This is a genomic window from Rhodopseudomonas parapalustris (genome assembly GCF_053772255.1).
Genome location: NZ_JAMKBZ010000002.1, coordinates 226,592 through 284,262, shown reverse-complemented (window position 1 = coordinate 284,262; position 57,671 = coordinate 226,592). Strand labels below are relative to the sequence as shown.

The 57,671-nt window shown below is 65.7% G+C and carries 46 protein-coding genes, 1 pseudogene and 2 riboswitches (2 of these 49 running past the window's edge); of the genes and pseudogenes, 21 read left to right on the top strand and 26 right to left on the bottom strand.

The window, feature by feature from the left end; genetic code table 11:
* Nucleotides 1–1,001: the 3' portion of an amidase gene (locus tag M9H71_RS03390; protein WP_455403687.1), read on the top strand. It extends 412 nt beyond the left edge of the window; the window shows 1,001 of its 1,413 coding nt (coding positions 413–1,413); its start codon lies off the left edge, out of view; its stop codon occupies nucleotides 999–1,001.
* On the top strand, nucleotides 1,002–1,979 hold the full coding sequence (locus M9H71_RS03385; RefSeq protein WP_455403686.1) for an ABC transporter ATP-binding protein: 978 nt from the start codon (nucleotides 1,002–1,004) through the stop codon (nucleotides 1,977–1,979).
* Nucleotides 1,980–2,347: 368 nt separating this feature from the next.
* Here M9H71_RS03385 and M9H71_RS03380 read toward each other — a convergent pair whose 3' ends face one another.
* On the bottom strand, nucleotides 2,348–4,108 hold the full coding sequence (locus tag M9H71_RS03380) for an SIR2 family protein (protein WP_455403685.1): 1,761 nt from the start codon (nucleotides 4,106–4,108) through the stop codon (nucleotides 2,348–2,350).
* Nucleotides 4,109–4,119: 11 nt separating this feature from the next.
* The gene (locus M9H71_RS03375; protein ID WP_455403684.1) at nucleotides 4,120–4,800 is read right to left on the bottom strand and encodes a hypothetical protein; all 681 of its coding nucleotides are present in this window, start codon (nucleotides 4,798–4,800) and stop codon (nucleotides 4,120–4,122) included.
* 527 nt (nucleotides 4,801–5,327) lie between these two features.
* On the opposite strand from M9H71_RS03375, the pseudogene M9H71_RS03370 reads away from it, so the two are divergent.
* Both M9H71_RS03370 and M9H71_RS03365 read left to right on the top strand, forming a co-directional pair.
* Nucleotides 5,328–5,585, top strand: a pseudogene (locus tag M9H71_RS03370) (oligopeptide/dipeptide ABC transporter ATP-binding protein); the annotation flags it as partial.
* A gap of 130 nt (nucleotides 5,586–5,715) precedes the next feature.
* A complete protein-coding gene (locus M9H71_RS03365) occupies nucleotides 5,716–7,113 on the top strand; it encodes a PAS domain S-box protein (protein ID WP_455403683.1) in 1,398 nt (465 codons plus the stop codon).
* A gap of 39 nt (nucleotides 7,114–7,152) precedes the next feature.
* Here the strand turns inward: M9H71_RS03365 and cysC are convergent, their stop codons facing one another.
* Together cysC and cysD are read right to left on the bottom strand one after the other, a co-directional pair.
* Complete coding sequence (gene cysC / locus M9H71_RS03360) at nucleotides 7,153–9,063, bottom strand: adenylyl-sulfate kinase (RefSeq protein ID WP_455403682.1); 1,911 nt, start codon at nucleotides 9,061–9,063, stop codon at nucleotides 7,153–7,155.
* A gap of 21 nt (nucleotides 9,064–9,084) precedes the next feature.
* Complete coding sequence (gene cysD, locus M9H71_RS03355; RefSeq protein WP_455403681.1) at nucleotides 9,085–9,972, bottom strand: sulfate adenylyltransferase subunit CysD; 888 nt, start codon at nucleotides 9,970–9,972, stop codon at nucleotides 9,085–9,087.
* A gap of 279 nt (nucleotides 9,973–10,251) precedes the next feature.
* Between cysD and M9H71_RS03350 the strand changes: the two genes are divergently transcribed.
* From M9H71_RS03350 to M9H71_RS03315, 8 genes are all read left to right on the top strand, one after another.
* Complete coding sequence (locus tag M9H71_RS03350; protein ID WP_455403680.1) at nucleotides 10,252–10,992, top strand: phosphoadenylyl-sulfate reductase; 741 nt, start codon at nucleotides 10,252–10,254, stop codon at nucleotides 10,990–10,992.
* Nucleotides 10,993–11,116: 124 nt separating this feature from the next.
* The gene (locus M9H71_RS03345; RefSeq protein WP_455403679.1) at nucleotides 11,117–12,106 is read left to right on the top strand and encodes a sulfate ABC transporter substrate-binding protein; all 990 of its coding nucleotides are present in this window, start codon (nucleotides 11,117–11,119) and stop codon (nucleotides 12,104–12,106) included.
* A 238-nt stretch (nucleotides 12,107–12,344) separates the two neighbouring features.
* The gene (gene cysT, locus M9H71_RS03340) at nucleotides 12,345–13,181 is read left to right on the top strand and encodes a sulfate ABC transporter permease subunit CysT (RefSeq protein WP_455403678.1); all 837 of its coding nucleotides are present in this window, start codon (nucleotides 12,345–12,347) and stop codon (nucleotides 13,179–13,181) included.
* Nucleotides 13,182–13,185: 4 nt separating this feature from the next.
* Nucleotides 13,186–14,106: a sulfate ABC transporter permease subunit CysW gene (gene cysW, locus M9H71_RS03335; protein ID WP_455403677.1), complete on the top strand. Its 921-nt coding sequence runs from the start codon at nucleotides 13,186–13,188 to the stop codon at nucleotides 14,104–14,106.
* Nucleotides 14,096–15,142, top strand: a complete 1,047-nt coding sequence (locus M9H71_RS03330) for a sulfate/molybdate ABC transporter ATP-binding protein (protein WP_455403676.1) — start codon at nucleotides 14,096–14,098, stop codon at nucleotides 15,140–15,142. The genes cysW and M9H71_RS03330 overlap by 11 nt, the downstream gene beginning before the upstream one ends.
* A gap of 564 nt (nucleotides 15,143–15,706) precedes the next feature.
* On the top strand, nucleotides 15,707–17,332 hold the full coding sequence (locus M9H71_RS03325; RefSeq protein ID WP_455403675.1) for a DmsE family decaheme c-type cytochrome: 1,626 nt from the start codon (nucleotides 15,707–15,709) through the stop codon (nucleotides 17,330–17,332).
* 99 nt (nucleotides 17,333–17,431) lie between these two features.
* Nucleotides 17,432–19,855: an MtrB/PioB family decaheme-associated outer membrane protein gene (locus tag M9H71_RS03320; RefSeq protein ID WP_455403674.1), complete on the top strand. Its 2,424-nt coding sequence runs from the start codon at nucleotides 17,432–17,434 to the stop codon at nucleotides 19,853–19,855.
* Between the two features lie 70 nt (nucleotides 19,856–19,925).
* On the top strand, nucleotides 19,926–20,207 hold the full coding sequence (locus M9H71_RS03315; protein ID WP_455403673.1) for a high potential iron sulfur protein: 282 nt from the start codon (nucleotides 19,926–19,928) through the stop codon (nucleotides 20,205–20,207).
* Between the two features lie 88 nt (nucleotides 20,208–20,295).
* Here M9H71_RS03315 and M9H71_RS03310 read toward each other — a convergent pair whose 3' ends face one another.
* The 15 genes from M9H71_RS03310 to M9H71_RS03240 all read right to left on the bottom strand — a co-directional run bounded on the left by M9H71_RS03310 (nucleotide 20,296) and on the right by M9H71_RS03240 (nucleotide 40,693).
* Nucleotides 20,296–21,822 carry an acyl-CoA synthetase gene (locus M9H71_RS03310; protein ID WP_455403672.1) on the bottom strand — a complete coding sequence of 509 codons (1,527 nt, stop codon included), beginning with the start codon at nucleotides 21,820–21,822 and terminating at the stop codon, nucleotides 20,296–20,298.
* 175 nt (nucleotides 21,823–21,997) lie between these two features.
* On the bottom strand, nucleotides 21,998–23,389 hold the full coding sequence (locus M9H71_RS03305) for a vWA domain-containing protein (protein WP_455403671.1): 1,392 nt from the start codon (nucleotides 23,387–23,389) through the stop codon (nucleotides 21,998–22,000).
* Nucleotides 23,389–24,336 (bottom strand): AAA family ATPase, encoded by a 948-nt coding sequence (locus M9H71_RS03300; RefSeq protein WP_271101731.1) that lies wholly within the window; start codon nucleotides 24,334–24,336, stop codon nucleotides 23,389–23,391. Before M9H71_RS03300 ends, M9H71_RS03305 begins: the two co-directional genes overlap by 1 nt.
* Nucleotides 24,333–25,427, bottom strand: coding sequence for an acyl-CoA dehydrogenase family protein (locus M9H71_RS03295; RefSeq protein WP_455403670.1), 1,095 nt, complete (start codon nucleotides 25,425–25,427; stop codon nucleotides 24,333–24,335). Before M9H71_RS03295 ends, M9H71_RS03300 begins: the two co-directional genes overlap by 4 nt.
* A gap of 159 nt (nucleotides 25,428–25,586) precedes the next feature.
* The gene (gene katE, locus M9H71_RS03290) at nucleotides 25,587–27,689 is read right to left on the bottom strand and encodes a catalase (RefSeq protein WP_455403669.1); all 2,103 of its coding nucleotides are present in this window, start codon (nucleotides 27,687–27,689) and stop codon (nucleotides 25,587–25,589) included.
* Nucleotides 27,690–28,068: 379 nt separating this feature from the next.
* On the bottom strand, nucleotides 28,069–28,659 hold the full coding sequence (locus tag M9H71_RS03285; protein WP_455403668.1) for a c-type cytochrome: 591 nt from the start codon (nucleotides 28,657–28,659) through the stop codon (nucleotides 28,069–28,071).
* Between the two features lie 231 nt (nucleotides 28,660–28,890).
* Entirely contained in the window at nucleotides 28,891–30,144 is a 1,254-nt protein-coding gene (locus M9H71_RS03280) for a PQQ-dependent sugar dehydrogenase (protein WP_455403667.1), read from the bottom strand.
* Nucleotides 30,145–30,409: 265 nt separating this feature from the next.
* Nucleotides 30,410–32,059: an OFA family MFS transporter gene (locus M9H71_RS03275; protein ID WP_455403666.1), complete on the bottom strand. Its 1,650-nt coding sequence runs from the start codon at nucleotides 32,057–32,059 to the stop codon at nucleotides 30,410–30,412.
* Between the two features lie 63 nt (nucleotides 32,060–32,122).
* Nucleotides 32,123–32,338, bottom strand: coding sequence for a formate dehydrogenase subunit delta (locus M9H71_RS03270; protein ID WP_164603895.1), 216 nt, complete (start codon nucleotides 32,336–32,338; stop codon nucleotides 32,123–32,125).
* Nucleotides 32,328–33,155 (bottom strand): formate dehydrogenase accessory sulfurtransferase FdhD, encoded by an 828-nt coding sequence (fdhD, locus tag M9H71_RS03265; protein ID WP_455403665.1) that lies wholly within the window; start codon nucleotides 33,153–33,155, stop codon nucleotides 32,328–32,330. Before fdhD ends, M9H71_RS03270 begins: the two co-directional genes overlap by 11 nt.
* Before the next feature lie 2 nt (nucleotides 33,156–33,157).
* Nucleotides 33,158–36,004 carry a formate dehydrogenase subunit alpha gene (gene fdhF, locus M9H71_RS03260; protein WP_455403664.1) on the bottom strand — a complete coding sequence of 949 codons (2,847 nt, stop codon included), beginning with the start codon at nucleotides 36,002–36,004 and terminating at the stop codon, nucleotides 33,158–33,160.
* Between the two features lie 12 nt (nucleotides 36,005–36,016).
* Nucleotides 36,017–37,573, bottom strand: coding sequence for a formate dehydrogenase beta subunit (locus tag M9H71_RS03255; protein WP_455403663.1), 1,557 nt, complete (start codon nucleotides 37,571–37,573; stop codon nucleotides 36,017–36,019).
* Nucleotides 37,570–38,040 carry a formate dehydrogenase subunit gamma gene (locus tag M9H71_RS03250; protein WP_455403662.1) on the bottom strand — a complete coding sequence of 157 codons (471 nt, stop codon included), beginning with the start codon at nucleotides 38,038–38,040 and terminating at the stop codon, nucleotides 37,570–37,572. Before M9H71_RS03250 ends, M9H71_RS03255 begins: the two co-directional genes overlap by 4 nt.
* A gap of 248 nt (nucleotides 38,041–38,288) precedes the next feature.
* Entirely contained in the window at nucleotides 38,289–39,182 is an 894-nt protein-coding gene (locus M9H71_RS03245) for a LysR family transcriptional regulator (protein WP_455403661.1), read from the bottom strand.
* Between the two features lie 287 nt (nucleotides 39,183–39,469).
* Complete coding sequence (locus M9H71_RS03240; RefSeq protein ID WP_455403660.1) at nucleotides 39,470–40,693, bottom strand: DUF3419 family protein; 1,224 nt, start codon at nucleotides 40,691–40,693, stop codon at nucleotides 39,470–39,472.
* Between the two features lie 153 nt (nucleotides 40,694–40,846).
* On the opposite strand from M9H71_RS03240, the gene M9H71_RS03235 reads away from it, so the two are divergent.
* The 5 genes from M9H71_RS03235 (at nucleotide 40,847) to M9H71_RS03215 (ending at nucleotide 45,174) form a co-directional block, all read left to right on the top strand.
* Nucleotides 40,847–41,584 carry a class I SAM-dependent methyltransferase gene (locus M9H71_RS03235; protein WP_455403659.1) on the top strand — a complete coding sequence of 246 codons (738 nt, stop codon included), beginning with the start codon at nucleotides 40,847–40,849 and terminating at the stop codon, nucleotides 41,582–41,584.
* Nucleotides 41,581–41,904 carry a DMT family transporter gene (locus M9H71_RS03230; protein WP_164633967.1) on the top strand — a complete coding sequence of 108 codons (324 nt, stop codon included), beginning with the start codon at nucleotides 41,581–41,583 and terminating at the stop codon, nucleotides 41,902–41,904. The genes M9H71_RS03235 and M9H71_RS03230 overlap by 4 nt, the downstream gene beginning before the upstream one ends.
* 116 nt (nucleotides 41,905–42,020) lie before the next feature.
* A riboswitch (cobalamin riboswitch) is annotated at nucleotides 42,021–42,233 on the top strand.
* Between the two features lie 73 nt (nucleotides 42,234–42,306).
* Nucleotides 42,307–43,365, top strand: coding sequence for a HoxN/HupN/NixA family nickel/cobalt transporter (locus M9H71_RS03225; protein ID WP_455403658.1), 1,059 nt, complete (start codon nucleotides 42,307–42,309; stop codon nucleotides 43,363–43,365).
* A 7-nt stretch (nucleotides 43,366–43,372) separates the two neighbouring features.
* Nucleotides 43,373–44,398, top strand: coding sequence for a FecCD family ABC transporter permease (locus tag M9H71_RS03220; protein ID WP_455403657.1), 1,026 nt, complete (start codon nucleotides 43,373–43,375; stop codon nucleotides 44,396–44,398).
* A complete protein-coding gene (locus M9H71_RS03215) occupies nucleotides 44,395–45,174 on the top strand; it encodes an ABC transporter ATP-binding protein (protein ID WP_455403656.1) in 780 nt (259 codons plus the stop codon). Before M9H71_RS03220 ends, M9H71_RS03215 begins: the two co-directional genes overlap by 4 nt.
* An 11-nt stretch (nucleotides 45,175–45,185) precedes the next feature.
* Here M9H71_RS03215 and cobD read toward each other — a convergent pair whose 3' ends face one another.
* A complete protein-coding gene (gene cobD / locus M9H71_RS03210) occupies nucleotides 45,186–46,175 on the bottom strand; it encodes a threonine-phosphate decarboxylase CobD (protein WP_455403655.1) in 990 nt (329 codons plus the stop codon).
* Between the two features lie 63 nt (nucleotides 46,176–46,238).
* Between cobD and M9H71_RS03205 the strand changes: the two genes are divergently transcribed.
* Entirely contained in the window at nucleotides 46,239–47,051 is an 813-nt protein-coding gene (locus M9H71_RS03205; RefSeq protein WP_455403654.1) for an ABC transporter substrate-binding protein, read from the top strand.
* A gap of 1 nt (nucleotide 47,052) precedes the next feature.
* Complete coding sequence (gene cbiB / locus M9H71_RS03200; RefSeq protein ID WP_455403653.1) at nucleotides 47,053–48,024, top strand: adenosylcobinamide-phosphate synthase CbiB; 972 nt, start codon at nucleotides 47,053–47,055, stop codon at nucleotides 48,022–48,024.
* On the opposite strand, the gene M9H71_RS03195 is transcribed toward cbiB, so the two are convergent.
* The 6 genes from M9H71_RS03195 to M9H71_RS03170 form a co-directional block, all read right to left on the bottom strand.
* Nucleotides 47,997–49,481: a cobyric acid synthase gene (locus M9H71_RS03195; protein WP_455403652.1), complete on the bottom strand. Its 1,485-nt coding sequence runs from the start codon at nucleotides 49,479–49,481 to the stop codon at nucleotides 47,997–47,999. The two genes, cbiB and M9H71_RS03195, sit on opposite strands and share 28 nt — an antisense overlap.
* A gap of 144 nt (nucleotides 49,482–49,625) precedes the next feature.
* Nucleotides 49,626–50,252, bottom strand: a complete 627-nt coding sequence (gene cobO / locus M9H71_RS03190) for a cob(I)yrinic acid a,c-diamide adenosyltransferase (RefSeq protein ID WP_455403651.1) — start codon at nucleotides 50,250–50,252, stop codon at nucleotides 49,626–49,628.
* Nucleotides 50,249–53,962 (bottom strand): cobaltochelatase subunit CobN, encoded by a 3,714-nt coding sequence (gene cobN, locus M9H71_RS03185; RefSeq protein WP_455403650.1) that lies wholly within the window; start codon nucleotides 53,960–53,962, stop codon nucleotides 50,249–50,251. The genes cobO and cobN overlap by 4 nt, the downstream gene beginning before the upstream one ends.
* A 133-nt stretch (nucleotides 53,963–54,095) precedes the next feature.
* Entirely contained in the window at nucleotides 54,096–55,100 is a 1,005-nt protein-coding gene (cobW, locus tag M9H71_RS03180; protein WP_455403649.1) for a cobalamin biosynthesis protein CobW, read from the bottom strand.
* 3 nt (nucleotides 55,101–55,103) lie between these two features.
* Complete coding sequence (gene cobU, locus M9H71_RS03175; protein WP_455403648.1) at nucleotides 55,104–55,634, bottom strand: bifunctional adenosylcobinamide kinase/adenosylcobinamide-phosphate guanylyltransferase; 531 nt, start codon at nucleotides 55,632–55,634, stop codon at nucleotides 55,104–55,106.
* Nucleotides 55,631–56,062 carry a DUF1636 domain-containing protein gene (locus M9H71_RS03170; RefSeq protein WP_455403647.1) on the bottom strand — a complete coding sequence of 144 codons (432 nt, stop codon included), beginning with the start codon at nucleotides 56,060–56,062 and terminating at the stop codon, nucleotides 55,631–55,633. Before M9H71_RS03170 ends, cobU begins: the two co-directional genes overlap by 4 nt.
* A 109-nt stretch (nucleotides 56,063–56,171) precedes the next feature.
* Nucleotides 56,172–56,369: riboswitch (cobalamin riboswitch) on the bottom strand.
* 95 nt (nucleotides 56,370–56,464) lie between these two features.
* Between M9H71_RS03170 and cobT the strand changes: the two genes are divergently transcribed.
* Nucleotides 56,465–57,520 (top strand): nicotinate-nucleotide--dimethylbenzimidazole phosphoribosyltransferase, encoded by a 1,056-nt coding sequence (gene cobT, locus M9H71_RS03165; RefSeq protein ID WP_455403646.1) that lies wholly within the window; start codon nucleotides 56,465–56,467, stop codon nucleotides 57,518–57,520.
* Nucleotides 57,517–57,671: the 5' portion of a 5,6-dimethylbenzimidazole synthase gene (gene bluB, locus M9H71_RS03160; RefSeq protein WP_455403645.1), read on the top strand. Its footprint extends 547 nt past the window's final position; the window shows 155 of its 702 coding nt (coding positions 1–155); the start codon lies at nucleotides 57,517–57,519; the stop codon falls past the right edge of the window. Before cobT ends, bluB begins: the two co-directional genes overlap by 4 nt.

Sequence of the window (57,671 nt, the reverse complement as noted above, 5' to 3'; positions counted from 1 at the left end):
ACGCGCATTACGGCGCGGTGCGCAATCCGTGGGGGCTCGACCACATCACCGGCGGCTCGTCATCCGGTTCCGGCTCGGCAGTCGCCGCGCGGCTGACGTTTGCGGCGCTCGGCTCCGACACCGGCGGTTCGATCCGGATGCCGGCGCATTTCTGCGGCGTCACCGGGCTGAAGACCACCGTCGGGCTGATCAGCCGCGCCGGCGCAATGCCGCTGTCGCATTCGCTCGACACCGTCGGGCCGCTGGCCCGGACAGCCGAAGACTGCGCGCTGCTCACCGGTCTGATGGCCGGCGCCGATCCCGCCGCCCCGACCGCCTCGCACGGCCCGGTGCCGGACTATCTGGCCGCCACCAAGGGATCGTTGCAGGGCGTCAGCATCGGCATCCCCAAGACGTTCTATGTCGACGATCTCGACGCCGAGGTCGCGCGCGTGCTCGACGACACCAAGGCGGCGCTGGTGCGCGAAGGCGTGCGCGTCGTCGAAGTCGAACTGCCGGACCAACGCCAGCTCAGCGCCGCGGCGCAGCTCGTGCTCGCGGTCGAAGCCGCCGGCTTCCACGGCCAGTGGATGCGCGAGCGGCCGCAGGATTACGGCCCGCAGGTGCTGATGCGCTTGCAGAACGCGCTCGCGATTCCCGCCGTTACCTATCTCGAAGCGATGCGGTGGCGCGGCGTGGCGCTCGCCGAGTTCGTGGCGGCAGTGGCCGGTGTCGACGCGGTGCTGGCGCCGGTGTCGCCGGTGCCGGCACCAACCATTGCCGATAGCGATGTCGGCAACAGCCTGAACGCCGAGGCCGTGATCCAGCGGCTGACCCGCTTCACCCGGCCGATCAACTATCTCGGTCTGCCGTCGCTCGCGATGCCCTGCGGCTTCTCGAGCGCCGGATTGCCGATCGGGCTGCAACTGATCGGCCGGCCGTTCGACGAGGCTGTGCTGCTGCGCATCGGCGCGGCCTGGCAGCGCGCCACCGATTTCCATCGGCAATGCCCGGAGCTTTAGATGACGAACTTGGTCGATATCCGCGATCTCAACGTCCGCTTCACCGGCGAGCGGACCGTCTACGCCATCAACGATCTCAGCCTCACACTCGGCCAGGGCGAAGTGCTCGGGCTGCTCGGCGAATCGGGTTCCGGCAAGAGCGTGACGCTGCGCGCGCTGATGCGGCTGCTCCCGAAGAAGCGCACCGCGATCACCGGCAGCATTCACGTCGCCGGACAGGACGTGCTGGCGCTCGACGACGAGGCGCTGTCGACCTTCCGGGGGCAGACCGTGTCGATGATCTTCCAGGAGCCGGCGCTGGCGCTCGATCCGGTCTACACCATCGGCGATCAGATCGCCGAGTCGGTGATGCGCCACGAGGGCAAGAGCAAGCGCGAGGCGATGGCCCGCGCGCTCGAGATGCTCGAAGTGGTCCGCATCCCGTCGGCGAAGCGGCGGCTCGACGCCTATCCGCACGAGATGAGCGGCGGCATGCGGCAGCGCGCGATGATCGCGCTGGCGCTGGCCTGCAAGCCGAAGATCCTGCTCGCTGACGAGCCGACCACCGCGCTCGATGCCACCGTGCAGATCCAGATCCTGCTGCTGCTGCGCGAACTGCAGCGCGAGTTCGGCATGTCGGTGATCTTCGTCACCCACGACATCGGCGTGGCGATCGAGATCTGCGACCGGGTCGCCGTGATGTATGCGGGGCAGACCATCGAGCAGGGCACGCTGCGCGACATCGTGCGCGACCCTCGGCACCCTTACGCGCAGGGCCTGCTCGCCTCGACGGTGCACGGCGCCAAGCGCGGCGCACGGCTGGAGACGATCCCCGGCGCGCCGCCGTCACTCGATAGCAAGCCGGTAGCCTGTTCGTTCGCACCGCGCTGCGCCCACGCGCAGCCGCGCTGCTCCGCCGGCCTGCCGCCCGAAGTCGCGCTAGGCCCGGGCCGGATGGCGCGCTGCATCCTGGCCGAGCCGGCCGCGGTGGTCGGCTGAGGAGACCGCCGGCGATCTCGGGCGGCATGTTCGCGCGCAGTGTCGGCGGCGATCCAATCGAAGTAAGCGGAACTCATCGGCTTTCTCTCTCGGAAAGGCCGGGGGTTCTTGGTGACCGTCTCGACGAGAGAAGTGAAAGCGCTCGCCGGTGGAGATGTTCCAGGAGACGCGAGCGGAGCAAAGACCGGCCCCATGGGGCTTGGAAGGGCTCTGGATCGCCTTTCTCCCGACGACGTTTGACCGTGACCCGCCTTGATCGCTCGGCGCGCTCGCCCCGTGATCTCCTCAACATACTCGGCACCGTCGGAAAGGTGGGGCCTCGTTCAAGTCACTTCAACGAAGCTGCGCCGGGGCTATTTCGGTTCGCCTCACCATCCAAAGCGCTCGGATATCCGCTCGATGTTTTGGATAGCTAAGGACAGAAATTCCTGATCGCCCTGCGCAAAGCCGGCGTCAAGCAATTCCTTCTGCAGGTCTCCCTTCCAAGCTTCCATGAGTGAGCACCTTACACTTTCGTCCCAGACCACTCGTCCTAATTGCATCGGCACGAAGTTGTTATTGCTCCCCGTGAGGCACGTATATAGCTTCGCTTTGTCAACTGCGCGACTCAAATAGGTCAGAGATGCGAGTAATTCAAAGTGCTCGAAAAGAGCTGTGTATTCTGGCTTCGTAAAGACGTAGTCCGATGTCCACACTTCAAACAACTCGTGAAGGTGGTCGCTAAGCGCGGATTGACTTTTGCTTAGATTTGGCAGCAGCTTCCAATAGTCTCTCTGATTCCCTTCCCATGTGCCAAGGAACAGGTGCGAGACAACCGTCTCGGTTCTGTCCCGCCTCGTCCATACCCGTGTAGAGAACAGTCTAAACAATTCAGCGTAGCGTCTCGCTTTCAGAAGACCTAGGCCGTAGCCATAGAACAGCAGGACGGCAGGGTAGGTGAGCAGGCCCAATATAGCGGTCAGCCCGTTTGCGGCGTCTCGATAGCTCAGGCGCGCAATTATCTCAGCCGCTCCAGAAAAATCAGTTTCGGTGCCGAACCTTCCCACCACACCGAAAATCCTCGTCAACGGCTCGCATTGCGCCTCGTAACGCTGTACGGCAGAAACGTAGCGCTCGTTTGACCAAGCACCGTTCGCCTCGGCAGCCTCACGCGAGGTGAATTGATGGAGTCGTCTCAGTTCCTCGCCGATCAACTCGTCCAGTTGGATGCGAAACTCCGAATGGGCAAGAAACCTCTTCGCGCTCGACACCATGATAGCCACACTTCGTGGATTCGTGCGCTGAGCCTCAACTTGAGCGACGACCATGGATTCGAGCCGGCTCAAGAATACATCGGCACTTTCGATCTGGATCACTTTGCCTACCCGATGATTGACCAGCGTCTGTGCGATCTCAGAAAGGGAGCCACGCGCTGCCCAATACAGCGGATAGCGGCGATTTGGTGCGCGGGTGATTGCAGCCCTCAGTGCAGGGTCCCAATCTCCGGACCAGCCGCAAATGATTAAGCCGTGCTCGTCAATAATCCGGTCTAAGAGAGCATCTAGCCGAGCCGTATAGACGCCGAGTTCCGCATCCGTGTTGCGGATGCGCGTATCGAGATAATCCCCATGGACCTTGACGACATAACAGCGGCTATGGATGAGAGGGACAGCGCCGTCGATTGCGTCGTCCGAGACGATCACCGTTGGCTCGACGCCTGCCTCTCTCAACGCGTTTTCTAGAAGCCGGTCGAAATTCGTCGTGATGATCACTCTTACAAAGCCGGTCGAAACCAGACGAGCGATTGCCTGATGTGCGGCTGTCGGGGTTTTCTTCCCGGCTTCAATATCGTCAGGTGTTGGCTCGATATAGTTATGGAGGATTGCGCGGCGCTCGTCCGGCGTGGTCGATAATTGGTCCAGCAAGTCCGAATACTTGGGGTCGACCCCGAATTTCTCTCGATACCACGCCGCCCAATCTGGAGCGTCCTTGACCCCTTGAAGGGCGCCAATGCGTCGTACCAAGTCGAGGGTAATCTCCCAGCCCGTTGGAATCTCCGATCTGCGCGAGACGCCAGATCCGATCAACAGGCAGTAGACGCCCTTGTTCTCGTATACCGAAAAGGCCAGCGATGTGAGTGCATCGATCACGACAATGTATCCTAGGCAGGCAGGAAAGGCTCGGCGGCGGGTGCGAAACGTGTCTCACCTGTTGTTGCGTCAACCGTGAGAATCGGAACGGCCGGATAGACAGCGGCCCAGGTCGAGGTGTGATTGATCCAGGCTGCGGCGCTTGGAGATAGCCAGCCCGTGAGCGTCGTTATGTCGGCATAGCGCTGCGCCAGGGGCAGTGCGAGGATTGGTTCGTAGTGCGCAACACGGTTCCGCAGAATGCGGAAGTCTTTCAGATGTGCTGCGATGTCGCTTCGCTGCAGTCCCTTCGTCTGGAAGATCGGCCGGAGGACACGCCACAGATGGTTGTTGGGTGTCCGACCGAATAACGAGCTCCAAAAACCGAAATTCAGCTCGGCCACCATTTGAGCGTGGGTGGCCGCCTTTTTCTCCCGCAGCAAATTATCGCAAGCGATTTCAACGCAACGCTGCTGATAGGCAGTCGTTAGAACCGCTGGGTCGTCCATCCAATCCGCACCAAACACGTCCGCCAGGGCCCGGTCCGAGACGTTGCGAAGCGCCACTTCCAGCATATGTAAGGGGCCGTAGAGTGCAGCCGAGAGAGCCACGTTGAACGAGTACAGCCGCGTCGCCAGAGCATCGTCCCCATCAGCCCAGAGCCGGTAGGTTCCGAAACGGGCAGGTGAGAGAGCATCGACCAGGCTGGGCATCAGATTGATTCGGAACTTGAAATTTCAGAAAGCATAGCCTATAAATAGCGCGTATCCCCCGGCTGGTCCCTGCTCTTGCATACCGCCGGGGCAAGTTTTTTCAGGCCCCGCCAGCGGGGCCTTTTCTTTGCTAATTGCGTCCCCCGACGATTTCCACTGGCCCCGCCTCTTGATCGGCCTTCATTCCTTAGGCTCCGGCGGGAGAATCTCAGCCATGCTTTCCTCGATGCCGTGGAGGTAGCCGAAGACAGCCAACTGCTACCCGAAAACTGCCCTGAGCTTCCCCAGCTCGATAAAGAACTGCTCTGCTCCCACATATGGTCTCCGCGCATGGTGCCCAACCGTTGCTCGTAGGCTTTGGCGCTCTTCAGGGGCAGAAAGTCGCCTCACGTTGCACGCGCTGATGCGGCTGCTACCAAAGAAGCGCACGGCGATCACCGGGAGCATCGGGTCGCCGGACAGGACGTGCTGGCGCTCGACGACGAGGCGCTGTCGACCTTCCGAGGACAGACCGTGTCGATGATCCCCTCTTGCGCGACCCTCGGCACCCTTACGCGCAGGGCCTGCTCGCCTCGACGGTGCACGGCGCCAAGCGCGGCGCACGGCTGGAGACGATCCCCGGCGCGCCGCCGTCGCTCGATACCAAGCCACAAGCCTGCTCGTTCGCGCCGCGCTGCGCCCACGCGCAGCCGCGCTGTTCCGCCGCGCTGCCGCCGAACGTCGTCGTCGGCCCGGGCCGCGCCACGCGCTGCGTGCTGGCCGAACCGGCCGCGATGGTCGGCTGATCGCAGGCCGCGCCGCGGCGCTGCTGCCGATCGACGCAGGCCGAAAACAATCCTGTGGCAGCAAGCCGGCAACTGGTGTTCATTGCCGGGGGGCCGTTCTGCGATCACAGCCGGGCCCTGATTGCGATCCATGGGCACCCTTCTGCGCATGCCGGACCGACAGCACCCGACGCCGATCGTCAGCGACGACCTCAACGATCATTTTGCCGCGATCGTCCATCACTCGTTCGACGCCATCGTCGCCAAGGATCTGCGGGGCGTGGTGCAGAGCTGGAATCCGGCAGCCGAGCGAATTTTCGGCTGGACCGCAGCCGAGATCATCGGCCGCTCGGTTCGCGACCTGATCCCGCCGGACCGGCAACATGAAGAAGACAGTATCCTGCGCCGCATTCGGACCGGCGAACTGGTGCCGAAGTTCGAGACCGAACGGCTGCACAAGAATGGCCGCCGTATCCAGGTAGCGGTGACGGTGTCGCCGTTGCGCGACCGCGACGGCCACATCGTCGGCGCCTCCAAGATCGCCCACGACAACACCGAAACCTTCGAGATCCGGACGCGGCTGATCTCCAGCGAGCGGCAATTCCGGATGCTGGCGAACTCGATTCCGCAGCTCGCCTGGATCGCCGACAGCGTCGGATCGGTATTTTGGTACAACGACCGTTGGTACGACTACACCGGCACGACGCTGGAGCAGATGCGCGGCTGGGGCTGGACTGCGGTCCACCACCCGGACCATGTCGAACGGGTCAAGACCAGGATCCAGCATTCCTGGGACAGCGGCGAAGAGTGGGAAGACACGTTCCCGCTGCGCGGCAAGGACGGCAACTATCGCTGGTTTCTGTCCCGCGCCAAACCGCTGCGCGACGAGAGCGGCAATGTGTGGCGCTGGTTCGGCACCAACACCGACATCACCGAGCAGCGCCAGCACGAACAGCAGATCCAACTGTTGATGGGCGAGATCAATCATCGCGCCAAGAACATGCTGGCTGTGGTGCAGGCCCTGGTCCGGCGCACCGCCGACAGCGCCTTCGCCGAGAGTCTCGGTGCGCGGCTGCAGGCGCTCAGCCGCAACCAGGATCTGCTGATCAAGCGCAACTGGACCGGGACACCGATCGGCGAACTGATCGAATCGCAACTCGCCGTCGTCAACGATCTGATCGGAACCCGCGTGGTGATCGACGGCGAGCGCAAGCTGCTGTTGTCGCCGGTGGCAGCGGAGACGATCGGGCTGGCGATCCACGAGCTGTCGACCAACGCCACAAAATACGGCGCGTTGTCCGACCTCCACGGCGTGGTGCGGATCGAGTGCCGCGTGCTCGACGATCGAGCTGACCGCAAGCTGGTAATGGTCTGGCGCGAGACCGGCGGTCCGCCGATCGGCCATCCAGGTCATCCCGGCTTCGGCACGGTGATGATCGACAGCAACCCGCGCGCTGCGCTCGGGGCCGAGGTCGAGATCGACTATCCGCCCTCGGGGCTGTGCTGGCGGCTTACCGCACCGCTCGAGCGCGTCATCACCATGTCCTGACGCCCCGGCGCTTCGCTCCAAGACGCACTGGTCGCCGCCTCAGATGTGAGCTGCCAGATCGGCCAGGTCTTCAATCAGCACGCCGCTCTGCACCAGCATGGTCTCGACCTGCGCCACCGCTTCGCCGACTGACAGGCCCGCGGTATCGAGCACCAATTCGCTCGCAGTCGGCGGCTGATAGTCGTTGCCGATGCCGGTGAAGTTCGGCAGGGAGCCTGCGCGCGCTTTGGCGTAGTGCCCCTTGGGGTCGCGTTGCTCGCAGACGTCCGCCGCGGTCGCAACGTGAATCTCGCGGAAACGATCGCCGGCGATCCGGCGCGCCGCGGCACGATCGGCGAGCGCGGGCGATACTGCCGCCACGATCGCGATATGGCCGTTGGCGGCCAGATGCGCGGCGATCTCGGCGAGGCGGCGGATGTTCTCCGCCCGATCAGCCGGCGAGAAGCCGAGATCGTTGTTGAGCCCGGCGCGCAAAGTATCGCCGTCGAGCAGGATCGGCGAACCGCCGCGATCAAACAGTCGGCGCTCCAGCGCGCGCGCCAGTGTCGACTTGCCGGAGCCCGGCAGTCCGGTAAACCACAGCACCGCGCCCTGGTGGCGATACCGCGCGACGCGCTCGCCCGGCTGCAGGGCCGACTCGACCGGCACGATATCGGCGGTCGCAGCACGCTGGCCCGAATCGACGCTGAGCACCAGGCCGCCGCCGGCGATCCGTCCGTTGATCTCGATCACCAGCCGCCCGGTACGCGGATTGTCGTCGGCCGGATCGGCCGCCACCGGCTGCGACAGCGACAGGTCGATTTCGCCGACATGGTTGCGTTTGATCTCGGTCGCGGCCTCGCTGGCGAGATCGCCAGGATCGACCGCCTTCTCGATCGCCACCACATTGGCGCGGGTCTCGCGGGTGCCGAGCCGCACCAGCACCGAAGCGCCGGCGGTGAGCGGCTGATCATGCAGCCAGAAAATCCGCGCGCGCAGCCGGCGGGTGTCGCGCGGAGCATTTCCGGCATGACCGATCACGTCGCCGCGCTCGACGAACAATTCGCGGTCGAGCGTGATGCCGACCGAACGGCCGGCGCCGAACGAACCCGCGAGCGGCGTCACCGGCCAGCCTTCGACGGTCTTGATCCTGGCGATCTTGCCGGCCGGCATGATGACGATGTCGTCACCCGCCCGCAGATGTCCGGACTCGATGCGGCCGGCGACGATGCGGCGATCGTCGAATTTGTAGATCGCCTGCACAGCGAGCCGCAGCGGCAGCGCGTCGAGCGGCGGCGCCGGCGTCAGACCGTCGAGCGCCTCGACCACGGTCGGACCGAGATACCAGGCGATGTTCTCGGTGCGGGCGGCGACGCCGTCGCCGTCGCGCGCCGAGATCGGAATCACCGCCGTCGGCGTGACGCCGAGCGTGGTCAGATGCGCGGTGATCTCGTCACTGATGTCGTTGAAGCGCGCCGCCGAGAACTCGACCCGGTCCATCTTGTTGACCACGACGGCGACCTGCTTGATGCCGAGCAGTTGCAGCAGATAGCCGTGACGCCGGGTCTGGTCGCGCACACCTTCGAGCGCGTCGATGATCAGCACCGCACCGTCGGCCTGCGAGGCTCCGGTGATCATGTTGCGCAGGAATTCGGCGTGGCCGGGCGCATCGATCAGCACGATGTCGCGCGAGCGGGTGCGGAAACGAATCTGGGTGGTATCGATGGTGATGCCCTGGTCGCGTTCGGTCTGCAGCGCGTCGAGCAGGAACGACCACTCGAACGGCATGCCACGACGGGCGCTGACCGCCTTCAGCATCTCCAGCTTGCCTTCGGGCAGCGAGCCGGTTTCGTGCAGCAGGCGGCCGACCAGCGTCGACTTGCCGTGGTCGACATGGCCGACGATGACGATGCGCACCAGAGGACGGACGGCGTCGGCGGCAAGCGAGGCGGGCGGAACGGCGATGGTCATGGCGTCACTCACGGGTGCGGATCACAGATAGCCGGCGACGCGAAGCCGCTCGAACGCGTCTTCGGTCTCGTGGTCGAGCGCACGGCCGGCGCGCTCCGGCACCTTGGTGGTCTCGAGTTCGAGCAGGATCTCGTCGATCGAGGCAGCGTTCGATGCGACCGGGAAGGTGATGTCCTGGTCGCCGAGCGAGCGGTAACGCTTGCCGTCCTGCGCCAGATACAGCGGAATGATCGGGATACCTTCGCGCTTGGTGTAGGCCCAGATGTCAGCCTCGGTCCAATGCAGGATCGGATGAATGCGCAAATGCGCGCCGGGCGGCGGCGAAGCGTTGAACTGATCCCAGAATTCCGGCGGCTGATCACGCACATCCCATCCGCCCTCGGTGCCGCGCGGCGAGAACACCCGCTCCTTGGCGCGCGTGGCTTCTTCGTCGCGGCGGATACCAGCGATCAGTCCGTCGAAGCCGTATTTGGCGAGCGCGAGTTTGAGGCCCTCAGTTTTGCGCGCAGCCGAGCGTGCGGCCGGCGGCAGCGTCGGGTCGACGCTCTCGATCGACGGGCATGGATCGACACGCAGATCGAGTTCCCATTCCTTCGCGTAGGTGTCGCGGAACGCGTACATCTCGGGAAATTTCTTGCCGGTATCGACGTGGAGCGCCGGGAACGGGACGCGGCCGAAGAAGGCCTTCCGCGCCAGCCAGATCATCACGTTGGAGTCCTTGCCCAGCGACCACAACAGCGCCAACTTCTTCAACCGCGCGAACGCCTCACGCAAAATATAGACGCTCTGCGCCTCCAGCGCGTCGAGGTGATCCATCGCGCGGAGCTGCTCCGCCAGTGGCGGCTCAGGGACCAAAACCCGCTCAGGGATCGAAACCAGGGCGGCGGTTTCTCGCGCAGCGAGCGTCATGACAAGCTCCCGAATTGGCGGCCCCGATCATCACGGGGCCGGTCGTGGCTGCTCGCCCAAGAGGCCGTCCAAAGCAGGGGGAGAACGGCTATCTCTGCGGCGCGCAAAACGGAGACGAAATTTCTATTTCGAATGCCGCCGATAGAAGGAATAATTTTCTATCGATGACGCTTGTCAGATACATAGATAGAAAATACTTCTAGTCAATCCTTCTTCGTCGATCGCCCCGATGTTGATCACGACGGAACGGATGTCGCGATGATCAGGACGCAGTGACCAATGACAGAGCTGGCGCAACCTCTTCCCTCCTCTGCCCCCGCCCCCTCCGGGGTGGAGGCGCGTGCGCAGGCGCTCGACGCTGCGCTACGTACCGCGTCGCCAGGCGAGGTCATCGCCGCGGCGCTCCGCGAGATCGGTCGCGACAAACTCGCGGCGGTGTCATCGTTCGGCACCGAGTCGGCCGCGCTGCTGAAAGTAGTGGCCGATGTCGATCCGGCGATCCCAGTGGTCTTTCTCGACACCGGCTGGCTGTTCGAAGAAACGCTCGCCTACCGCGATACGCTTACCGAACAGCTCGGCCTGCGCGACGTGCGCTCGATCAAGCCGCTCGACGCCGATCTCGATCGCGATGACGCTGCGCGCGAGTTGTGGTTTTCAGATCCCGACAAATGCTGCCTGATCCGCAAGGTCGAACCGCTGAAGCGTGCGCTGGCACCGTTCGACGGCTGGATCAATGGCCGCAAGCGCTTTCAGGGTGGCGCGCGCGCCGACATTCCGGTGGTCGAAGCCGACGGCAAGCGGCTGAAATTCAATCCGCTCGCCAATGTCACATCGGCCGAGATTGCAGCGATCTACGCCACGGCGAAACTACCGCCGCATCCGCTGCTCGCTTCGGGCTTCCTGTCGGTCGGCTGCATGCCGTGTACTAGCCGGGCGGAAGCCGGCGATGATGCGCGTGCGGGGCGTTGGCGCGGCAGAAGCAAGACGGAATGCGGCATTCACACGATGAAGACTTCATAGGACATTGCGGTCGCAACGGAGCGAACATTGGAATGCCGTTTCGTTGACTTGAAGCACGTTGTTCGTGACCTTCGCTTCTCCGCGCCGACGACGAAACCGTCGTCAAGCCCAATGGAGACTATCAATGCTTCGCCGTCTTCTTCCGATTGTCGCCGGCCTGCTGGTGGCGACCGCGGCAAACGCCGCCGACGTCTCACTGTTGAACGTCTCATATGATCCGACACGCGAGCTGTACGCCGATCTCAACAAATCGTTCGCGGCTGATTATCAAAAGGACACCGGCAATCGCATCACCATCAAGCAATCGCACGGCGGCTCCGGCGCGCAAGCTCGCTCGGTGATCGACGGCCTGCAGGCCGATGTCGTCACGCTGGCACTCGCTTACGACATCGACGCGATCGCCAACAAGGGACTGATCGCGAAGGACTGGCAGAAGCGCCTGCCTGAGAATTCCTCGCCCTACACGTCGACGATCGTGTTCCTGGTGCGCAAGGGCAATCCGAAGGTGATCAAGGACTGGGACGATCTGCTCAAGCCCGGCGTCAGCGTGATCACGCCGAATCCGAAAACCTCGGGCGGCGCGCGCTGGAACTACCTCGCGGCCTGGGGTTACGCGCTGAAGAAATCCGGTTCGCCCGAAGCCGCTCGTGACTTCGTCGCCAAGCTGTACAAGCAGGTTCCGGTGCTCGATACCGGCGCACGCGGCTCGACCGTCACCTTCGTCGAACGCGGCGTCGGCGACGTGCTGCTCGCCTGGGAGAACGAAGCGTATCTGGCCGTGAAGGAATTCGGCGCCGACAAGTTCGAGATCGTGGCGCCGTCGCTGTCGATCCTCGCCGAGCCGCCGGTTGCCGTCGTCGATACCGTCGTCGACCGCAAGGGCACGCGCGCCGCGGCTGAGGCCTATCTCAAGTACCTCTATACCAAACAGGGTCAGGAAATCGCCGCACGGCACTTCTACCGTCCGCGCGATCCCGACGTCGCCAAAGCACACGCGAACGACTTCGCCAAGGTCGATCTGTTCACGATCGATGACGTGTTCGGCGGCTGGACCAAGGCGCAGACCGAACACTTCGCCGACGGCGGCGTGTTTGATAAGATCTACAAGAACTAAGGGGCGCCGATCGCGATAAGTGCGACGCGGTCGCGATCCGCAGAGTTGGGGACATTATGCTTAGAACCGACAGTGCGCTCCCCTTCTGCGGGCAGGACCTTCGTATGTGGATCGAATGTTCAGCCGCTGAGTCCGCAATGACTCGTCCCAGCGAAGGCGGGGACGGGTCGCGGATAGCCGAGGCGCCAAAAGCTGATGGCGTCCGCGCGTCAGCTCAGACGCGTCCACAGGTGACGCCATGAGCATCGCGGCGCGCCGCCGCTCCTTGCCGGGGTTCGGGCTCACCATGGGGCTGACGATCACCTGGCTGTCGCTGCTGATTTTGATTCCGCTCGCGGGCCTGTTCGTGAAGACCGCCGAACTCAGCCCGGCGGAATTCTGGGCGATCGTAACGTCGACGCGCACGCTGCATGCGCTGAAGATCTCGTTCGGCCTCGCCTTCGCGGCGGCTTGCGTCAATCTCGTCGCCGGGCTGCTGATCGTCTGGGCCCTGGTGCGCTACCGCTTCCCCGGCCGCCGCATCTTCGATGCGATCGTCGACATTCCGTTCGCGTTGCCGACCGCGGTCGCGGGCATCGCTCTCACGACGCTGTTCGCGCAGAACGGCTGGCTCGGCGCGCCGCTCGCGGCGCTCGGCATCAAGGTGGCGTTCACGCCGCTCGGCATCTTTCTGGCGATGATCTTCATCGGCATTCCATTCGTGGTGCGCACGGTGCAGCCGGTGCTGATCGATCTCGACGTCGAGGTCGAAGAAGCCGCCGAATCGCTCGGCGCCTCGCGCTGGCAGACCATCCGCCGGGTGATCCTGCCGAGCCTGGTGCCCGCGGCGCTGACCGGGTTTGCGCTCGCCTTCGCCCGTGCCGTCGGCGAATACGGTTCGGTGATCTTCATCGCCGGCAATCTGCCCAACGTCTCCGAGATCGCGCCGCTGCTGATCGTGATCCGGCTGTCCGAGTTCCGCTACGCCGACGCCACCGCGATCGCAGTGGTGATGCTGATCGCGGCGTTCCTGATCATTTTCGCGCTGAACCGCCTGCAACGTTGGGCACAGACGCGATCGCTGGCTCCGGTGTAGACTGATGACGATGGTGGCGACGACACACATCCGGCGTTCAGCCCGTGAGGCAGCGGTCCCTGTGGCCGCGGCGCGCCCGCGTGCGGCCCGACGCTCGGCCCATACCGAACCGCTGCTGGTGCGGCTGGCAATCATCGGTTTCGCAGTCACCTTCCTGACCGTGTTCGTGATGCTCCCGCTGATCCTGGTGTTCGCCGAGGCGCTGTCGAAGGGTCTTGGGTTCTATCTTTCGGCGCTGGCCGACGACGAAGCGCTGGCGGCGATCCGGCTGACACTGATGGCCGCGGTCATCTCGGTCGGCCTCAATCTGGTGTTCGGCGTCGCCGCCGCCTGGGCGATCGCCAAGTTCGATTTTCCCGGCAAGACGCTGTTGATCACGCTGATCGACCTGCCGTTCTCGGTCTCGCCGGTGATCTCCGGCCTGGTGTTCGTGCTGCTGTTCGGCGCGCAGGGGTTCTTCGGTCCCTGGCTGCAGGCTCACGGTATCCAGATTCTGTTCGCGGTGCCGGCGATCGTGCTGGCGACGACCTTCGTCACCTTCCCGTTCGTGGCCCGCGAACTGATCCCGCTGATGCAGGAACAGGGACAACAGGAAGAAGAAGCTGCGATCTCGCTCGGCGCCGGCGGCTGGACCACGTTCTGGCGGGTCACGCTGCCGAACATCAAATGGGGCCTGCTGTACGGCGTCCTGCTCTGCAACGCCCGCGCGATGGGCGAATTCGGTGCGGTGTCGGTGGTGTCCGGTCACATCCGCGGCGAGACCAACACCATGCCGCTGCTGGTCGAAATTCTCTACAACGAGTACCAGATGGTGGCCGCTTTCGCGATCGCCTCGCTGCTGGCGCTGCTCGCGCTGGTGACGCTGATCGTCAAGACCGTGCTGGAAGACCGCATCGAACAAGGGCTGCATCCCGATGACCATTGAAGTCCGCAACATCGTCAAGGAATTCGGCAGCTTCCGTGCACTCGACAATGTCGATCTGCGGGTCGAGACCGGCGAGCTGATGGCGCTGCTCGGCCCGTCCGGCTCCGGCAAGACCACGCTGCTCCGGATCATCGCCGGACTGGACTGGCCGGATTCTGGATCGATCGCCTTTGACGGCGAGGACGCGCTGGCGCGCGGCGCCGCCGAGCGCCATGTCGGCTTCGTGTTCCAGCACTACGCGCTGTTCCGGCACATGAGCGTATTCGAAAACGTCGCGTTCGGCCTGCGGGTGCAACCGCGCAAGATCCGCAAGCGCGAGGCCGAAATCAAAAAGCGCGTCGGCGACCTGCTCGACCTGGTGCAGCTCGGCTGGCTCGCCGACCGCTACCCGAACCAGCTCTCCGGCGGTCAGCGCCAGCGCATCGCGCTCGCCCGCGCGCTGGCGATCGAGCCGCGTATCCTGCTGCTCGACGAGCCGTTCGGCGCGCTCGACGCCAAGGTGCGCAAGGAGCTGCGCGCTTGGCTACGCAATCTGCATGAGGAGATCCACGTCACCTCGATCTTCGTCACCCACGACCAGGAAGAAGCGCTCGAGGTCGCCAACCGCGTGGTGGTCATGGACAAGGGCCGGATTGAACAGATCGGCTCGCCCGGCGACGTCTACGAGCGGCCGGCGTCGGCCTTCGTGCACGGCTTCATCGGCGAATCGATCGTGCTGCCGGTCGACGTTCAGGACGGACGCGTTCGCCTCGGCGACCGCGTTCTCGATCTCGCCGCCCAGGATGCTGCCGCCGGCCCGTCGAAGCTGTTCGTCCGCCGCCACGACGTTACGGTCGGCCCGAGCGGCAGCGGCGTGTTCGAAGGCGCCGTGAAAGCGGTGCGTGCGTTCGGCCCGATGCAGCGCGCCGATATCGTGCTGAACGGCGTCGGCGGCGAGACGCTGATCGAGATCGACGCACCGCGCGACCACTCGCTGAAGGTCGGCGACCGCATCGGCCTGCACCCGCAGCGCTACCGGATTTTTGCCGACCAGTGAACGATCGCGTCCGCCGGGCGACGGTTAGCTCGTTCCAGCTGCAAATGAATCCGAACCAACGTCGGTTGATCGCAGTTTCGTTGCGGTGGCGGCTTGCACCTCCACGACACAACAGCACCGCGACACCGCAGTTATTCCCACATGACACTTGAGCGCGCACATCGCCGCGACAGAACGCCGCACACCGTCTTCGTCATGGACCTCGCAAGGCCTCACTATCGCACCGCATCGTTACAAAATTGATTAGTTCTAATGATGACTTAGTCATCGAAACGGCCAGGCGTCGACCACATCCGAATACGCCCTCTCGCTGCATATGCTAACGACCCGACAGATTTGATTCTGATCAAATACCAAGTTCCGGGCCGCGTGTGACGCTTACTCCAGAAACAATTAGCTATCTCCGGAAACGCCCGGCAAGTCGCGAGATGCGGGACCAACCTGCACCAACGACTAGCTCCAACTGCCATTGATAATCGACTCGCCGTCGTTCGCTGCTCGCGGACGCCGATCGCGACTGGCTTGACCAATTTTATTGTGCCTTGAGCACTTGCGGGGGACGAAATGGGGGGCTCTCGGGGGGCGGCGGCTGCGCGCGGCCAAAATCGGCGCGGCCGCCGGAGCTTGATCTCGGCGCTGCTGGTATCGATCGCGCTGGCCTGCGCGACGTGGCCGGCGGGCGCCGAACCGGCGATGGTCGACCACAATGCCTCGCCGCATGACGGTCAGGTCGGCGCAGTCGATCCATCCGTCAACGCGTTGGTCGACTACGTGCGCGGCCTCCAGAGCGCCGGCAAGACCGAGCAGACCTTCACGCCGGTGCCCGCCCATGGTCTGGCACTCCGCGGCAGCCCGCATGGCAGCATCTCCGGCCACGGTTCGTCCGCCCATGGATCGCCGCACGGTTCATCGCATGGCGCGTCCGCGGCCGAGCCGCGGTTCGACACCCGCTTCGCCGGGCACGGCAGCGCCGCAAGCGTGCTGCCGCTGACGCCGATCGAAGGTGGCGCACAGCTCGATCAGATGCTGCGGCTTGTCGCGACGCAGCGCGCCACAACGCTTGCAGAGAAGCGCATTCTGCGTTCGCACGAGACCCGCCGCACGCTGGCGGCACGCCTCGCGCGCGAGCCGGACTACGTGGCGCAGATGCCGGACGTGGTCCGCGACGCCGCCATGGTGACCACCTGGGTGGCGCTGGAGAACTTCGACGACACTGTGGAGCAACCGCAGCGTTTCGGCTTCATCGAGATCCTCGCCGCCAAGGCCGACGACTCGCGCCCCGTGCTGATGATCGCAAAGCGCGAACCAAAGGCGGCTGCTGCCGGGCGCGCGCCGATGGTGGCGCCGGCGCCGGGCGATCCCGACGGCCGTTACTTCGTCGGCTCCAAGCCGTGCGAGACCTGCCACGCCGGCCTGTTCGACGAATTCCAGCAGACCGTGATGGGCCGCAACATCAAGTCCGGCAAGATCACGCCGCAAGGCAAGATGGAATGCGAAACCTGCCACGGCCCCGGCTCGGCGCACGTCAACGGCGGCGGCGGTCGCGAAAAGGGCGGGATCCGCTCGTTTCGGCCCACCGACAGCCGCGGCTTTGACGTCGCCGAAGCCAACAGCGTCTGCCTGAGCTGCCACGAGAAGGGCGACCAGACCTACTGGCAGGGCTCGCAGCACGAAACCCGCGGGCTGGCCTGCGTCAATTGCCACACCGTGATGCGCAAGGTGTCGCCCCGCAATCAGCTCAAGACCCAGCAGGTGATGGATACCTGCTTCCAGTGCCACAAGGACCGCAAGGCACAAGTGCAGCGCACCTCGCACATGCCGCTGCGCGAGACCAAGATTACTTGCGTCAATTGTCACAATCCGCACGGCAGCGCGACCGAGAAGCTGCTCAAGGAAGCGACCGTCAACGACACCTGCTACACCTGCCACGCCGACAAGCGCGGACCGTTCCTGTTCGAACATCCGCCGGTGCGCGAGAACTGCCTGAACTGCCACGAACCGCACGGCTCCAATCACGAGTCGCTGCTGATCGTCGCGCGGCAGAGGCTTTGCCAGCAGTGCCACACCAACCCGCACAACCAGCCGGGACTGCCGACCGCGGCACGCTGGGCGGTCGGGAACGCCTGCCAGAATTGCCACAACAATATCCACGGCTCGAACTCGCCGTCCGGATCACGCTGGCACCGATAGTTCGGTGCCGGGGACAGCGACGGCTGCGGCCGCCGTCGCTCGCCACACCAACAAGCCGCGAAGGGTGATGGAAACGACACGCGCGAAGGGGGCTTCGAGATGGCGTTGAAGCAATTTCTGCTGACGTCCGCCGCAATTTCGGTGATGACCGCAATGCCATTGAGCGCGACCGCCGAGACGGCGGCGAAGGAGGAGCCGGCGCGCTCGGCCGACGACTTCGACGCGGCGCACGGCGGCTGGTCGTATTCGGGTGAATTCGAAGCCGGATGGCGATCGTTCATCCAGCGCCCACCGAGATCGGCGACGCCCTGGGTCTCGCCGACCAGTCCGTTCGGCGGCGGCGACCGCAACAACCGCTCGAAATTCGAAGAATACGGCCGGATCGCGCCGGGACTATACGCCGAATATCTGCGGGTGACGCTGCAGACCAAGGACGGCACCTACTGGAACGAACTGCGCGCCGACAATATCGGCAACAATAATCAGCGTTACGTTTTCGATTTCTCCAAGGCCGGCGAACACTACTTCACGGCGTCCTGGGATCAGATTCCACATCTCTACACCAACAGCGCGTTGAGCATCTGGAGCGGCGTCGGCACCAGCAATCTGACGACGTCGGTCGCCATCCCCGGGAGCACGCTGACTCCCTTGGCAACGGGATCGACCGCGGCCCAGCGCCAAGCCATGACCAACGCGCTCGCCGGCAGGGCCGGTCTGATCGACGTCGGTATTCAACGTAACAAGGGTACGGCGTTCTATCGCTGGACGCCCGATCCCAATTGGGATTTCAAGGCAAGCTACTCGAACGAAAAGCGGGAGGGCACGCAGGTCTCGGGCGTGTATCTGGGCGGCAGCCCGGCGGCGACGAATGCGCAGCAAATGCAGGTGCCGCGTCCGATCGACGACACCACGCAGATCGGCAAGCTCACCGGACAGTATTTCGGACCGACGCCCTGGGGCGGACACTACAACGTCCAGGCCGGCGGAGGATTCTCGCTCTACGACAATAGTTTCAATTCGTTCACGGTGCAAAATCCGTTCTACGACGCCGGCAATCCCCGACTGTTCTCGCCTGCGGCACGCGTCAGCCTGATGCCGAGCAACCAAGCCTACAACGCCAGCATCACGAGCGGCATCGACCTTCCGTTCAAGACGCGCTGGAACAGCACCTTCCAATACACCACGATGCGGCAGAACGATCCGTTCATTCCGTTCACCGTCAACCCGAGCATCACGACCTTCGCGCTACCGGCTTCCAGCCTGAACGGCGAAGTCAACACCTTGCTCTACAACACCGTCGCTACGACGCAGTGGACGCCGGAGTTCAAGACCACGACGCGATATCGCTATTACGACAACGACAATCAGACACCCGAACTCCTGATGCCGAACTATGTGGTAGAGGACACCTCGACCACCGGCATCGCCTCGGGCGTGCCTCGACGCGCCCTATCGATGTCCTACACCAAGCAGAACGCCGCCGCCGAAATCCAATGGCGCCCTGAAAGATGGGTCACACTGGGCGGCAGCGCCGCCTGGGAGCAATGGGACCGCAGCCGCCGCGATGCCGACGTCACCAATGAATTCATCGGCCGCCTCACCGCAGATTTCCGAATCCACGACATCGCGACGTTGCGCACTAGCGGACAGTACTCCGAGCGGCGCTATAACAATTACAGCGGCCAGCAGATGTCGCTGGATACGTACTATCTTGCTTCCAACACCGGCACCAGCTTCCTGATGCGGAAGTTCGACATGGCGAACCGCGATCAGCTGAAGGCCAGCGCTTTCCTCGACATCTCCGGCCCGAGCGGCAGCGTGTTCCGGGATTTCGTGGTGTCTCCGACCGCCGGCCTACGCTTCGACGACTACCCGGACGACCCTCGCTTCTTCGGCCTTAGAAAGACCCACACTTGGAACGCCGGCATCGACGCGACCTACACGTTCGCACCAGGAAACTGGATCCAGGCATCGTATTTGTATGAAACCTACGACCGCTTTCAAGTCGGGAGCGGCACCATCACCAACGGCGTCAATCCGGCGGTCACGTTCCCAGCAGTTTCGGATGCGTTCACGAGCAACACCCATGAAAAAGTGAATACCATCATCTTGTCGAGCAACATCGAACTGGTCCCCGGCGTAGTCGATCTGAAGCTGGCTTATTCGCTCTCGTGGTCCAATGAGGACTGGGACTACGGCCCGTTCGCAGCGTATCCGTTGCAAAACAACGGCATCGGCTATTCTCCGTTCCCGACGGTGTCGACCAACTATCAACGCGTCGATGCGTCGCTGAAGCACACCATCGATCCATCGATCGTGGCGAAACTCGGCTGGACCGGCGAGGTCTACGTCAGGGCGCGCTACATCTGGGAGCGCAACAGCGTCGACAATTGGCAGCAGGATCTGATGTCGCCGTATCTGTATCTGGTCGACACCACGCTGGCGCGGATGATCGACATGGGCGCGACCAATCCGAACTACGACGCGCAATACGTCCAGGTTTCGCTGAACGCGAAGTGGTGAAGAGCCGGCGGCCCGCAACGAGGCCGCCGATCACGACAACTCGAAATCAACAACGGGAGGACGACCAACGATGACGCACAAGCCCACCGACCAGCCGCTGTCGCGGCGAAATCTGCTGAAAGCCGGCGCCAGCGCCGCCGGAGTCGCCGCGCTGCTCGGCGCCGGCATCGCGACGGCGACCGCGCAGGTCACCAAGAAGGCGTCGCACAAGGATGCCGGCTATCAGGAATCGCCGAGCGGCGCCAAACGCTGCGGAACCTGCCGGCAGTTCCGGCCTCCGAGCGCCTGCGTCACGGTCGAAAGCCCGATCAGCGAGAACGGCTGGTGCCGCCTTTACGTGGCCAAGGGATGACCCGGACGGTGCGCCGGAGATCCGGCGCACCGTCTACGTCACCGCGGCCCGAATCGTTCGCCTCCGCCGGCGGAGGCAGGGCAGGTGTTCACGCCTCGGCCGTCTCGCGCACCAGGATGCGCTCGCGCAAGGTCGGCTTGTGCACCTTGCCGGTGGCGTTTCGCGGTAACGCTTCAACAAACGTGACGCGCTGCGGACATTTGAATCGCGCCAGCCGCTCGCGGCAATGCGCCAGCAGCTTGGCCTCGCTCAGTTCGAAGCCGGGCTTCAGCGCCACGACTGCCACTCCGGTCTCGCCCCATTGCGGATCGGGCGCGCCGATCACCGCGGCTTCGGCAATCTCCGGCAGTTGATACAGCACGTCCTCGACCTCGGCCGGATACACGTTCTCGCCGCCCGAGATGTACATGTCCTTGGTGCGGTCGACGATGTAATAGAAGCCCTCCTCGTCGACCCGCGCCGCGTCGCCGGTGTGCAGCCAGCCGTCGGTGAACGAGGTGCGATTGGCGTCCGGACGATTCCAGTAGCCGGGCGTGATGTTCGGCCCCTTCACCCAGAGCTCGCCCATCTCGCCGGGCTTCACCGGCTCGCCGTCGGGACCGACGATCTTGAGGTCGCCATGCAGCACCGGCTTGCCGGCAGAGCCGGCCTTGCGGGCCGCATCATCGGCGTCGAGCATCAGCACCGCCGGGCTGGTCTCGGTCATGCCATAGCCTTGCACCAGCGCGCATCCGCGCTCCTGCCAGATCTTCAGAAGCGGCACCGGCATCGGCGCGCCGCCGACACCGGCGATCTGCAGCCGTGACAGATCGGTGGCGGCGAACGCCGGGTGCTGGCACATGAACTGATAGATCGACGGCACGCCGAAGAAATGCGTCAGCCCGACCGACGGATCCCCGATGATCGACAGCGCCGAGCCGGGATCGAACGTCCGCATTAACAGCGTGGTGCCGCCGGCATGCAGCACCGGATTGGTGTAGCAATTCAGCCCGCCGGTGTGGAACAGCGGGAGCACGCAGAGAAATACGGTCCGCTGCGACACGAAGATCGGGATGCCGAGATTGACCGCGTTGATGAACGTCATGCCATGGGTGATCATGGCGCCCTTCGGCTTTCCGGTGGTGCCGGAAGTGTACATGATGGTCGAGACGTCATCGAGCGTCACCGGCTCGGCTGCGCCGAGCCGCGGCGAGGCCGCCAGCGCGGCCTCATAGGCCGGGCCGAACGCCAAAAGATGCGGCACGCTGCAGGCCGCCTTCAACTCCGTCGCCATCGGCGCCAGTTCGTCGTCATGCGCCAGCACACGCGGCGCAGCGTCGCCGACGATGTAGGACAATTCGTGCACGGTGAGGCGGACGTTGAGCGGCACGAAGATCGCGCCGAGCCGGAAACAGGCGAACTGCAGTTCCAGCGTCTCGGCCGCATTGAGCGCCAGCACAGCGACGCGATCGCCGCGGCCGACGCCGAGGGTCGACAGATGCGTCGCCAGTCGATCGGCCCGCTCGTCCATCGCGCGGTAGCTGATCTTGCGGCTGCTGGCGAGATCGATCACCGCGATCTGCTCGGGGCGAACCTCGGCGTGATGGGCGATCCAATCGAAGTAAGCGAAGCTCATGGTTTTCTCCCTCGGAAAGCCGGCGGCTCTTGGTGGCCGTCTCGACGACAGGGAGTGAAAGCGTGGGCCGGCGGGAAGTCAATCGCCGCCTCTTGTGCGGCGCAACTAACTGCCGCGAAAATGAGCCGAACGCACAGCCGCTTGGCGCAAGACAGCAGGCTAGGCCGAGCGCCGCCTACTGATAGGCCGCGACGATATCCGAGACCGCGCGTTCGAGCTGCTTGGCGGTGGCACATTGCCGGACCACGTTGCAGAATGGCGCGTAGCGGAACATTTCCGAATCGCCCCAGCCCCAACCCATCCGGCCTTCGGGATTGAGCCAGACCACGCGCTTGGCCCGCTCGGAGATGGTGCGCAGGATATCGGTGCGCGGATCGAGATTGTTGCTGCGGGCGTCGCCGAGCACGATCACCGTGGTCTTCGGCGTCACCGCGCGCAGCCAGCGCTTTTCGAAATCCGCCAGCGACGAACCGTAATCGGACGAGCCGAACCCGACCTTCGACATGATCTCGCGCATCGCCGCTTCCGGCTCCTGCTTGTCGAGGATATCGCTGACCTCGATCAGGTGGCCGGAGAACGCGAACGAACGAACGTCGTCGACCACCTCGTGCAGGCTGTGGATCAGCAGCAGGAAGAAATCCGACACCTGCGCCACCGAGCCGGAAACGTCGCACAGCGCCACGATCTGCGGCTTGTCGCGATGCCGCCGTTTCCAGGCGGTGAGGAACGGGATGTTGCCCCAGGCGGCGTTGCGCCGGATGGTGCGGCGAACGTCGAGATGACCGCGGCGCTGCCGCTTGCGCGGCTTGCTGTAGCGCTCGCGCAGCCGCCGCGCGATGGCGCGGATCAGCTCTTTCATCTGCTCGACCTGGCGCCGCTCCAGCCGCATCATCGGCGCGTTGCGCAGCACCTCGTGGCGCAGGTTCTCGGCTTCCTCGCGGCCATACAGCAGCAGCGCCTGCGCCACCATCTCGCGCACGCTGTCGCGCAGCCCATCGAGCGCTGCGGCGAGCCGTTCGGCCTGCGCCGGGTCATCGGCCTTGAGCCGATCGAGATCGTCGCGCAACCGGCCGACGCCGAGCGCTTCCATCATCCGGCTCTGAAACAGGCCGCGCTGGGTGAAGAACCGGATGTTGGCCAGCGACGCTTCGTTCGCCGCGCCGGCGAGCGCGGCGGCAACAGCACTGCGGTCCTGCGCGAGCAGCATCTGCGCCAATTCGCCGAGCTCCGGCGGCGCCGAACCTTCGCCGCCCCCCTGCCCGGGCGCGTCGCTGCCGCTCGGCTGCGACGGCGACGTCGCATTTTGGGATTGCTGATCGGCATCTTCGGCGGCATCTGGATTGGTCTTCGGTTCGGGACGGCTGAAGAACAGATCGAAGCACTGCGCCAGCGCCTGCTTTTCGTCCTGGGTCTTGGCCAGGGTCACCAGCAGCGTGTCGCGCAGCAGGCCGCGATCGGCGAAGCCGACCTCCGACACCGCCCGCATCGCGTCGATACTCTCGGCCGGCGACACCCGCACGCCGGCGCCGCGCGCCGCCCGGAAGAAGCGGTGCAGCTCCTCGCGCATCAGCCGAACACGCCCTCGCGCCCGGCCTTGGCGACGAAGCCGGAGACCTGCGGCAGCGCGGTTTCGATGTCGGCTTCGTACTTCAACAGCACGTTGAGGGTGTCCTTCACGGTCTGGTGGTCGAGCTCGCTGGCCTGCAACAGCACCAGCACCCGAGCCCAGTCGATCGTCTCGCTGACCGACGGCAGCTTCTTCAGATCGAGCGCGCGGATCTGGTTGATGAACCCGACCATCTGCTTGCGCAGTGTCTCGCCGGCGCCGGGCACGCGGCTTTCGACGATGCGCTCTTCCAGCTTCTGTTCTGGAAAGCCGATGTGCAGATGCAGGCAGCGCCGTTTCAGCGCGTCCGACAGATCGCGCTCGCCGTTCGAGGTCAGCAGCACCAGCGGCTTCACCGTAGCGCTGATGGTGCCGAGCTCGGGAATCGTCACCTGGTAGTCCGACAGGATTTCCAGCAGCAGCGATTCGAACTCAGCGTCGGACTTGTCGATTTCATCGACCAGCAGCACACAGCCCTCCGGCTGCTCCAGCGCCTTCAACAGCGGCCGCGGCTCGACGAATTCCTTGGAGAAGAACACGTCGCCGAAGTCGTGCAGCCGGCCGAGCGCATCCGACAGCGTCTGCGCGCCGCCGAGCACCTCGCCGAGCTTGTCCTTGAGGATCTGGGTGTAGAGCAATTGCTTGGCGTATTTCCACTCGTACAGCGCCTTGGCTTCGTCCAGCCCCTCGTAGCACTGCATCCGGATCATCTGCAGGCCGCGCCAGCTCGCCAGCGCTTTGGCCAGTTCGGTCTTGCCGACACCGGCAGGCCCTTCGACAAGGATCGGCTTCTCGATCTTCTCGGCCAGATACACCGCTGTGGCGATCTGGCGGCTGGCGATATAGCCGACCGACGCCAGCCCAGCGGTGACGGCCTCGATGGATTGCATCGGCAGATTCGCAGTCATTGCTTTTGATTGCTCCAGAGAGATTGGCCGAGGGCGATCTGCCGCTGCTTGCGCGGCTCGCGCGCGACATTGGCCAGCACGTCGAACGCCGCCAGCGATCGGGTGAGTTGGTCGTCGATGCGGTCCGGGGGCAGCAGCGCGCGCAGCTCATCGACGAGATTGCGCGCCAGGCTGCGAACGCCGATTACGTGGGCGCCATTCGGCGCCTCGCCTCTGTCCAGCGCCCGCACGGCGGCGGCACTTCCCGCCTGCGCCAGCGACAGCAGCCCGGCGAAGCGACCGAGGGTCGCCGCGTGGTCGTCGCTACGCTCGATCCGCACCGCGACGGTGTGCAGCAGCCAGTCGAGGAAGCCGACAGTGGTGGCGGTCGCGACCGTGTCCTCGAGATCGCGGAACGGCATCGCCATCGCCGGATAGGCATCCGACATGTCGCCGATCCGCGCCGAGGCCGGCACAGTGCAGTTCACGAAGCTCAGTTCGCAATGCGACGCCGGCTTCAGCACGTCGAGTGACGGCATCGGGGTCAGCGTCAGCCCCGCGGTGTCGCGTGGCACTTGGAACAAGCCATAGCGCTTGCGCCCCTGATCGATATCGGTGATCGCCAGCACCAGAAACAGATCGGCGACCGGCCCGTTGGTGATCCACGCCTTGCGGCCGTTGATGATGTAAGCGTCGCCCTGCAGCTCGGCAGTCGTCTGGAGATGTTTCGGATGCGCACCTGCTCCGGGCTCGGAGATCGCCACGGCGGCCCAGCCGCGACCCGCAGCGATCCGCGGCAACAGCTCGCCGCGCTGCGCAGCATCCGCGAAGCCTCCAATGAAGAACCGCGCGATCAGTTGCCGGCCGGCGAACGCGGTGGCGAGGCCGAGTTCGCCAGTCGCTGCGGCGATCGCCTGCTCGGCCTGCGCGATCGCCCCGTAGCTGTCGAGCGCCGCGTCGTTACCGGGAAGGCCGATCTCGAAAAGCCCGGCCTGCGCCATCGGCGCGAACGGATCGCCCGATCGATCAGCGGTCAGCGCCCGCCAACGCGCGATGCGTTCGGCGACCGCAGCAATCGTCCGGGACGCGGCCGGTGTTCGAAGCTCTGTCATGGTCTGGTTGTGTAGAACAACCGCGTCGCGACGGCGAGTATTTGTTGTATTCCGGCAAATGGAATGCGGCGGCGGAGCTGCTCACTCCGCCGCCGCATTCCCGCCATCACAGACAGGATCAACTCCGCGCCGCTGAATCGATCAACGCACGGGGCTCACTTACACCGCATGAACCTTCGGCTCGCGGTCCCAGAACCGCAACTGCGTACACAGCTCCAGGAAGCGCTCGGCGTCCTTGGGCCCGCCCAGACTCATCACGCCGCCGTCGGGCTCGACACCAGCCTTCTCCAGCAGCGGCATCGCGTCCTCGCTGGTGGCGATGAACTTGGCGTGCGCGAACGCATCGGCCACAAAGTCGCGCACGGTCGCTTCCTGCTGGAGCTGGGCTGCACCCTCTGCCGAAACCAGGATCGCCACCGCGTCGTACAGCACCGAAGGGCCGCCATTGATCTTCTGCTTGGCCGGCCGCTGCTTCCCGTCGGAGGTTGTGAAGCCGCCGACTTTCGGGGCGACCAGCTCCACCACTGCGCCATGCTGCTTGGCGGCCTTCTCGAGCGCCGCGAGTAGCGCTGCGTCGGCGCCGTCGCTGACCAGGATGCCGAGCTTGCGGCCCTTGAAGCTGCCCGGCGGGTTCTTGACGATGCTCAGCGCCGGCGAAGGCGGCAGATCAGTGATCACCTCGCGGGCCGGGGTCGCGGCCGCCGGCAGCTTCATGCCGAGGCCGTCGGCGACCATCTTGGCGAGCTGCTTGTCCACATTGACGAGATGCGACAGCACGCGGGTTCGGATCGCCGGCGTCTCGACCTTGCTGAGCTCGAAGGTGAATGCGTCCTGGATGTGAGTTTGCTCGGTCTCGGTCTGGCTGATGTAGAACTGTCGCGCCTGGCTGTAGTGATCGGCGAACAGCTCGCCGCGGGCGCGTCGCTTCTCGCCGCTCTCTTCGGCCGGGAAGGTGCGGAAGCCCTTCGCCGTCTCGCGCGGGCCGCCGTCGGCACCCCATGAGTTCGGTTCGTAGTTGGCACGGCCCTTGGGATTGGTCAGCGTCATGTGCCCGTCCTGCTGAAAGGTGTGGAACGGGCATTTCGGCGAGTTGATCGGCAGGTCGTTGAAGTTCGGGCTACCGAGCCGCTTCAGTTGGGTGTCGAGATAGGAGAAGTTCCGCCCCTGCAGCAGGGGGTCGTTGGTGAAGTCGATGCCGGGCACGATATTGCCGGTCTGAAACGCGACCTGCTCGGTCTCCTTGAAGAAATTGTCGACGGTGCGATCAAGCACCAGCCGGCCGACGCGGCGGATCGGCACGCGCTCTTCCGGAATGATCTTGGTGGCGTCGAGAATGTCGAACTCGAACTCATCGGCAAACGCGTCGTCGAATAGCTGCAGTCCGAGCTCCCATTCCGGATAGTCACCGGACTGGATCGCGTCCCACAGATCGCGGCGATGAAAGTCGGGATCGGCACCGTTCAGCTTCACCGCCTCGTTCCACACTACCGATTGCATGCCGAGCTTCGGCTTCCAGTGAAACTTGACGTAGGTCGACTTGCCGGCCGCATTGATGAGCCGGAAGGTGTGGACGCCGAAGCCCTCCATGAACCGGAACGAGCGCGGGATGGTGCGATCGGACATGATCCACAACGCCATGTTGATCGATTCCGGCATCAGCGAAATGAAGTCCCAGAAATTGTCGTGGGCAGTCTGAGCCTGCGGAAAGCCGCGATCCGGCTCCTGCTTGGCAGCGTGGATCAGGTCGGGGAACTTGATCGCGTCCTGGATGAAGAACACCGGGATGTTGTTGCCGACCAGATCCCAATTGCCTTCCTTGGTATAGAACTTCACCGCGAAGCCACGGACGTCGCGCGCCAGATCAGCCGAGCCCTTGTTACCGGCAACGGTGGAGAACCGCACGAACACTGGGGTCTTCTCTCCGGCACGCTGGAAGATGTCGGCAGCCGTGACATCGGCAAGCGACTCGGTGGTCTCGAAAAACCCGTGAGCACCGAAGCCACGGGCATGGACGACACGCTCGGGAATCCGCTCGTGGTCGAAATGGAAAATCTTCTCCCGGAAGTGAGAGTCCTCCATCAGCGTCGGGCCGCGCTGACCGAGCTTGAGACTGTTCTGGTCGTCGCTGACAGGCACGCCCTGGCGCGTCGTCAGCGCCGCGATCTCGCCCTCCGCGACCTGATGGGTCTCACCTCCCGTCCCCCGCTTGATCGACGCGTCTGCAAGTTTGGCGGATTTCAATTCGGGATGCTTGTTAGCCATGGGTCCTCGCACACGGAAGAATGAGTCGTTCGGCGGCGCGGCTGGCTCTCGCGGCGATCGAAACCGTCGCTGCCGTATCGATCCAACTGGTGCGCGAGAGTCGTCCGCCGCCGTGATTACGGCGAGAAGGCGGATTGGTTCCTGGGATGAGACGAGGATGGGGCACCAAGGCGAAGAACCCGCACCGTCATTCCGGGGCGCTCACGCCAGTGAGCGAACCCGGAATCCAGAGGTTATCGTGGGGCGATCCGCTAAATCGAGATTCCGGGTTCGCGCGCTTCACGCGCGCCCCGGAATGACTCGTTGAAATGCATATCCCCGTCCCTCACGAGGATCACACCCTCGGCAATGCCCTCCTCCGCGCGACCGATGATCCGCCCTAATTCAAATGTGCAAGGTAATGCGCCAGCGCGTAGATCTCTTCTTCGCTGAGCTGATAGGCGACGTCAGCCATCGCCGCCATGGCGCCTCCGGAACGCTGACCCGATTTGAACTCGTTCAGCGCCTTGATCAGATATTCCTCGCGCTGACCGGCGAGCCGCGCAGTCGCCTTGGTGCCGGCGAAATTGTCGGTATGGCAGGACGCACAGCGCCTCCCCACTGCGGCTTCGGCGCCCTTGCGTGACAGCTCCGGCTTTTCGTCCGGCTTCGGGTTCTTCATCGGCGGCAATGATGCGAAGTACGCCCCGAGATTGCGAATGTCCTCGTTGCTGAGGTCCTCGACGACCGACCTCATATTCGCGTTTTCGCGGGTGCCGGCGCGAAAGAACACCAGCTGCCATTGAATGTAGAGATCGGGCTGCCCGGCCAGCGACGGCGTGTACTCCATCTTGGAGATGCCGTTCTCGCCGTGGCAGATGGTACACACTCCCGCCTTGGCCTTGCCGGCCTCGACGTCGCCGGCGAAAAGCGGGGAAGCAAGCAAACCGAAACAGAACGACAGCGACAGCGCAGCGAGCAGGCGAGACATGCAGGGGGCCTCTGTTGGCTCAGAGTTATGATTGGCGTTCGTCACTTCGAGATTCGTCGCGGTCGGCGCAGCCGGCCGGGACGATCGCGCGGAATCCATAACCACTGTGCTCGCGGTGAAGCACGAAGACGACTGTCGTGCCTGACAACGCCCCCGGAGTATGGATTCCGGGTACGCCGCTGCGCGGCGTCCCGGAATGACGAACGTGGGGTGGGTGCGCTCAGCTCGAGCTCACTTGCTGTAGCTGATGCGATAGATCGCACCGGCCCAGTCGTCGGCCACCAGCATCGAACCATCCTTGGCGAGGACAACGTCGGCGGGACGGCCGAGATAGCCCTGGTCGCCTTCGATCCAGCCGGTGGCGAAGTCTTCCTGCTTGGCGTTCTTGCCGTCCGGATCGGCGATCACCCGCTTGATCAGGCCGCCCTGATATTTGTGCCGGTTCCACGAGCCGTGTTCGGCAATGAAGATGTTGTTCTTGTATTCGGCCGGGAACTGATCGCCGGTGTAGAATTTCATGCCGAGCGGAGCGACGTGGGCACCGAGATTCAGCACCGGCGGAGTGAACTCCGAGCATTTGTGCCCCATCGCGAATTTCGGATCCGGCATGTCGCCCTGATGGCAATACGGATAGCCGAAATGCTCGCCCATCTTGCTGATCATGTTGAGCTTGTCGCTCGGCATGTCGTCGCTGATCCAGTCACGCGCATTCTCGGTGAACCAGTATTTGCCGGTGCGCGGATCGACGTCACCACCGACCGAATTGCGCACGCCGAGCGCGACCAGTTCGGCATTGCCGGTCTTGGGATCGACGCGGCGGATCTGCGACACCGAGGTCGGCGGAATGCCGATATTGAAGGGCGGCCCGAACGGCACGTAGAACCAGCCGTCCTTGTCGGCGGCCAGATACTTCCAACCGTGCGCCACGTAGGACGGCATGTCGTCGTACACGACCTTGCCCTGGCCGAGATTGTCGAGATTGGCCTCGGCGTTGTCGTAGCGGATCAGCTTGTCGATATCGATCACGTACAGCGCGCCGTTCTGGAACGCGAGCCCGGTCGGCATCTTCAGGCCCTTCAGGATGGTCTTGACCTGTTTCTTGCCGTCCTTATCGGTGATCGCATAGACGTTGCCGAGGCCGAACGAGCCGACGAACAGCGTGCCGTTGTCGCCCCATGCCATCTGCCGCGCGGCGAGGACGCCCGAAGCATAGACCTCGATCTTGAAGCCCGGCGGCAACTTGATTTTCTTGATGGTCGCGGCCAGTTCCGCGTCGGACGAACCGGTCGGCGGACCGGCGGGCGGCGCGAGCCCCTTCTGCGCTTCGGTCTCGTCACCGAGGAACCAGTCGGGCGGCGGGTTGGTCCAGAATTCCTTGCTGCCGGATTCGTACTTCTTGAGGCCCTGCGCGCCGGCTTGCGAGATCGCGGCGGCCGACAATGCAATCGCGCAGGCAACAACGGATCGTGTGAAGACCGATGTCATCGCGTTCACTCCCTCGGCGGCCGATCCGGCCGCTCTGATTCTTATTAGTTGGAACGGTTCGCGTCGGATCGTCACCAGCGGAGGACGCCGGTGGCGAGAAGCTATCACATCCGTTTCGGGAGAGAAGAACGATTGGGAGCGAATCGCGATGAACATTCGCTGCGGCGCAATCGGTGCAGTGCAATGAAATTGCGTCGCGGAAACGACTGTATCAAATGAAGAGCGGGACGGCGGCAGACCGCCGTCCCGCAAAGTCTGCTCCAGATCAGAAGATCTTCATCGCATTCTGCAGCGTGATCCACACGCCCCAGGCGAGCGGAACGCCGACGAACAGCCAGAACGCCGCGGCGCGGGCGTCGAGGCCGCCCTTGCCGATGCCGTAGGAGCCGCCGCCGACATTGGCGGCTGCACCCTTGGCCTGCAACGCGGCAACTTCCTCGGGCTTCATGAACCACTTGTCGGCGAGCGGCTTGACCATCGCGTTGCAGATCAGGCCGAGCACCAGCATGCCGGCGAGGATGTACATCGTGAAGTCATACACCTGCGCGCGCGGCACGCCGGCGGCGATCTGCGCCTCGCGGATGTAGTTGACCACCACCGGGCCGATGATGCCGGCGGTCGCCCACGCGGTCAGCAGCCGGCCGTGAATCGCGCCGACGAACTGGGTGCCGAAGATGTCGGCCAGATACGCCGGCACGGTGGCGAAGCCGCCGCCATACATCGACAGAATGATGCCGAAGGCGAGCACGAACAGCGCCTTGCTGCCCATCGCGGCGAGCGTCGGCACCAGCGCGTAGAGCACGATGCCGAGCAGGAAGAACACGTAATAGGTGTTCTTCCTGCCGATGTGATCCGACAGCGACGCCCAGAAGAACCGCCCGGCGATGTTGAACAGCGACAGCAGACCGGCGAAACCGGCCGCGATGCCGGCGATCATGGTCTTCTGCTCGGCCGACAGCTGGTTGAAGCTGAGGTCGGGCAGGCCGATCAGCTTGCCGGCGAAGATCTCCTGCAACATCGGCGACGCCATGCCGATGACGCCGATGCCGGCCGAGACGTTGAGGCACAGCACCGCCCAGATCAGCCAGAACTGCTTGGTCTTGTGCGCGTCCTTCAGGTGAACCTGATGGGCGGTGATGTAGGCGTTGTTCTTTTCCGGCGGGATCCAGCCGTCCGGCCGCCAGTTCGGCGGCGCCAGCCGGTAGGAGAACGCGCCGATCGTCATGAACACGAAGTAGATCAGCCCCATCACCAGGAAGGTCTGCCACACACCGACATCGGTCGGGGTTCGGAAGTAATTCATCAGCATGTTGGCGAGCGGAGCGCCGATCATCGCGCCGCCCCCGAAGCCCATGATCGCCATGCCGGTCGCCATGCCGCGGCGATCCGGAAACCATTTCACCAACGTCGACACCGGCGAGATGTAGCCGAGGCCGAGGCCGATTCCGCCGATCACGCCGGAACCGAGCCACAGCAGCCACAATTGATGCAGATAGATGCCGATCGCGCCGAGCACGAGTCCGCCGGCCCAGCACAGCGCGGCGACGAAGCCGGCCTTGCGCGGGCCGACCCGCTCCAGCCAGCCGCCCCACACCGCGGCCGAGGCGCCGAGGAGAACGAAGAACAGCGTGTACATCCACCCCATCGAGGCGACGCGCCAGTCGCAGGTGGTGGTGAACAGCTCCTGCACGATCGTCATGTCGGTGCACACCTTCGGTGCCGACAGTCCGACCGCGCGCGACAACGGCAGCCAGAACACGCTGAAGCCGTAGGCCATGCCGATGCAGAGGTGAATACATAGTGCGGCGGGCGGCACCAGCCAGCGATTGAAGCCGGCGGTGGCGATGATCCGCTCGCGATCGAATATGCCGGGTCGTGCACCTGACAGCCGTCCGGCACCTTCCAATGTGGACATGTCGTTTCCTTCCCCTGTTGCGACCGTCCGTTTTCGGACTGGCCGTTATCCCGTGCGCCTTTGCTAGGTCGTCACTTTCAAAGCCTCCACCGCCGCCCGCACTTCGGGCGCGAGCCCGTCGCCGCCCGCATCGAGATGCGCGATGATCGCCCGTCGCATCCGCGGCTCCCAGAATTTCTTCAGATGCTCGGCGATCCCCGGCACCGCTTTATCCGGCCCCTGGCTGCGGAAGAACGCGCCGATCTGATTGGCCATGTACACCAGCCGGTCAGGCGACATCGGCAGCTCCCTTGTGATCGATCTCGACGATGCGCTGCGGATGGGTGAAGATTTCGAAGCCGTCCGACCGTGCAATCGCGGCGAGTGTGATGCCGGCGGCCTCCGCCATCCGCACCGCGAGCGCGGTGGGCGCGGAGACTGCGACCAGCACAGCCGCGCCGATCGCGGCGGTCTTCTGCACCATCTCGACGGACACGCGGCTGGTGAGCAGCACGATGCCTGCGCTCGCGTCGATCCCCTGCCGCGCCAGCGCGCCAGCGAGCTTGTCGAGCGCGTTGTGGCGGCCGACATCCTCGCGCAACTCCACGATGCCGCGCTCCGGCGTGAAGTAAGCGGCGGCGTGCACCGCGCGGGTTTCGACATTGAGCGGCTGCTGCGGCGGCATCGCCTCGATCGCGGCGATGATCTGCCGCGGCGAGAACGACCGTCCATTGCCGACCACCGCGACCGGACGCACCGCTTCGGCGATGGACTCGACCCCGCACAGACCGCAGCCCGTTGGTCCCGCGATATGCCGGCGGCGCTGCTGCAGCCGGTCGGCAACATCGCCGCCGAGCCACATCCGCAGCTCGATGCCATCGTCCTGCGGCACAATCTCCAGGCTGTCGATTTGCGCAGGCCGCTCGATTACGCCCTCGCTCAGGCTGAAGCCGATCGCGAAGTCTTCGAGATCGGCCGGCGTCGCCATCATCACCGCCTGAGTCGAGCCGTTGTAGCTGATCGCCACCGGCGTCTCCTCGGGGATGGCGCGGGCGCCATCCTGCATCCGGCCGTTGCGCCAGACCTTGGTGTTGCCGGTGTGGACCGTCGGTTTCATCGTTACTCCGCCGCTTCGGCAGGTGCCGCGATCCGCCGCGCGGCGGCGGCCTGCTGCTCGTAGGAGCGCTGCCATTCCGATGGGCCGTTCGACGGCGCCACTTGGACGGCAGTCACCTTGTACTCCGGACAATTGGTGGCCCAGTCCGAGTATTCGGTGGTGACGACGTTGGCCTGGGTGTCGGGATGATGGAACGTCGTATAGACGACGCCCGGCGCGACGCGGTCGGTGATCAGCGCGCGCAGCGTAGTCTCGCCGGCGCGGCTGGCGAGCCGCACCCAATCTCCATCACGGACTCCGCGCTGCTCGGCATCGTGCGGATGGATCTCGAGCCGGTCCTCGTCGTGCCACACCGTATTGGCGGTGCGCCGGGTCTGCGCGCCGACATTGTACTGCGACAGGATGCGGCCGGTGGTCAGCAGCAGCGGGAAGCGCGGCCCGGTGCGTTCGTCGGTCGCGACATATTCAGTGATGACGAACTTGCCCTTGCCGCGCACGAAGGCATCGATGTGCATCACCGGCGTGCCGTCCGGCGCCCGCTCGTTGCACGGCCACTGCACCGAACCGAGTTCGTCGAGCTTTGCGTAGGACACTCCGGTGAAGGTCGGCGTCAGCGCGGCGATCTCGTCCATGATCTGCGACGGGTGGGTGTAGTTCATCTTGTAACCGACCGCCTCGGCCAACCTCAGCGTGACCTCCCAATCCTCCAGGCCGTTCTTCGGCGACATCACCTTGCGGACGCGCTGGATGCGGCGCTCGGCGTTGGTGAAGGTGCCGTTCTTCTCCAGGAAGGTCGAGCCCGGCAGGAAGATGTGGGCGTAGTTGGCGGTCTCGTTGAGGAACAGGTCGTGGACGATGACGCATTCCATCGCTTCGAGGCCGGCGGCGACATGCTTCGTATTAGGGTCGGATTGTAGGATGTCCTCTCCCTGCACGTACAGCGCCTTGAACGAGCCCTCGACCGCGGCGTCGAGCATGTTGGGAATGCGCAGGCCGGGCTCGTTGTCGAGCTTGACGTTCCACAGTGCCTCGAAGCTCTCGCGCACAGAATCCGTCGAGATGTGACGATAGCCCGGCAGTTCGTGCGGGAACGAGCCCATGTCGCAACTGCCCTGCACGTTGTTCTGACCGCGCAGCGGGTTCACCCCGACGCCGGGCCGGCCGAGATTGCCGGTGGCCATCGCCAGGTTGGCGATCGCCATCACGGTGGTCGAGCCCTGGCTGTGCTCGGTGACGCCGAGGCCGTAATAGATCGCGCCGTTGCCGCCGGTGGCGTAGAGCCGTGCGGCTTCGCGCACCGCCTGCGGATCGACGCCGGTGAAGGCGGCGGTCGCTTCCGGACTGTGGCGCTCGTCGGACACGAACGCAGCCCAGTGCTCGTACTCGCTCCAGTCGCAGCGCTCGCGCACGAAGGCCTCGTTGGCGAGTCCTTCGGTGACGATGACGTGGGCCAGCGCGGTCAGCACCGCGACATTGGTGCCGGGCTTCAGCGGCAGATGCTGCGCAGCCTCGATATGGGCCGAGCGAACCAGATCAATCCGGCGCGGATCGACCACGATCAGCTTGGCGCCCTGTCGCAGCCGCTTCTTCAGGCGCGAACCGAACACCGGGTGACCATCGGTCGGGTTGGCGCCGATGATCATCACGACGTCGGCGTGCTCGACCGAGTCGAAATCCTGCGTGCCGGCCGAGGTGCCGAACGCGGTCGACAGACCGTAACCAGTCGGCGAGTGGCAGACGCGGGCGCAGGTATCGACATTGTTGTTGCCGAACCCGGCGCGGATCAGCTTCTGCACCAGGAAGGTTTCTTCATTGGTACAGCGCGACGAGGTGATACCGCCGATCGAATCGCGGCCGTATTTGGCCTGGATCCGCTTCAGTTCAGACGCCGCATAGGCGAACGCCTCGTCCCAGCTCACCTCGCGCCACGGCTCGGTGATCTTGCCGCGGATCATCGGCTTGAGAATGCGTTCCTTGTGGTTGGCGTAGCCCCAGGCGAAGCGGCCCTTGACGCAAGAGTGGCCGCGATTGGCCTTGCCGTCCTTGTAGGGCACCATGCGCACCAGCTCTTCGCCGCGCATCTCGGCCTTGAAGGTGCAGCCGACGCCGCAGTACGCGCAGGTCGTCACCACCGAGCGCTCCGGCGTGCCGATCTCGATCACGCTCTTTTCGTTCAGCGTCGCGGTCGGGCAGGCTTGCACGCAGGCGCCGCAGGACACGCATTCCGAACCGAGAAAACTCTCCTGCATGCCAGGCGACACGACAGAGTCGAAGCCGCGGCCGGCAATGGTCAGCGCGAAGGTGCCTTGCACCTCCTCGCAGGCGCGGACGCAGCGCGAGCAGACGATGCACTTCGACGCATCGTAGGTGAAATACGGATTGGACTCGTCGAGGCCCGGATTGGGATGCTTCTCGCCGGAGTAACCGTAGCGCACGTCGCGCAGGCCGACCGCGCCGGCCATATCCTGCAGCTCACAATCGCCATTGGCCGAGCAGGTCAGGCAGTCGAGCGGGTGATCGGAGATATAAAGCTCCATCACGCCTTTGCGGATCTGCTTCAGCCGCTCGGTCTGGGTATGGACGACGAGACCGTCGGCAACCGGCGTGGTGCACGACGCCGGCGTGCCGCTGCGGCCGTCGATCTCGACAAGGCACAGCCGACATGAGCCGAACGCGTCGACCATGTCGGTGGCGCAGAGCTTCGGGATCGCGGTGCCGATCTCCATCGCGGCGCGCATGATTGAGGTGCCCTCGGGCACCGAGACGCTGCGGCCGTCGATCGTCAGCGTCACCATCGTCTCGGATGGCGAGCGCGGCGTGCCGAAATCGGTTTCGTGGACCAGAGCCATATCGATCGTCCTTTATTCCGCGGCCTGCAGGCGGCGCGGCGCGAGGCCGAAATCTTCCGGGAAGTGCGTCAGGGCGCTGAGCACCGGGATCGGCGCGAGGCCGCCCAGCGCGCACAGCGAGCCGAACTTCATGGTGTTGCAGAGGTCTTCGAGCACGGCGATGTTGGCCGCAGGCCTGTCGCCGGCGATGATCTTGTCGACCGTCTCGGCGCCGCGGGTCGAACCGATCCGGCATGGCGTGCACTTGCCGCAGGATTCATGCGCGCAAAACTCCATCGCGAACCGCGCCTGCTTGGCCATGTCGACAGTGTCGTCGAACACCACGACGCCGCCATGCCCGACCATGCCGCTCCGCGCGGCGAACGCCTCGTAGTCGAACGGCGTATCGAACAGCGCGCGCGGGAAGTAAGCCCCGAGCGGGCCGCCGACCTGGACCGCGCGCACAGGCCGGCCGCTCAGCGTGCCGCCGCCGATCTCGTCGACCAGTTCGCCGAGCGTGATACCGAATGCCACCTCGAACAGCCCGCCGTGCTTGATGTTGCCGCCGAGCTGGATCGGCTTGGTGCCGCGCGACTTGCCCATGCCGCAATCCGCATAGGCCTGCGCACCGCCGTCGAGAATGTAGGGCACCGCCGAGAAGGTGAGCACGTTGTTGATCACCGTCGGCCGGCCGAACAGGCCTTTATGCGCCGGCAGCGGCGGTTTGGCCCGCACCGTGCCGCGCTTGCCCTCGAGGCTCTCCAGCATCGAGGTTTCTTCGCCGCAGATATAGGCGCCGGCACCGACCCGGACTTCGATGTCGAACGAATCCGTCGAATGGCAGATGTGCTCGCCGAGATAGCCGGTGCGCCGCGCCGCCTCGATCGCGGCGTTCATCGCCTCGACCGCGTGCGGATATTCCGAGCGGATGTAGATGTAGCCCTTCGTGGCGCCGACGGCGATGCCGGCGATCGTCATCCCCTCGATGATCATGAAGGGATCGCCCTCCATCAGCATCCGGTCTGCGAAGGTGCCGCTGTCGCCCTCGTCGGCGTTGCAGCAGATGTATTTCTGGCCACGCCCAGCCTGCGCCACGGTGCGCCACTTGGTGCCGGTCGGAAAGCCTGCGCCGCCGCGGCCGCGCAGGCCGGACTTGACGACGTCGTCGATGATCGCATCCGAGCTCATCTTCAGCGCGCGTTCGAGCCCGCGATAGCCGCCATGAGCGCGATAATCGTCGATCGAGCGCGGATCGACGATGCCGCAGCGCGCAAAGGTCAGCCGGGTCTGCCGCTTCAGCCACGGGATCTGTTCGGTGAACCCCTGCTTCAGCGGATGCGTACCATCGCTCAGAATCGCATCGAGCAGCGCCGGCATGTCGTCCGGCGTCACCGGCCCGTAGGCGACGCGGCCCTCGGGCGTGTCCACCTCCAGCATGGGTTCGAGCCAATACAGCCCGCGCGAACCGGGGCGGACCAGATCGACCGGCAGATCGCGCGCATGCGCCTGTTCGAGCAGCGCGGCCGCGACTTCGTCGGCGCCGATCGCGAGCGCACTGGAATCGCGCGGGATGAAGACGCGCAAACTCATCGCTGCGCCTCCGCCAACAGAGCATCGAGCTTGCCGGCATCGAGCCGGCCGACCACGCGCTCGTTGATCATCGCCGAGGGCGCCGTGGCACACAGGCCGAGGCAATAGGCCGGCTCCAGCGTCACCGCGCCGTCCGCGGTGGTGGCGCCGAAGGTGACGCCCAGCCGGGTCTCGACATGCGCCGCCAGCGCGTCACCGCCGGCGGCCTGGCAGGCCTCGGCGCGGCACAGCTTCAGCACATGGCGGCCTGGCGGGGCACGGCGGAAATCCGGATAGAAGGTAAGGACGCCGTGGACTTCAGCGCGCGACAAATTCAGCGCCTGAGCGATCATCGGCTCGGCGTCCTGCGGCACATAGCCGAACGCTTCCTGCAACGCCTGCAGCATCAGCAGCGTCGCGCCTTCCTTGTGCGTCAGCCCGGCGATGATCTCGCTCGCGCGGGCGGGTTCCCATGGTTCGTATTGCATCGGCGCTCTTCGTCGTCGTGGATCGCCGGATGAGAATAAGAATTGTTCAAAAGATCAATAAAGCTGTCCAATGCTGCGATAAGGAATTCGCAACGACAAGGAGAATTGACACCGTCATTCCGGGGCGCCGGAATCCCGAGGTTGTTCGCGCAGGGAGATTCCGGGTTCGCGAGCTATCGCTCGCGCCACGGAATGACTCGTGGCGGCTGCCTGCGCTCCGCAGCATTTCCGGCAGCGATCCGCCCCGATCAGCTCTGCAGCGTCGGCGCGACTTCGCGGGCCACCTGCATCAGGGCGGCGACCAGCGGCGTGTAGGGCTCACGCGGCGGTACCACGAGGCCGATGCTGTAGGCGACCATCGGCTCGACGATCGGAATGGTGCGAACTTCGTCGCCGAGCCCGAGCGTCTCGGCGAGCTTGGCCGGCATCACGCTGGCCCATCGCCCCGTCTTGACGTGGGTGTACAGCACGATGATCGAATTTGAGGTCAGCGTCGGCTGCGCACTGGTGCCCGCGGCGCGCAGCGCCCGGTCGATAATGCGGCGATTCTGCATGTTGGGCGTCAGCAGGCACAGCGGCACCTGGCCGACCTCGCGCCAGGTCACCTGATCGCGGTCGCCGAACATCCCGTCGGGCGAGGTGATCAGCCGGTAGCTTTCCTGATACAGCGGCACGCTGCGGACTTTGCCGACCGGCTCGTTCTCGGTGTAGGTCAGCCCGGCGTCGACTTCGAGGTTTTCGAGCAGGCCCAGCACTTCCGACGAGGTGCAGGACAGGATGCTGAAGCGGACGTTGGGATGCTTGGCACGAAACGGCGTGGTGAGCTGCGCCACCATGCCGAGCACGGTCGGGATCGCAGCGATCCTCAGTTCCCCGGACAGTTCGGCCTTCAGCGCCCCGATATCCTGGCGCATCGCGCGGCTGTCGGCGACGATCCGGCGCGCCCATTCCAGCGCCCGCTCGCCCTCCGGCGTGAAGCCGAGAAACCGCGAGCCGCGCTGCACCAGCATCACGCCCAAGATCTCTTCGAGCTGCTTGATGCCGGTCGACATGGTCGGCTGGGTCACGCCGCAGGCTTCCGCGGCTCGGCCGAAATGCCGTTCCTTGGCGAGCGCGAGTAGCAGCTCGAGCTTGTCGATCAAACCGGCCTCTTGGAAATTCAGGTGAATTTCGAGAGTCTTGCCCGATCAGGACGCGTTCGGCAAGGCGGACCGGCGGCCACGCCGTTGCGGGCGCTCAGGCAACAATAACCCCGCCTCCCGGTTGCGCATCGGGAGCGCGGGGCCAGTCTGGGGAGAGACGCTGCCGGCGCGGGAAGCACGACCCATCCGCACCACGCTTCGTCATCAGCACGCTAACTGATTGGCGGGGATGCGGATTGAGATGGATCAAGCTGAGCGAACCGGCGCGCGAACACACCGGCGGCGGTTCAGCCGACGCTGCCGCTCCGCCGCATGTAGCAGTGGAAGCCGCCGTAGATCCCCGAGCGGTCGCGGTCGAAGCCGATGGCGCTGCGTTCGGCGTCGCGCTGCCAGGTCTGTTGCAGCGGAGCCAGCGGCTCGGTTTCCAGCGGGGATTCGGCGCCTGCGGTGCGGAAGATCACCCGCACCTGCTCCTTGCCGGCGCGATCGATCGCATCCCACAGCGCGCGGATTTCGTCCGGCGCCATCCAGTCCTGCGAGTCGAGCAGCACCACGGCGTCGATCTGGCGGGCCGGCAGGCTCTCCAGGAACACCCGCAGATTTTCGTGCACCGGGATCACTAGGCCGGCGCCGGCGCGCATCTGCTGATAGCGGCTCTCCTGCAGATACAGCGGCAGGCAGCGATCGCCGGGGCCGGGATAGCTCCGGCTCAGAGCCTGCCAGGCGAAGTAATTGGTCTCGTTCGGATAGACGTCGATCAGCCGCAGCAGCCGCTGATGCAGCACTTCGTTGAGCGGCTGGTCGCCGCCGAGCAGTTCGCGCTGCTGCGGCGGAATGCCGAGGCTGAACAGCAGAGCCGGTGTTCGGGTGAGCATGCGGGCAAACCGCGAATGGAACAGCCGGTCGACGCGCTGCAGCGCCGCCTGGCGCTCCGGCGAATCCGGAGCGCCTTTCAGCAGCACGTCGAGATCGATCTTGGCGATGCGCGCAAGCAGATGCGCAAAGCCGATGAAATGGCCGAGCGCGCCGTGGCGGTAGAACCCATTGGTGAAGTAGCGGTAGCGCGGCCGGCCGCGAAAGTCGCGCTCGTCCCAGAAGCTGCGGGCATCGAGATCGAGCGCCGGGCGCAGCCGCCGGCGATACAGATCGGCGTTATCGGCAGCAGCCCCCTCGCCGAAGAACCGCCAGAACGACGCGTAGTCCGGCAGCGCCCGCAGGCCGGCGAGCTTCAGCTTGAGCAGCGCCAGATGCGCCTCGTTGAGATCGACCGCGAACACCTGCGCCGGCTTGGCGGTGAGGTAGGACAACGCGTTGCAGCCGCCCGACGAGATCGTCACGATGGTCGAGCCGATCTGCAGTTGCAGAGCCGCGAGATCAGCCTCGGGGTCTTCCCATATCTGGGTATAGACCAGGCGACGAAACCAGATCGAAAACAAAGCGTCCCACAGCGTCGACTCGCTGCGATCCTTGCTGTTGCGGACGGCGTCCGCGATCAGTTGCTGCGTGTTCATCAAATCCTCGACTCGGCAATCGATCCAAATTAGCCGGGCAACGCTGCAGTTTTGCGACAGCGCCGGACCTGATCATCAGCGCCGCCTTTGTCATCACCCTGTCGCCAGAAATCGCGATGGATGGCCGACGATGCCGAACCAGGGTGGCAGGCCATGACGACGCTCACTCGCACCGATCTTCCGCGTACCGAGCTGACGCACCCCGAGCTCGCCGTCGATCCGGCGTGGCCGGTCGACGCGACCTCGCGCATGAACCGGATGTACCGCTATCAGCGTCACATCTACGATCTGACCCGCCGTTATTATCTGCTCGGCCGCGATCGGCTGATCGCCGAACTGCAGCCGAAGGCGGGCGAATCCGTTCTCGAAGTCGGCTGCGGCACCGGCCGCAACCTGATTCAGGCGGCGGCGCAATACCGCGACGCGAAGTTCTATGGTCTCGACGTCTCGACCGAGATGCTGACCTCTGCGATCAGTTCGATCGAAGGTGCCGGACTGATGTCGCGGGTCAAGGTCGCGCACGGCGACGCCACGGCGTTTACCGCGCAGGCGGTGTTCGGCCAGGCGGTCAGCTTCGACCACGTCATGATTTCCTACAGCCTGTCGATGATCCCGGACTGGACCGCGGTGATCGATCGCGCCGTCGCCAATCTGAAGCCGGGCGGCAAGCTGCACATCGTCGATTTCGGCGACCAGCGCGGCCTGCCTTCAGTGGCCCGCAACCTGTTGCGACGCTGGCTGACGCTGTTCGACGTCACCCCGCGCGACAGTCTGGAAGCCGTGCTGATGCAGGTCGCGGCCCGCACTGGGGCCGGCCTGCGGTTCGACCGGCCGTATCGCGGCTATGCGCAAGCCGCCGTGCTGACGCTGCCGCCGCGCAGGAAGCCATGACCGGCTGGCTCGCGCTGTTTGCCGCGGGCCTGATGGAGATCGTCTGGGCGCTGGGACTGAAGCATTCCGAGGGCTTCACCCGGTTCTGGCCGGCGGTCGTGACCCTGGCCGCCATCCTGGCCAGCTTCGGCCTGATGAGTATCGCGCTGAAATCGCTGCCGTTCGGCACCGCCTATGCGGTGTGGACCGGAATTGGCGCCGCTGGCAGCATCGTGGTCGGCATGACGCTGTACGGTGAGCCGGCGAGCGGCGTCCGTGTGCTGTGCCTGTCGATGATTGTGGCCGGCATGATCGGGCTGAAGCTCAGCACACCGGCGTGAAACGCTCTTATTTCTTGCTGTGACGCATTTCCTTCACGCGAACCGGCTCCCCCTTCGCTCGACAACGCACTTGCCGCCCGACCAAGGCGGCGATTGACAAAGCAGTCCCGCTTCCATTTGATCGCGCCCGTTCAGGTGTGCCGGGAATCGTCCGGCACAGGGAAGCCGGTGCGGGCCGCACGCTTTGACAGCCAAGCCCAAATCCGGCGCTGCGCCCGCAACTGTGAGCGGCGAGCGATCCTTCAATCGGCCACTGGGCGACAGCCCGGGAAGGCGAAGGATTGCGACGACCCGTGAGCCAGGAGACCGGCCTGAGTGCGTCATCTTCCACCGTGCGGCGCGCGCGGCTGGAGCGGTCCGCCGCACAGGTGACAGGATGCTGCTCACCGGCCGGAGACCGCCATGACCGAACTCATTCCGCCCACCTCTTCCGATGGATTCCGCGTCCGCCTGATCGCCGTGCTCGGCGGGCTGGTGCTCGCCAACCTCGCCGCCTGGGCCTGGGCGCTCACCGCGTTCGCCGGCGAGCCGGTGCTGATCGGCACAGCGGTACTAGCTTACAGCCTAGGCCTGCGCCACGCGCTCGACGCCGACCACATTGCGGCGATCGACAACGTCACCCGAAAGCTGATGCAGGAAGGCAAGCGGCCGGTCACGGTCGGGCTGTTCTTCGCGCTCGGCCATTCCACCGTGGTGCTGGTGGCGTCGCTGGCGATCGCGATCGCGGCCAATTCGCTGACCGAGCGGTTCTCGGGCTATCGCGAGATCGGCGGGGTGATCGGCACCTCGGCGTCGGCACTGTTCCTGTTCGCGATCGCCATCGCCAACCTGTCGGTGCTGAGCGGCGTGTATCGCGCATTCAAGAAGGCCAAGGCCGGCGAGGTCGTGCACGACGACGACATCAACGAGCTGCTGCAGCAGCGCGGCTGGCTGGCGCGGCTGTTCCGGCCGCTGTTCCGCTTCGTCTCCAAGAGCTGGCAGTTGTTTCCGATCGGGCTGTTGTTCGCGCTCGGCTTCGAGACCGCCAGCGAGATCAGCCTGTTCGGGCTGGCCGCGAACGCCTCCGGCAACATTTCGCACTGGTCGATCCTGGTGTTCCCGGCGCTGTTCGCCGCCGGCATGACCCTGGTGGACACCCTGGACGGCGTGCTGATGCTCGGCGCCTATGGCTGGGCGTATCGCAACCCGGTCCGCAAGCTGTACTACAACATGACCATCACGACGGTGTCGGTGCTGGTGGCGCTGCTGATCGGCGGCATCGAGACGCTCGGGCTGCTCGCCGGACGGTTCCATCTCGAAGGCGCGTTCTGGGAATGGATCGCCGAGCTCAACGAGAATTTCGGCGCGCTCGGCTACGGCATCGTGGCGCTGTTCGTGGCGAGCTGGATCGTCTCCACCATCATCTATCGCCTCAACGGCTATCACCGGCTCGACCAGGTCGCCCCGGCCGTGCAGAAATGAGCGCGGTATGACCCGACGTTCCGGACCGAATTCGCGCGCGGCGGCCGTCACCGCCGCGCTCGCGGTGCTCGTGGCCCTTTTGGCGATCGGATCGCTCGCAGTCGGGCCGGTCAAGCTGTCGCCGCTCGCCGTGGTGCAGGCGCTGATCGGATTCGGCGGCGAGGTGCAGCAGATCATCGTGCAGCAGATCCGGCTGCCGCGCACCATCCTGGCCCTCGCCATCGGCGGCATTCTCGGTCTGTCCGGCGCGGCGCTACAGGGCCTGCTGCGCAATCCTTTGGCGTCGCCGTCGCTGTTCGGCGCGCCGCAATCGGCGGCGTTCGGCGCCGTGCTGATCATCTCGCTCGGGCTCGCCGACGTGCGCTCGTTCGCGCTGCCGGCGGCGGCGATCACGATGGCGTTCGTCTCGGTGTTCGTGCTGCTTGCAGTCGCCGGCCGCAACGCCAGCCTGCTGCTCTTGATCCTGGCAGGTCTGGCGATCTCCGCCCTCGCCGGCGCCGCCACCGCGCTGGTGATGAACCTGTCGGCGAATCCGTTCGCCAGCCTCGAGATCGCGTTCTGGCTGCTGGGCTCGCTGGAAGACCGCAGCTTCCGCCATGTCGTGCTGGCGCTGCCGTTCATCGTCGCCGGCGCCCTGCTGCTCCTCAGTCAGCGTGCCGCGTTCCGCGCCCTCAGCCTCGGCGAGGAGACCGCACAGAGCCTCGGCGTCGACGTCGCCCGACTGCGGCTGATCGTGATCGCCGGCACCGCGCTCGGCGTCGGCGGTGCCGTCTCGGTGTCGGGAACGATCGGCTTCATCGGCCTGGTCGCGCCGCATCTGGTACGCCCCCTGATAGGCCACGATCCGGCCCGCGTGCTGGTGCCGAGCGCGCTCGCCGGCGCGGCGTTGCTGCTCGCCGCCGACATCGCGGTGCGACTGATCCCAGCGTCCTCCGACATCAAGGTCGGCGTCCTGACCTCGATCATCGGCGTGCCGTTCTTCCTGTATCTGATCGTGCGCGAGCGCCGCGCGCTCGGTGGAGGCGTCGCATGAGCGCCGCTTTCCTCACCGCACGCGACCTCGCCGTGACGCTGTCCGGCCGCGACGTGCTGCGCGGCGTCTCGCTCGATCTGACCCGCGGCCATCTGGTGGCGCTGGTCGGACCGAACGGCGCCGGCAAGACCACGCTGCTGCGCGCCCTCGCCGGTCTGATCGACGCCAAGGGTCTCATCACGATCGGCGGTGATCCGCTGGCGAGCTTGGCGCTGCGCGAACGCGCCAAGCGGTTCGGCTATCTGCCGCAGGGCCATCTGGTGCATTGGCCGCTGCCGGTGCGCGACGTCGTCGCGCTCGGCCGGTTTCCACACGGCGCCACCGATCCGGCCTGGCTGTCGCCGCTGGATGCCGAGGCGGTGAATCGGGCGATGGCGGTCACCGACGTCACCCAGTTCGCGGACCGCATCGTCACCGAACTGTCGGGCGGCGAACGCAGCCGGGTGGCGCTCGCCCGCGTGCTGGCGCTCGAGGCGCCGGTGGTCCTCGCCGACGAGCCGACCGCTTCGCTCGATCCGCGCTATCAGCTCGACGTGATGCAGACCTTGCGCACCACCGCCGATGCCGGCACCCTGGTGATCGTCGTCACCCACGATCTGGGCAGCGCCGCCCGATTCGCCGACACTGTGCTGGTGATGGCGGACGGCGGACTGGCGGCTCACGGAACGCCCAATGACGCGCTGTCGGACGACATCATGCAGCAGGTGTTTCGCGTCAGCGCCTACCGGGCGCAGTATCAGGACAGCGGCGTGATCCTGCCGTGGTCCGGAACCTGACGGTGCCGCAGCTACAGCGGCGCGGTCAGCGCGGCGGCGAGCCGATCGAGCCCGGCGGCATCGGCGGGCAGGCCGAACCTGAGCAGATCGTCGGCCCAGTCGAACCTGCGACACCAGATCCGCCGCCTTGCCAGCGCCTCGTGCAACCGGTGCGCCTCGGCGTGCCGCGCGAGCCGGAACAGCGGTGTTCCGCCGACGATGTCGAGTCCGCCGCCGCGCAGCACTTCGTCGAGCCGCGTCGCCTGTTCGCGCAGCTCGTCGCGGGTTTCGATCGTCCACGCTCGATCGCGCAGCGCCGCCGCCCCGATCCGCAGTGCCGGCCCGGAACAGCTCCACGGCCCGAGCGCCAATGCGATCCGCCGCGCAATCGCCTCACCCGCGATGGCGAATCCGAGGCGCACACCGGCAAGGCCGTAGAACTTGCCGAACGAACGCAACACCACGATCGGCATTTCCGGCGTCAACGCCGCAGCGCCGATCGACGGATCGACATCGGCGAACGCTTCGTCGATCACCAGCCAGCCGCCCCGCCGGCGCAGTTGCGCCGCGGCGCGCCGCAAGCTGTCGTGCTCGACGATGCGGCCATCGGGATTGTTCGGATTCACCACCACGACGTGGCGCGCCTGCTCGGGAATGTCGTCGAGCGAGGCGATGCCGACCAGTTCGCGCCCGGCATTGCGCCACGCCAGCGCGTGCTCGGCATAAGTCGGCCCGACGATCGCGACGCCACCGGGCGCGGCCAGTTGCGGCAGCCATTGGATCAGCGCCTGCGTGCCGGCGGCAGCGACGATGCCGGACTCAGCGGGCACCTCGTAGGCAAGGCGCGCGGCATCGCACAGCGCGGTCTCGTCGGCCTGCGACGGCAGACGCTGCCAAGCGTCTGCATCGATGGTCGGGATCGGCCAGGATCGCGGATTGATGCCAGTGGAGAGTTCGAGCCAGTCGGCGGCATCGCCGCCGTGCCGTGCCATCGCTGCTGTGAGATCGCCACCGTGCTTCATCGCCACCTCTTGCCACCATCGCGGCCAAAGCGCGAGAGGCTCGGCGGCGTTTTAGCCGGAATGATGATGCTGTTAGTTGCAAGCCTGACAGGCGTCGCGAGCGCAGCCGCGGCGCCCACGGTGGTATCGATCAACACCTGCACCGATCAGTTGCTGCTGACACTCGCCGATCCCGATCAGATCCTCGGCCTCAGCCCGTATGCACGCGACGCGGCGCGTTCGTTCCTCGCCGCCGAGGCTGCGCGGTATCCGCGGCTGTCGGGCGGCGCCGAAGACGTGCTGATGCTGAAACCGGATTTGGTGGTCGGCGGCAAGTTCACCAAGCGGGCCACACGCGAACTGCTCAAGCAGATGGGCCAGCGCGTCGTCGAATTCGATTCGGTCAAGACGATCGATGATGCCAAGGCGCAGATCCGGCAGATGGCCGATCTGCTCGGCCATCCCGAACGCGCCGCAGCGGCGAACGCCCGTATCGACGCCGCAGTGGCGCGCGCCAGACAAGCCGCGTCGCGGACGCGACTGACCGTGCTGCCGCTGGCGCGGCGCGGCTGGGTGTCGGGCCGCGACAGCCTGATCTCGTCGCTGCTCGACATCGTCGGTCTGCGCAACGCCGCCGGCGGGCTCGGATTCAGAAACGGCGGTTTCACCTCGCTCGAAGCGGTGGTGGCGCTGCGACCGGACTTTCTGCTGATGACGGACGACAGCGATTTCGCCGAGGACGAGGGTCGCGCCTTCGTGCTGCATCCTGCGCTCGAGCACTTCTATCCGCCGTCGAAGCGGATTACCGTGCCGGAGCGGCTGACCGTGTGCGGCGGGCCGATGCTCGCCGACGCACTCGATCGGCTGACCGAAGAACTCACCCGCGTGGAGCGATGACATGCTGTTGGATTCCCACGCGCTGCTGATCGTCGTGGTGGCACTGGTGCTGGACGCGCTGATCGGCGATCCCGACTGGCTGTGGAAGCGGCTCGCGCATCCGGTGGTGCTGCTCGGCACGATGATCGGCTGGCTCGATCGGACGCTCAATCGCGACGACTGGTCGGAGCGGACCAAGAAGATCGCCGGCATCGTCGCGGTGATCTTTCTGATCGCGGTGGCCGGCCTCGTCGGCCTGCTGCTGGAAGCCCCACTGCGGCAATTGCCGGGCGGCTGGATCATCGCAGCGGTGCTGGCCGCGACGCTGATCGCGCAGCGCAGCCTGTACGACCACGTCGCACGCGTGCGCGACGCCTTCGCGTCCGGCGGCCTGACGGAGGCACGCGAGAAGGTGTCGCTGATCGTCGGCCGTGACCCGCAGACGCTGGACGAAGCCGGCGTCTGCCGCGCCGCGATCGAATCCAGTGCCGAGAATTTTTCCGACGGCGTGGTCGCCCCGGTGTTCTGGCTGGCGCTATTCGGGCTGCCGGGCCTTTTGATCTACAAGACGATCAATACCGCCGATTCGATGATCGGCCATCTGACGCCGCTGCACCGTTCGTTCGGCTGGGCCGCAGCGCGGCTCGACGACGTGCTGAATCTGATTCCGGCACGACTGTCGGGCCTGCTGATCGCGCTGGTGGCACCGATCGTCCGCGGCTCGGTCAAGCAAGCGATCACGGTGATGCGGCGCGACGCCGGCAAGCATCGCTCGCCCAATGCCGGCTGGCCGGAATCGGCGATGGCTGCGGCGACCGGCGTCGCGCTCGCCGGCCCGCGCAGCTACGGCGGCAAGATCACCGACGATCCTTATCTCAACGCCGAAGCACGCCGCGAAGCAACGCCCGCCGATATCGGCCGCGCGCTGCGGGTGATGATCGCAGCCTGCGCGCTGCAGGCCGCGATCTACGCGGCGCTGGCGTTGGTGCTCTGACGGCCGCGGGCGATTGCAATCATCCGCTCGACGTCGAGATGCGCTTCGAGATGATCGGCCAGCGCATCGAGCGCAGCTTCGATCTGGGACTCGTAAGCGAGCTGTGAGGCGATGCCGAGACCGGCGAGCCAGGCGCGGCGAAACTCGTCGTTGGTGAACAGGCCGTGCAAATAAGTACCCTGCACTCGGCCGCTGCGTGAGATCGCACCATCGGGCCGGCCGCCGATCGTCACCACCGGCCGCGCGCAGTCCGGTCCCTCGGTGCGGCCGAGATGAATTTCGTAGCCCTCGACCGGTGCGCCGGTCGCCACATGGGTGCCGTGGACCAGCGTGGTCGACTTGTCGCCCCGCATGATGGTGACGGTGTCGAGCAGACCGAGCCCATCGACCGTGCCGGGCGCGCCATCGACGCCGTCGGGATCAGCGATGCTGCGCCCGAGCATCTGATAGCCGCCGCACAGCCCGAGCAGGTGTCCGCCGCGGCGGACATGGGCCGCGATGTCGATGTCCCAACCCTGCGCGCGCATAAACGCGAGATCGCCCAGCGTCGACTTGCTGCCGGGAATGATCACCACATCGGCCTCGGCCGGAATCGGCGTGCCGGGCGGCACGAACACCAGCTTGACGCTGGGCTCCATTCCGAGCGGATCGAGATCGTCGAAATTGGCGATCCGCGCCAGCATCGGCACGGCAATGACGCGCTGTGCGGTCGATGCCTGCGCCCGGTCGAGATCGACCGCGTCCTCGGCAGGAAGCAGCGCGGCAGACGGCAGCCACGGCACCACACCGAGCGACGGCCAGCCGGTCAGCTCGGTGATCGCCGTCAGGCCATGATCGAACAGCCGCACGTCGCCGCGGAATTTGTTGATCAGATAGCCCTGCACCAGCGCCCGCTCGGCATCGTCGAGCACGAGATGCGTGCCGGCCAGACTGGCGATCACGCCGCCGCGCTCGATATCGCCGGCAACCACCACCGGCACGTTCGCGGCTTGCGCAAAGCCCATATTGGCGATGTCGCCGGCACGTAGATTGATCTCGGCCGGCGAGCCGGCGCCTTCAATCAGCACGATGTCGGCCTCGCGTGCGAGCTGTGCGAAGCTGTCGAGGACATGCGGTAGCAGCGCCGCTTTCTTCTCGAGGAAGTGCTGAGCGCCGAGCCGGCCGAAGCGTTTGCCCTGCACGATCACCTGCGCGCCGGTGTCGGTCTCCGGCTTCAGCAGCACCGGGTTCATATGCACGGTCGGCGGCAGCTTCGCGGCGCGCGCCTGCACCGCCTGCGCCCGGCCGATCTCCCCGCCGTCCACCGTCACCGCAGCATTGTTCGACATGTTCTGCGGCTTGAACGGCGTCACCTTCAGCCCCCGCCGCACCAGCGCCCGGCACAGCCCCGCCACCAGCGTCGACTTGCCGGCGTTGGAGCAGGTGCCCTGGATCATGAGGGCGGGGGTGATAGTCATCGCAGCTTTCTCATCACGTGGCCGTCATTCCGGGGCGCGCCGACAGGCGCGAACCCGGAATCTCGAGGAGTTCTGCACTTCTGGATTCCGGGTTCGCCGCTGCGCGGCGCCCCGGAATGACATATTTGGGGCTCTGCCGCCCGCTCAAAACTCCACGCCCTTCTGCGCTTTCACGCCGGAACGGAACGGGTGCTTCACCAGGGTCATGTCGGTCACCAGATCGGCGATTTCGATCAGCGCCGGGTGGGCGTTGCGGCCGGTGATCACGACGTGCTTGTCGGCCGGTTTCTCATCGAGCAGCACCGCGACGATCTCCTCGATCGGCAGATAGTCGTATCGCAGCACGATGTTCAACTCGTCGAGCAGCACCATGCGATGACGATCGTCGCGGATCAATTCTCTGGCCCGCTCCCAACCGGCGCGCGCCGCGGCGATATCGCGCTCACGGTCCTGAGTTTCCCAGGTGAAGCCCTCGCCCATGATGTGCAGCGTCGCGAGCTCCGGAAATTTCGCCAGCAGCTTCGCCTCGCCGGTGTTCCATTTCTCCGACTTGGTGAAGTGAACCACGCCAACCGGCATCCCGTGGCCGATGTGGCGGAACACCATGCCGAGCGCCGCCGAAGTCTTGCCCTTGCCAGTGCCAGTGTGGACGATGATCAGGCCCTTGCTGTCGGTCATACCTGACAGCTTCTTGTCGTGCGCGGCCTTCCGCTTCTTCGCCTTCTCGGCGTGGCGGGCGTTTTCATCGCGGTCGGACAATGGATCGGTCATGCAGCTTCCTTCGGAGTGAGAAATTCGGCGAGCAGATCGGCGGCGCGGTTTGAGCGCGGCATCCACAGCCCGCGCCGGATCGCCTCGTCGAACCGGGCCACGATGTCGCGCAGCGCCGCCGGATTGGCATCCTGCAGAAACTGGCGCACGGCATCGTCTTCGAGATAAGCGGCGAACAGCAAATCGAAATGGCGGTTGCCGACGGCGTCGGTCGAAGCCGCGAAGCCGAACAGATAGTCCACCGTGGCGGCAATCTCGGAGGCGCCCTTGTAGCCGTGGCGCATCACGCCCTGAATCCACTTGGGATTAGCGGCGCGGCCCCGCACCACGCGCGAAATCTCGTGCGCCAGCGTCCGCGGCAGCGGCGCTTCGGGCCGCGACGTGTCGACATGGGCGATCCGAGGCGCCTGTCCACGCAAGGTTTCGACCGTCGCGGCGAGGCCGCCGATGAACTGGTAGTAATCGTCGGAGTCGAGAATATCGTGCTCGCGATTATCCTGCGCCTGCGCGACCAGATCGACCGCCTGCAGCCGCGCCGCGAACGCATCGGTCGCCTCGGCGCCGTCCTGCCCCGCCCCATAGGCGTAGCCGCCCCAGGCGAGGTAAGCGCCAGCGAGATCATCGCGGCTGTCCCAGCCGCCGTCGTCGATCATCGCCTGCAGCCCGGCTCCGTAACTGCCGGGCCTCGCCCCGAACACCCGCGCGCCGGCTTGTCTTTTTGCCAATTCGGGATCGACGCCGCTCCGAACTAATTGTTCGCTGCGGAGGCGGACCTGGGCGGCGATCGGATTGGCGTCATCCGGCTCGTCGAGCGCCGCCACTGCCGCGACCGCGCTGGCGATCAGATCCATCTGCACCGGGAAGGCGTCGCGGAACAGCCCGGAGACGCGGAAGGTGACGTCGACGCGCGGCCGTCGCAGCTCCGACAGCGGCACGATCGCAAAGCCGGTGACGCGGCCGGTGGCGTCCTCCCAAGTCGGCCGTGCGCCGATCAGCGCCAGCGCCTGCGCCACGTCGTCGCCGCCGGTGCGCATATTGGCGGTGCCCCACGCCGACAGCGCGATCGAACGCGGCCACTCGCCGGCTTCCTGCCAATAGGACTCGATCAGCCGCTCGGCGGCGAGCTGGCCGATCCGCCACGCCGACGGCGTCGGCACCGCGCGGACATCGACTGCGAAGAAATTGCGTCCCGTGGGTAGCACGTCGGGACGGCCACGGGTCGGCGCGCCGGACGGCCCCGGCCGAATGAACCGACCGTCGAGCCCGCGGAGCAGCGCGTCGCGCTCTGCACCGCCCGACGCCTCGATCGCCGGGCGGAGCGATGTCGCGATCCATTCGAGCACCGGACCCGCTTGGGGCCAATCGGAGGACGCAGAGTCGCCCGCCACCAGCCGCAACGCGAGCGCTTCGAGGCGCTCGACGGTGTCGCCACTCGTTCGCCACGGCCGATCGCTCAGCGCCGCGAGAGTCGGTGGGCGCGGGCCGGTGTAGGGCGTCACCAGATCGCGGGTCAGCGGATCGAACGCAGCACCGTCCGCATCCGTCAGGCCGAGGTCACGGGCCATCGCGCGATGCAGCGAGGCATCCTGCAGCTTCAGCTCAGAGCGCGGCAGCCGTGCGATCGACACCAGCAGCTCGTCGCATTGCGATGCCTGCGGCGTGCGGCCGAAGACGTGCAGGCCGTCGCGGATCTGCATCTCTTTCAGATCGCACAGATGTGCGTCGATCGCCCGCAGCGCGTCGAGCGTCGCGGTATCGCGGTCGATCGCGACATCTTCGTCGAGACGTGTCGCCCGTGCCAGAGAGATGATGTCCTCGGCGATCGCGTCCGCACGCGTCGGATCGAGATCGGCCGCCATCGCATATTCGTCGACCAGCGCTTCCAGCCGCGCCATCTCGTCGTGCAGCTCGGCGCGGGTCATCGGCGGCGTCAGATGATCGACGATCACCGCGGCGCTGCGCCGCTTGGCCTGGATGCCCTCGCCAGGATCGTTGACGATGAACGGATAGAGATGCGGCAGCGGCCCAAGCAGCGCGGTCGGAAAACAGTCGCGCGACAATCCGGCACTCTTGCCCGGCAGCCATTCGAGATTGCCGTGCTTGCCGAGATGAATCACCGCATCGGCGCCGAATGCCTGCCGCAGCCACAGATAGAACGCCACATAATGATGCGGCGGCGGCAGCTCGGGATCGTGGAAGCTGGATTTCGGATCGATCGCATAGCCACGCGCCGGCTGCACGCCGACCAGAATATTGCCGAAGCGATGCAGGGCGAGACGGAAGGCCCCATTTGCGACATGCGGATCCTGGTCCGGCGCGCCCCACCGCGTAGTCACCGCCTCGCGCACTGCCTGCGGCAGCTCAGCGAACGCCGCCGCGTAGTCCGCCACCGGCCAGTTCACGCCGCCGTCGCGATCAGCGCGGCCTTTCAGTTCGTTGGTCGGGCCGCGCTGCAACCACTCCATCAGCGCCGCGGTGTCGGACGGCAACTCGCCGGCGGCGTAGCCTTCGGACCGCAGCGTCACCAGCAGATCCTGCAGCGATTGCGGCGTGTCGAGGCCAACACCGTTACCGAGCCGGCCGTCGCGATTCGGATAGTTGGCGAGCACGATGGCGATGCGGCGCTGATCACGCGGCTGATGCCGCAGCCGCACCCAGGCCTGCGCCAGATCCGCGACCGCATCGATCCGGTCCTGCAGCGGCTGGTACACGGTGGGAGCGAATTCGGCATCGCCGCCGCGCTGCTTGAACGCTACGGCTCCGGCGAAGACTCGGCCATCGACCTCCGGCAGCACGACGTGCATGGCGAGGTCGCGCGGATTGAGACCGCGGCCGGATTGCTCCCAATGCTCGCGCGTCACCCCTGCCTGCGCCACCTGCAGGATCGGACAATCGGCAGACGCCAGCACGCCGGATTCGTCGGTCGCGGTGGCGGTCGCGAACGCCGTGGCATTGACGATGACCTCCGGCGGCGTCGCCGCCAGCACGCTGCGCAGGAACGCGATCGAGCGCGCATCCTTCAGGCTGGTGACGAAGATGCAAACGGGATCGAGCCCGCGCGCGGCCAGCGTATCGCGTAGCGCCGCGATCGCCGCGGTATCGCCGCTCGCCGCCAGGGCACGATAGAAGATCACCAGCGCGCGCCTTCCTTGCGAGGACCGCGGCTCGGCCGGCCAAAATCCGGCAGCCGGCATCGGCCGTGGCGGCGGCGGGCAATCGTCGCGCAGGATCATCCAGGCGGCATAGCGCAGCGCCAGGCTGATGTTGTCTGCACCGCCCTCGCTGCAGTAGCGCCACAGCGCACGAGCATCGTCGAGATCGGCCGTGCCCCGCGCGGCAAGCTCCGCGTTCCACTCCATTTCGCCCGGAATGCACACGAACTGCGCGCCACGCGCCAGCGCATCGCGCCGCAGACTGTCGACGCCGTGCGGCCAATAGGCCTCGCCGCCGAGCATCCGCAGTATCACCAGCTTGGCTTTTGACAGCGTGCGTTCGACATACAGATCGACCGAGGCCGGATGGCCGAGCGCGAGAAAATTGGTGAGCTGGAGGGTCGGATAGTCGTCCGGCATCCCGGCCCGCGCCGCGCCGAACGCGGCGAGATCGCTATCGGCCGCCGACAGCACCACGATGTCGGCCGTCGCCTGACCAAGATCGCGCGCGACATCGCCGTCGTCGATGCTGACGCTGGTATCGAGCTTCAGGTGCATCTGGAGCACCGTTGCTGTGCGACCACCCTCTCTACGTCATTGCGAGCGAAGCGAAGCAATCCAGACTCGGGGCCGATGCCCCTGGATTGCTTCGTCGCTTCGCTCCTCGCAATGACGGGGAGAGGCATATGAATTACCCCGCCAGCGCGCGCCGGGCGGCATCGGCGTCGAAGCCCTTGAGGCCGATCACCACCAGATGATCGGGGCGCTCGGCGTCGGGTCGGGCGAAGGCGAGATCGATGCGCGAGCCGACCGCCTGCACCACCACCGGCGCCGGCTTTCCGGCGACGCGGGCGTGGCCCTTGACGCGGAGCACGCCGTCGAGCCCGAGCGCATCGCCGACGCGCGCCTTCATCGCGTCGAGCGTCTCCGCCGGCTGCGGGGTGATCACCAGCGAATCGAAATCATCGTGATCGTGCTCCTCGCCTTCGGCGTGATGGCCGGCGCGGGACGCAAGATCGTTCTCGGCTTCGGCATCGAGCCCGATCAGCACCGAGGGCGCCAATGTGCCGTGCGAGCGCACGATGCGGACGTTCGGCCGTATCCGGCTCGCCAGCTTGGTTTCGAGCGCAGCGAGCTGGTCGGGCGCGACCAGATCGCTCTTCGACAACACCACCAGATCGGCGCAGGCGAGCTGGTCCTCGAACACTTCCTCGATCGGATCGTCGTGCGTGGCGTCGCGCTGCGCCTTCACCGCATCGTCGTCGAGCGGCACCCGGCCTTCACTCAGCGCCAGCGCATCCACCACGGTGACGACACCGTCGGCGGTGGCGCGGGTCTTCACCGCCGGCCAGGCGAACGCCTTCAGCAGCGGCTGCGGCAACGCCAGCCCGGAGGTCTCGATCACGATCGCATCGAGCGGCGTGTCGCGATTCAACAGCTTTTCCATCGTCGGGATGAAGTCGTCGGCGACGGTGCAACAGATACAGCCATTGGTGAGTTCGACGATGTCGCCGGGCGCACACACCGACGCGCCGCAATCCTCGACCAGCGCGCCGTCGAAACCGGCATCGCCAAATTCATTGACGATCACCGCGATGCGGCGGCCGCCCGACTGATTGAGCAGCGCGCGTAGCAGCGTCGTCTTGCCGGCGCCGAGAAACCCGGTGAGTACCGTGACGGGAACGCGGACGGTCATGAACTACTCTCCTGTTTGGCGTTTCAGCCACAGCGGCAGGCCGGCGGCGATGAAGACGACGTTGGGCACGGCGGCGGCGACGGTCTGATTGAGGCGGCCTTGAGCGTCGCGGAACGCGCGGCCGAGCGGCGTCTCCGGCACCAGCCCGAGGCCGACTTCATTGGAGACGAGCACGATCGGACCCGCGGCGACGCCGAGATAGCGCGCCAGCCGCTTGGCCTCGACCTCGGGATCGCGGCCGGCTTCCATCAGGTTGAACAGCCACAGCGTCAGGCAATCGACCAGCACCGCTCGGCCACGGCCAGCGTGCTGGGTCAGCGCATCGACCAGCCCGAGCGGCTCCTCGATCGTGGTCCAGCCATCGCCGCGGCGGGCGCGGTGATGCGCGATCCGGTCGGACATTTCGTCGTCGCTGGCAGTGGCGGTGGCGAGATAGATCTTGGCGAGACCGCTGCCCGTGACCAGCCGTTCGCCGAACACCGATTTGCCGGAGCGAGCGCCGCCGAGCACGAGGGTGGAGATCAGCGCACTCATGCCGGCGCCCGCCCATCGTCCGGGGACCATTGCGGCGGCGGCAGACGGACGAGCGTGCCCTTGCGCAACACCTCCGGGCGCTGTCGCCACGGCACCAGGCCGTAGTCACTGTCCTGATAGGAGGCCACGAACGTCGCAACCGCGTCGGCGCCGCCGGCGCCGTCGAGATCGCCGAACACGAAGGTGTAGCCGCCCTCGCTCGACACCGCGACGGTGGCGGCGCGCTTGCACGCGGACAGGCACTGCACGGCGCGCACCTGTACGCCTGCGGAACCCGCCAGCGCGGCACGCACCGCCTCCAGCATCGGCGCACCGACCACAGTACCGTTGGTCGTTTTGCAGGTGGTGCAGACGCTGACCATCACCGGCACGCCGGGCAGGCTGCGCGACAGATCGGCGCTCAGGTCGGCGGCTGGTTCGGAATCCATCGGGCTCGAATCGTTGCGTCAGCTTTCGAGCTTTGTCGGAACGCGCGGGATAGACCTTTGGTCTGCCGCACTGCTTCCGTCCGGTGCACCCCGCCCCGACGACGCCTTCAAAGCACAATACGTGATGGCAGGTCTCCTGGCTCGCGAGTCGTTGCCATTCGCCGCCTTCCCAGGAATTCCCAGTGGCCTCGGCGATGGCTCGTCGCTTACAGTTGCGGGGGCAGCTCCGGGATCGAGACGCAATGCGCCTCCCACCGGCTTCCCTTTTCACCTTCCTGACGGAAGGACCATCGCGGCGCACGCTATCTGCGACCGTGTTGCGGGTCAACAACGCGAAGGTGGTGTTGACCCGGCCAGCGCGATTACGTCAGTTGCGCGCCTTCGAAACCAAAGGATCGTTCGATGCCGACCGACACCCTCGTCACCTGGCAGCCTCCCTCGATCACACCGGTCGACGCATCGCTGAAAGCAGCCTTACGGGCGCGGGTGGACGGCAAGGCCAAACCGCTCGGCTCGCTCGGGCGAATCGAAGATCTCGCGATCGAGCTCGCCATGATGCGGCATCCCGAACCGCCGCGCGCCGACAACGCGGTGCTGATGGTGTTCGCCGGCGATCACGGCCTCACCGCAGAAGGCGTGTCGCAATATCCATCGGCCGTGACGGTCGCGATGGTGATGACCTATCTGGCCGGCAAGGCCACCGCCAATGCGTTCGCCGCAGCCAATCATGTCGATGTCCGGGTGATCGACGCCGGCGTCGCCGCCGAGCTGCCGAAACACCCCGATCTGATCGACGCCAAGGTGCGGATGGGGACCGCAAATGCGGCGCGCGAGCCGGCGATGAGCCTCGCCGAGGCCTGCCAGGCGCTCGACCGCGGCGCCGAACTGGCGCGCGCCGAGATCGCCGCGGGGGCGGATGTGATCGCACTCGGCGAGATGGGAATCGGCAACACGGCTTCGTCGTCGCTGCTGCTGCATCGGCTCGGCCCGGCGCCGCTCGACCAGAGCATCGGCATTGGTGCCGGCCAGGATGCCGACGGCATGGCCCGAAAAAAGGCGGCGATCGAAAAAGCCGCGCAGCGCAGTGCCGCCACCGCACCGCTCGAGGTGCTGGCCGAATTCGGCGGGCTGGAGATCGCCATGATGGCCGGCGCGGTGCTCGGCACCGCCGCGCAGCGCCGCCCAGTGATCATCGACGGCTTCATCGCCACCGCCGCGGCGCTAGTCGCCGTGCGACTATCGCCGGAAGCACGGGACTATTGCGTGTTCGCCCACCGCTCCGCCGAACGCGGCCACGATCTTGCGCTGCAGGCGATGGAGGCCGTGCCGCTGCTCGATCTGCGGCTGCGGCTCGGCGAAGGCACCGGCGCAATCCTCGCAGTGCCGCTGCTGCGCTCCGCCGGTCGGCTGCTCACCGATGTCGCCGATCTCGCAGACGTATTGGCAGGCAAGCTATGAGCACGACGCTGAACAAATTGGTGGCGATGACCGATCCGGCCGAGATCGCCGCCGCCAATGCCAATCCGCCGGTGTTCGACGAAGCGTTTCGCGACAAGTTCGCCGAACTGATCGCGTGGCGCCGCGACGTCCGCCGCTTCAAGACCGATCC

Coding starts and splice junctions, on each gene's coding strand:
- M9H71_RS03385 (WP_455403686.1), top strand. CDS start 1,002: ATGACGAACTTGGTCGATATCCGCGATCTCAACGTCCGCTTCACCGGC.
- M9H71_RS03375 (WP_455403684.1), bottom strand. CDS start 4,800: ATGCCCAGCCTGGTCGATGCTCTCTCACCTGCCCGTTTCGGAACCTAC.
- M9H71_RS03365 (WP_455403683.1), top strand. CDS start 5,716: ATGGGCACCCTTCTGCGCATGCCGGACCGACAGCACCCGACGCCGATC.
- cysC (WP_455403682.1), bottom strand. CDS start 9,063: ATGACCATCGCCGTTCCGCCCGCCTCGCTTGCCGCCGACGCCGTCCGT.
- cysD (WP_455403681.1), bottom strand. CDS start 9,972: ATGACGCTCGCTGCGCGAGAAACCGCCGCCCTGGTTTCGATCCCTGAG.
- M9H71_RS03350 (WP_455403680.1), top strand. CDS start 10,252: ATGACAGAGCTGGCGCAACCTCTTCCCTCCTCTGCCCCCGCCCCCTCC.
- M9H71_RS03345 (WP_455403679.1), top strand. CDS start 11,117: ATGCTTCGCCGTCTTCTTCCGATTGTCGCCGGCCTGCTGGTGGCGACC.
- cysT (WP_455403678.1), top strand. CDS start 12,345: ATGAGCATCGCGGCGCGCCGCCGCTCCTTGCCGGGGTTCGGGCTCACC.
- cysW (WP_455403677.1), top strand. CDS start 13,186: ATGACGATGGTGGCGACGACACACATCCGGCGTTCAGCCCGTGAGGCA.
- M9H71_RS03330 (WP_455403676.1), top strand. CDS start 14,096: ATGACCATTGAAGTCCGCAACATCGTCAAGGAATTCGGCAGCTTCCGT.
- M9H71_RS03325 (WP_455403675.1), top strand. CDS start 15,707: ATGGGGGGCTCTCGGGGGGCGGCGGCTGCGCGCGGCCAAAATCGGCGC.
- M9H71_RS03320 (WP_455403674.1), top strand. CDS start 17,432: ATGGCGTTGAAGCAATTTCTGCTGACGTCCGCCGCAATTTCGGTGATG.
- M9H71_RS03315 (WP_455403673.1), top strand. CDS start 19,926: ATGACGCACAAGCCCACCGACCAGCCGCTGTCGCGGCGAAATCTGCTG.
- M9H71_RS03310 (WP_455403672.1), bottom strand. CDS start 21,822: ATGAGCTTCGCTTACTTCGATTGGATCGCCCATCACGCCGAGGTTCGC.
- M9H71_RS03305 (WP_455403671.1), bottom strand. CDS start 23,389: ATGCGCGAGGAGCTGCACCGCTTCTTCCGGGCGGCGCGCGGCGCCGGC.
- M9H71_RS03300 (WP_271101731.1), bottom strand. CDS start 24,336: ATGACTGCGAATCTGCCGATGCAATCCATCGAGGCCGTCACCGCTGGG.
- M9H71_RS03295 (WP_455403670.1), bottom strand. CDS start 25,427: ATGACAGAGCTTCGAACACCGGCCGCGTCCCGGACGATTGCTGCGGTC.
- katE (WP_455403669.1), bottom strand. CDS start 27,689: ATGGCTAACAAGCATCCCGAATTGAAATCCGCCAAACTTGCAGACGCG.
- M9H71_RS03285 (WP_455403668.1), bottom strand. CDS start 28,659: ATGTCTCGCCTGCTCGCTGCGCTGTCGCTGTCGTTCTGTTTCGGTTTG.
- M9H71_RS03280 (WP_455403667.1), bottom strand. CDS start 30,144: ATGACATCGGTCTTCACACGATCCGTTGTTGCCTGCGCGATTGCATTG.
- M9H71_RS03275 (WP_455403666.1), bottom strand. CDS start 32,059: ATGTCCACATTGGAAGGTGCCGGACGGCTGTCAGGTGCACGACCCGGC.
- M9H71_RS03270 (WP_164603895.1), bottom strand. CDS start 32,338: ATGTCGCCTGACCGGCTGGTGTACATGGCCAATCAGATCGGCGCGTTC.
- fdhD (WP_455403665.1), bottom strand. CDS start 33,155: ATGAAACCGACGGTCCACACCGGCAACACCAAGGTCTGGCGCAACGGC.
- fdhF (WP_455403664.1), bottom strand. CDS start 36,004: ATGGCTCTGGTCCACGAAACCGATTTCGGCACGCCGCGCTCGCCATCC.
- M9H71_RS03255 (WP_455403663.1), bottom strand. CDS start 37,573: ATGAGTTTGCGCGTCTTCATCCCGCGCGATTCCAGTGCGCTCGCGATC.
- M9H71_RS03250 (WP_455403662.1), bottom strand. CDS start 38,040: ATGCAATACGAACCATGGGAACCCGCCCGCGCGAGCGAGATCATCGCC.
- M9H71_RS03240 (WP_455403660.1), bottom strand. CDS start 40,693: ATGAACACGCAGCAACTGATCGCGGACGCCGTCCGCAACAGCAAGGAT.
- M9H71_RS03235 (WP_455403659.1), top strand. CDS start 40,847: ATGACGACGCTCACTCGCACCGATCTTCCGCGTACCGAGCTGACGCAC.
- M9H71_RS03230 (WP_164633967.1), top strand. CDS start 41,581: ATGACCGGCTGGCTCGCGCTGTTTGCCGCGGGCCTGATGGAGATCGTC.
- M9H71_RS03225 (WP_455403658.1), top strand. CDS start 42,307: ATGACCGAACTCATTCCGCCCACCTCTTCCGATGGATTCCGCGTCCGC.
- M9H71_RS03220 (WP_455403657.1), top strand. CDS start 43,373: ATGACCCGACGTTCCGGACCGAATTCGCGCGCGGCGGCCGTCACCGCC.
- M9H71_RS03215 (WP_455403656.1), top strand. CDS start 44,395: ATGAGCGCCGCTTTCCTCACCGCACGCGACCTCGCCGTGACGCTGTCC.
- cobD (WP_455403655.1), bottom strand. CDS start 46,175: ATGAAGCACGGTGGCGATCTCACAGCAGCGATGGCACGGCACGGCGGC.
- M9H71_RS03205 (WP_455403654.1), top strand. CDS start 46,239: ATGATGCTGTTAGTTGCAAGCCTGACAGGCGTCGCGAGCGCAGCCGCG.
- cbiB (WP_455403653.1), top strand. CDS start 47,053: ATGCTGTTGGATTCCCACGCGCTGCTGATCGTCGTGGTGGCACTGGTG.
- M9H71_RS03195 (WP_455403652.1), bottom strand. CDS start 49,481: ATGACTATCACCCCCGCCCTCATGATCCAGGGCACCTGCTCCAACGCC.
- cobO (WP_455403651.1), bottom strand. CDS start 50,252: ATGACCGATCCATTGTCCGACCGCGATGAAAACGCCCGCCACGCCGAG.
- cobN (WP_455403650.1), bottom strand. CDS start 53,962: ATGCACCTGAAGCTCGATACCAGCGTCAGCATCGACGACGGCGATGTC.
- cobW (WP_455403649.1), bottom strand. CDS start 55,100: ATGACCGTCCGCGTTCCCGTCACGGTACTCACCGGGTTTCTCGGCGCC.
- cobU (WP_455403648.1), bottom strand. CDS start 55,634: ATGAGTGCGCTGATCTCCACCCTCGTGCTCGGCGGCGCTCGCTCCGGC.
- M9H71_RS03170 (WP_455403647.1), bottom strand. CDS start 56,062: ATGGATTCCGAACCAGCCGCCGACCTGAGCGCCGATCTGTCGCGCAGC.
- cobT (WP_455403646.1), top strand. CDS start 56,465: ATGCCGACCGACACCCTCGTCACCTGGCAGCCTCCCTCGATCACACCG.